This is a genomic window from Pseudomonas sp. Leaf48 (genome assembly GCF_001421885.1).
Taxonomy (GTDB): Bacteria; Pseudomonadota; Gammaproteobacteria; order Pseudomonadales; family Pseudomonadaceae; genus Aquipseudomonas.
This window is the reverse complement of the sequence record NZ_LMLH01000001.1, coordinates 1-57,157: the sequence shown is the minus strand read 5'-3', so window position 1 is coordinate 57,157 and position 57,157 is coordinate 1. Positions and strand designations below refer to the sequence as shown.

Below are 57,157 nucleotides of genomic sequence, written 5' to 3'. Positions count from 1 at the left end.
TGCTGATCGCCAACGTACCGGTGGTTCTGGCGGGTAACTTTGCCGCGGATAAATTGCCGTTGACGCTGATCCGCCGCCTGGCGGCTTCGGCGTTCTTCATCCTGGCGATCGTTGCGGTGTACAAAGCGATGCAGAGTAGCGGCTGGGTTTGATGCTGTGAGTCAGTAACACCGAGTTATCGTTCATCGCCAGCAGGCTGGCTGCCACAATGGATTGGCGTCGCTCACCTGTTTTTGGGAGCTAGCCGGCTAGCGATGAGGCGTTACTGAGGACAAATTAAGTATCAGAATTTCCTGGACTGTTCATACAGCGGCATAACCTTCGGAATCGCCGCCTGCAACGAAGCGATACGGCTCGCAGAAGCCGGGTGAGTGCTCATGAACTCTGGTGGCGAACCTTCGGAGGCCTTGCTCATCTTGTTCCACAGGGTGATCGCGGCATTCGGGTTGTACCCGGCACGGGCGGCCAGTTCGAGGCCGATCAGGTCCGCCTCGTTTTCATTGGCGCGGCTGTTGGGCAGGGTCATGCCGTAGTTGGCCACGGTATCAGCAAGCGCCAGGGTATCCTGACCCAAGCCGAGCAAGGCACCGGCGCCCTGCTTGGCCATTTCGATGCCGTAAGCCTTGGACATGGCTTCACGGCCATGCTCACGCAGCGCGTGGGCGATCTCATGACCTATGATCGCGGCGATTTCATCGTCGGTCAGCTTCAGGCTGTCGATCAGTCCGCTGTAAAAGAAGATCTTGCCGCCAGGCCCGCAGCTGGCGTTGAGTTGGTCACTCTTGATCAAGTTGACTTCCCATTTCCACTGGGCTGCATCCGGACGGAAGTTCGGCGCCTGGGCAATCAGCCGGTCGGCAATCGCCTGAACGCGCCGGGCATCGTTGCTGGTCTTGTCCAGCACGCCTTTGCTGGACGCTTCGCCGACGCTCTTCTGATAGGACTGGGCGTACATCTGGTCGACCTCTTGCGAGGACAACATGCTGAACATGTACTGCTTGCGCTCGACGCCCACCGCACCACCGCTGGTGGTATTGACCGACTGGCATCCAGCGAGCAGCAGAGTTGTGCTCAGCGCACACAAAGCCAATGTCTTGTTCATCAAAAAACTCCCTGAAAACATGCCGCGTATCCTAGGCGTGGAGATGTATTGACGCCAGATACAATAGAATTAAGACGCGCAATTGGGCTAAAGCTCTCATTGCCCGGAGAAAAAATTCACATTTGTTGAGTTGAGCGTGGGAACACCCTGAAGGAATCGCCGCACGCTGCGATCTTTTCGGCGGCCCCACCTAGCCCGGAGTCAGACACTCCGGCCCATTGAGCTTGGGATCATTCACCATGTTTGCCAGCACCCGCTCGCGCAATGCCGCAGGCTCACTGGCGAGCAATGCCTGCAAGGCATGCAGCGGTGTCTCGGGGTCAAGCCACGCAGCCTGCCCTGCCTCATCGAGAATCAACGGCCGCCGCTGACTCGCCGCCGGCTGGGTAATCACCGCTGTGCTCAGCCAGACTTGTTCCTGTACCGGATACGCTTCCCAGATCGCCGCAAAGAACAACGACGAACCCTCCCCCGGTGTCAGCCAGTACGGACGCTTGCGCGTGGTGCCGCGCCATTCGTAGAAACCGTTGGCCGGCAGCAGGCAGCGGCGCTCGCGCAACGCCTGGCGAAACATCGGCTGCTCGGCCACGGTTTCCGCGCGAGCATGGGCCGGCGTGCGGGACAGGTCGGTCAGCCAGGGCGGTGTCAGCCCCCAACGCGCGCGCGCCAACTCACGCTGACCGTCGAGACCGGCACGCAGCATCAATACAGAATCATTGGGGGAAATGTTCCACTGCGCCTTCTGGTCGGCGGGAAAGCCTGGCAGGGCCGCGAAGGCGGGGTTCCAGCGAAACAGGGCATAACGTCCACACATGGGGCAGCACGACTCTTGATCAAACGAACGCCAGCCTAACAGACCAGCGTGCCGAGGAAGCTCTCCGGTTCATCCCCGGACAGCGGCAGCGCGGCATTGTACGCGGTGATCAGCTCGCGGGCGTATTGCGCCTGGTCGTTATCGACCGCCAGTCCCAGCAGGCCGAAGATCGGTAACTCACCACTGCCCCCCACCAGATCGCGGCCCACCAGATGCGCCTCGATACCTTCGCTGGCGAGCATGCCTTGCAGCAACTCGCCTTCCATCAGGTTTTCCGGTTCGTAGATTCGCTGCATAAAGGAGTCTCACTCATTTTCACTGTGAACTTCGAGCATCCATTCCTGACCATCGGTTTGCAGCGTGAACCGGATCGGCCGACAACAGACCGGGCAGTCTTCAATGTAGTTCTGATCGCCCCCGGACAAATCCAGGACGGCCTCAGCGGGCTCACCACAATACGGACATTCATAGCGCTCGGTTTCCAGCATCGCGGTCTCCCAGGTGACTTGTGCGTATAATCGCCGGTCTATTTGCAGGGCTATTTTTGTCTGGCTACTTTTTCAGACCGTACCCTGCCGGTTTTCGATCAAAACCTTTACTTACCCTAGCCGTTTCTAACAAGAGAGCATGATGGGCGAATTCGATGCCATCCGACCTTACGACGACAGCGAAGTCCCAGCGGTGCTGGACCGGCTGCTCGGCGACAAGGCGTTTCTAGATATCCTCACCCACTTCCGCTTCCCGCGTTTCGCTGGCGCTTTAGGCTGGGCGCTCAAACCTCTTATAGCTCATCGGTTGCGCCGTGAGTTCGCCGGTGTGCATTCGGTCGCCACGCTGCAGGATAAAGTCGAGGTTTACGTCGACCACACCATCGAGCGGGCCACCGACGGCGTCACTTATACCGGCGTGGAGCAGTTCAAGTCCGGCAGCGCGTACCTGTTCATCGCCAACCACCGCGACATCGTGATGGACCCGGCCTTCGTCAACTATGCCGTGTACCACGCCGGCCTGCCGACGCCGCGCATCGCGATTGGCGACAACCTGCTGCAAAAGCCCTTCGTCAGCGACCTGATGCGCCTGAACAAGAGTTTCATCGTGCACCGTTCGATTACCGGACGTCGCGAGAAGATGGCCGCCTATCAACTGTTGTCGGCGTACATCAACCATTCGATCCGCAACGACTGCGCCTCGATCTGGATCGCCCAGGCCGAAGGCCGTGCCAAGGACGGCGACGACCGTACCGAGTCGGCGATCCTCAAGATGTTCCACATGAGCCGCAAGGATGAGCCGTTCGGTGAGGTCATCCGTTCGCTGAACCTCACGCCTGTATCGATCAGCTACGAATACGACCCGTGCGACCAGGCCAAGGCCCGCGAGCTGTACATCCGCGCCACCACCGGCAGCTACACAAAAGTGCCGGGCGAGGACGACGTGAGCATCGCCAAGGGCATCACCGGCTACAAGGGCCGGGTGCATGTGAACTTCGCAGCGCCAATCACCGAACTGTTCGAAGACACCAAGCAACTTGCGGTCGAGATGGACAAGCAGATTCTGGGGGGCTATCGCCTGTTCCCGGTGCACTACCTGGCGTATGCACAATGGCAAGACGCGGATCCGCAACTGCAGGTGCCCAAAGCCGCCGAAGTGTTCGGCGCCGATGAACTGGCCAAGGCCCAGGAAGAATGGCAGCAACGCCTGGATGCTTGCCCCGCCGAGCATCGGCCATTCTTGGTGCTGCAATATGCGACGCCGGTGCGCAATCAGTATCGGGTGAAGGCGCGATTGCCGCTGTAATCGCGGATACGACAACGGCGCCTGATGGCGCCGTTTTTTTTCAATACAGGATCACAAGTCAGACCTGCGTGCTGATCCACGACACCAGCAACGCCAGCCCCATGCAGGCAAACCCGAAGCAGTAGAAAAACCGGTTCATGCGCAAGGTCGCCCAATCCAGCATCGGCTCTTCATTGGCACGACTCTGGCGCTGCGTCTGCAGACTGGCCATCGCGCGCAGTTCGCGACGACGGGTGGCGTGCAGCAACCAGCCGCCCGGGAAGGCGAAGAGCAAGGCCAGCAGATTGATCAACTTGGCGGGATGGGCAGTAAACAGCGTCATCAAATGCAGCGACATCACAAACCTCGAGCAAAACCAGTGTGGCAGACGCGGGAGCTGCGACTGCGGCGCGGATTCTACCGAAAGCCTGCGACCATGCCCTGGCTTTCCGACAAAAAACGAAACAATTGAGCCTTTGCTGTCCTGAGTCACGACGCTGTCATCTGCATCAACCACCATGCACGCCTCTAAATCGACATGGAATGCGACATGCTGCACGCCGAGAACCAGGACCGCCTCTACCTCATCGCTCACAACGACGAGCAACAAACCCTTGTTGGCAGCCTCGCCTTCAACGTGCAGGATCGCCATTGGCTGGTGTACTGCGCCCTGGGTGGGCATCAGCATGCGGACTTGCCGGAAGCGGATTTGCTGACGGGCGTGAGCGTGCTGGATTTTTATTCCGAAGCCGCCTGATTGCCCCCTGTAGCTGGCACCCGCAATACCAACAGGCATGAAAAAGCCCGGGGCCATCACTGGCACCGGGCTTTTTTACATCCAGCGAACCGTTATTCGCCGAGAACCTGACCCACGGTCGGGTCCTTGAACAGACGGGTCAACGCATCGCTCAACACATCGCTGACCAGCTTGGTATTGGTTTCCTGATTGGGCGCCATACCGAAGCGCTGGTCCAGGGAAGCGCCGTAGCGACCGCTGTAACGGCGATTGGCGTTCTGCACATCAGAGCGGAAGGTGGCGCCGATGGTCGCTTCAGTCACATACATGCCTTCTTTGGGCGACTGATATTTGAGTTCTGCCAGGGTCACGGTCAGCTGCGGTGCGTTCATGGCGTTGGTCGTCGGGGTGAAACCCAGCAGACGCACGGCAGCTTCGGCCTGAGCCTGCAGTTTCGGCAGGATCTGCGCGCCCTGCACGGTGATCGCGCTGGTTTCCGGATAGAGGCCGCCACGGGTGCCCAGGGTTGCCGACGGACGCCCGTCGACCACACGCACCACGACAGGCTGGCCATGACCGACCGGCGCCAGCTGAGTGGTCAGTTTTGGTTCCGGGTTCAGTTGTTGCGGGCTGTGGGCGCAGCCGACCAGGGTCAAACTGGTCACAGTGATCAAACCGAACAACAGGCGTTGCAACATGCTCTTCTCTCCAGAATCAGGCATAAAACAGGCCGGCAGTATAGCGGTGCGCCACTGCGGGGAACCAGCGCCGCACAGTGATTACTGAAATTTCTGACAGACCTTTCGGGCAGCGGTTCCTGTCACACAGTTGTCACTGTCCATACACTTGCACGTAACGGCTAGAAGGCAGTCTTCTGGACAATCGCCAAAGGTACTTTCCCATGCGCTATCTGATGTCGCTGTTCGCGCCACGCCCGCTGCATCGCTGCTTCGCCCTGCTCGACCACAATGGCCACTGCCAGGCGTTCAGACAGTGCAGCCTGCAACCCATGGGCGATGGCTGGGTCGAAATCGAAGAAGTGCGCCTGAACTGGCTGAATCAGCCCCTGCCTGCAAGCGCGCGCGTCGCTCAACAACAGCAGCAACCACGACTACGTGCCCGGCAACTGCTGGCCACCTGACCAAACGGCTAATAAAAGTCATTAAACACGACCATTTCCCTGCGTTTCTTAGATACAATCTCCCCCCGATTATAAGGACGTCTCCTGATCGGGCCTCGCAGCATCGTCAATACGCTTGTATTGACACCCCGCACCGCCCACAGAGAGCCGCCCACACAGATCGAGTGAAGCGGGTGCGCTTGCTGTTTCCCTGAGCAAAACCTCCTCTTTTCGCGAATCTGCAGAGCTGCCATTACGCTCGGTCACTGAGCTGTTTGCCCGTTTTTGCCTGCCATGAATCCCGTGGCGGCAAACCATCCGGGCCCGGTGCCAGGCTGGGGCAGCCCTTTTTTGAGGTTCACGTCTTCAAAAGAGCGTGAAAAAAACGGGTTTTCACAACTTCACAAGAGTGTGGCGAGCAAATGAATAGTTTTGCGTCTGAACATGCACCATTAGCGTCTACATCAGCCCAACGACACAGGACCGAGTATTCCTCGAACACCGGAGCCTGAAGCCTGTCCGCTACGGATTTTGGTTGCACAAACGGATGTATCGACCATAAGTCGAATTGCCTCCCGCGCGCTGAAATGAGTTTATATGGCTCATAGGCCCGGCAGGTAGCGTCCGTCGAAGTTGCGAAAAATTGCGAAGATTCGGACATGGCGATCCTGCCATGAGTTTGAGGGGCATCACTGACTCGCCCCGGAACGCCTGGCAGCCATGCCGTCAATTTGGTGCTGCAGATTTTGGAGACGCGTTAAATGGCGCATAACGAAGCAGTCGACGTAGTACTGGTTGGGGCCGGCATCATGAGTGCCACCCTTGCAGTACTGCTCAAAGAGCTCGACCCCGCGATCAAGCTGGAAGTTGTCGAGCTGATGGATTCCGGTGCCGCGGAGAGTTCCAACCCGTGGAACAACGCCGGTACCGGTCACGCCGGGCTGTGTGAGCTGAACTACACGCCCCAGGCGGCTGATGGCACCGTCGACATCAAGAAAGCCGTACACATCAACACCCAGTTCGAGGTGTCGAAGCAGTTTTGGTCGTACCTGACCAAAAAAGGCACGTTCGGCTCGTGCAAAACGTTCATCAGCCCGGTGCCACACCTGAGTTTCGTACAGGGCGACAGCGGCGTGTCCTTCCTCAAGGAACGCTTCAAGGTGCTGAGCAAGCATCACGCCTTCGCCGACATGGAATACACCGAAGACAAGGCAACGATGGCGCAGTGGATGCCACTGATGATGCCGGGGCGTAATGCAGGCGAAACCCTTGCCGCCACCCGCGTGATCAATGGTACCGACGTGAACTTCGGCGCCCTGACCAACCAGTTGCTCAAGCACCTGACCAGTGCACCCGATGCCCAGGTCAAGTACTGCAAGCGCGTGACCAGCCTCAAGCGCAGCAACGGCGGCTGGACCGTGAGCATCAAGGACGTCAACAGCGGCAATACCCGTGAAGTCGACGCCAAATTCGTCTTCCTCGGCGCTGGCGGCGCGGCATTGCCGCTGTTGCAGGCCTCGGGCATCGAAGAAAGCAAAGGCTTCGGCGGCTTCCCGATCAGCGGCCAGTGGCTGCGCTGCGACAACCCGGAAGTGGTCAAGCACCACCAGGCCAAGGTCTACAGCCAGGCCGCCGTGGGTTCGCCACCGATGTCCGTGCCACACCTGGACACCCGTGTGGTCGATGGCAAAACGTCCCTGCTGTTCGGACCTTATGCCGGCTTCACCACCAAGTTCCTCAAGCACGGTTCGTTCATGGACCTGCCGCTGTCGGTTCGCGCCGGCAACATCGGCCCGATGCTGGCCGTGGCGAAAAACAACATGGACCTGACCAAGTACCTGGTCAGCGAAGTGATGCAGTCGATGGAGCAGCGCCTGGAATCCCTGCGTCGCTTCTACCCTGAAGCGAAAGCCGAAGACTGGCGCCTGGAAGTGGCCGGCCAACGGGTGCAGATCATCAAGAAAGACCCGAAGAAAGGCGGCATCCTGCAGTTCGGTACCGAACTGGTCGCGGCCAAGGACGGCTCCCTTGCCGCCCTGCTCGGCGCTTCGCCAGGCGCATCGGTGACGGTTTCGATCATGCTCGAGCTGATCGAAAAATGCTTCCCGAACAAAGCCAAAAGCGAATGGGCTGGCAAACTGGCGGAAATCTTCCCCGCCCGTGAAAAGGTTCTGGAAAGTGACGCGGCGCTGTATCGCAAGATCAACGCGCAGAACAACGTTGCCCTGGAACTGGTTGAAGCCAGCAGCGAGACCGAAAGCTACGCTTGATACGGCCGCATAAAAAAAACGCCCCATCGGGGCGTTTTTTTTGCCGGTCCTCTGTGAGCAGGTTTTAGGCGCGAGCCTTCTCGATCAGCTCGATGTACTCCGGCGCGTTGCGCTGATCCTTGATCAGGGCAATGAAGTCGTTGCCGTGCTCGTCTTTGCCGTTGACGTCAAAACCGGCCTCGACGAAGAACGTCAGGAACCGCTCGAAATCGTCGATACGCAGGCCACGATAAGCCTTGATCAGTTTGTGCAGGGACGGAGAAGTCGCGTCGACCGGTTCGAAATCGAGGAACAACTTGATCTGCTCATCGCCGATCTCATCACCAATCACTTGTTTCTTATCTTTACGCATTGCCGACTCCAGCTCGCAGACATTACACGGGGCGGGCAGTTTACCCCCGTGCAGGCTCGGGGCTCAACGCGGACGAATGCTGCCAGTGTGCAGATCGGCCCAGACATGGCCGTTGGCGTAACTGAGAAACTGGCAGTACACCGTGTCATTGCGCAGCAAATCGATCACCACGCGGTACTGAGCCAGCGGGTAGTACAGCGTCAGGGTCTTGCTCTGCTCGTCGTAGACCGGCTTTTTCAGGCTCTTGCTCTCCCCATCGAAATTGACCAGCACCTGATTGATCGTCGCGCCTTTATTCAGGGACTTGCCCTTGAGGCGAATCAACAGCGGCGAGGTGATCGGAATCGGCTGTTGACTGGATTGGCGCTGAGCGCCGACCACCACTGAATAATCGGTGACCTGCAGCAATTGCTGCTGCTCGGGCTCGGCAGCGCGCAAAGTGAGGTCGTCAGGCGGCAGGAACTGGCTGTGCATCGGCGCCGGGGCGGCGGCCAGAGGCAGACTGAGTGTCAACAACAGGGCGGCGCAGCAGCGGATCAAAACACTCATGGCAGGCTCCGGAGGGCGGGGCCGGGCACTCTAGCATGGGAGTAAAAAAAACTTCTGCAGACACCGCCCCCCCTGTAGGAGCGAGCATGCTCCGGGCGGCGCTCCGACGATGGTCGTCAACGATTATGTTGGCGCCCTGACACCCTGCGGCGTTCTCAGGTCCATCGCGAGCGGGCTCGCTCCTACAAAGTCGGGGTCATCAGTCGAACTGCGCGCGCATCCAGGCGTGATACTCGGCAACGCCAGGCTCGCCCTCACGAGGAGCCCAGTGAGCCAGCTCGCCCTCGCCAACAGGACGGTAAGGGCCAGCCTTGCATTCGAACATCAGGCTATCGGCTTCCAGCACCACCAGGCCGTGGAATACGCCGGTTGGCAGATCCACGCCCACACAGTCGCCACCGGCCTGCAGAACTGTCTTGCTCAGCACGGCACCGGTTTCGTCGAAAATCAGCACACCGAGGCGGCCTTTGAGGACCAGCAAGGTTTCGGCCTTGTTCTCTCCCAGATGGCGATGAGGCGGGATGTACGTGGATGGCTGCAACGCCACCGCCATACGATGGCAAGCCTCTTCCATCTGATGGAAGTTGTGGTGCTGTCGCCCACGAGGGTTAGCCGCAGCTTTTTCGGCCAACTGCGTAAACAGTGTTTGATCAAGAAAGCTTGGCGTCGCCATCGTTTACATTCCTTTAACGGCAAAGATCCCGTTGGCGTTACGCCAGTAGCCTTTGTAGTCCATGCCGTAACCGAAGATGTAACGGTCAATGCACGGCAGGCCGACGAAATCGGCTTTCAGGTCCGGACGGGCCTTGCGGTCGTGGTCCTTGTCGATCAACACCGCGGTGTGCACGGCACGGGCACCGGCATGTTTGCAGAAGTCGATGATCGCGCCCAGGGTGTGACCTTCGTCGAGGATGTCGTCAATGATCAGCACGTCGCGGTCGATGAACGAAACTTCCGGCTTGGCTTTCCAGAACAGGTCGCCGCCGCTGGTTTCGTTGCGATAGCGGGTGGCGTGCAGGTACGACGCCTCCAGCGGGAAGTGCAGGTAGGTCAGCAATTTCCCGGAGAAAATCAGCCCGCCGTTCATCACGCAGAACACCACCGGGTTGCTGTCGGCCAACTGGTCGTTGATTTGTGCACCGACGCGGGCGATGGCCGCTTCGACTTCAGACTCGGTGTACAGGCAGTCAGCCTCTCGCATGACTTGACGGATATGCTCGAGATCAGCGGACATGGGGCTCTCCAGGGGATTAAGGGGGGGACGGTTCAGGAAAAGCGGGCAAAGGTACGCATCAAGCCCGGCCAGATCAAGCGTTTATGGACTAACGTACTTTATGTCTATAGGACATCACCCTCGGATAGATTAATCTAGGCCGGTTTTTTTGCCCGCCGCCGGAGCCTTTCCCATGCCCATCCTCGAGATCCGCCATCCGCTGATCCGTCATAAACTTGGCCTGATGCGCCGCGCAGACATCAGCACGAAGAATTTCCGTGAGCTCGCTCAGGAAGTCGGTGCCCTGCTGACCTATGAAGCCACCAAAGACCTGCCGCTGGAAACCTACGATATCGAAGGCTGGTGCGGCACTGTGTCGGTCGAGAAAATCGCCGGCAAGAAGATTACTGTAGTACCGATTCTGCGGGCCGGCATTGGCATGCTCGAAGGCGTGCTCAGCCTGATCCCGGGCGCCAAGGTCAGCGCCGTGGGTGTGGCCCGCAACGAAGAAACCCTGCAGGCGCACACTTACCTGGAAAAACTGGTTCCGGAAATCGACGAACGCCTGGCAATGATCATCGACCCGATGCTCGCCACCGGCAGCTCCATGGTTGCCACCATCGACCTGCTGAAGAAGGCCGGTTGCCGCGAGATCCGCGCCATGGTGCTGGTTGCCGCCCCGGAAGGCATCGCCGCAGTAGAAAAGGCTCACCCGGACGTTATCATCTATACCGCCTCCATTGATCAAAAACTGAACGAACACGGATACATCATCCCGGGCCTGGGCGATGCCGGTGACAAGATCTTCGGCACCAAGCAGAAGGACGCTTGACCATGCAGCAAGAGTTCAACGATCCGCTCTGGCGCACGGTGCTGTCCGGCGCGCAGATGCTGTTCGTGGCGTTCGGCGCCCTGGTATTGATGCCGCTGATTACCGGCCTTGACCCGAACGTTGCGCTGTTCACAGCCGGCCTGGGGACAATCCTGTTCCAGATCGTCACCGGGCGTCAGGTGCCAGTGTTCCTGGCATCGAGCTTTGCCTTCATTACCCCGATCATTCTCGCCAAGGGCCAGTTCGGCCTGGCCGCGACCATGGGCGGCGTGATGGCGGCAGGTTTCGTCTATACCTTCCTCGGCCTTGCCGTGAAGATCAAAGGAACCGGCTTCATCGACCGTTTGCTGCCTCCGGTGGTCATCGGTCCGGTGATTATTTCCATTGGCCTGGCCATGGCACCGATTGCCGCCAACATGGCGATGGGCAAGGCCGGTGATGGCAGCGAACTGATTCATTACCAGACGGCGATGCTGATCTCGATGCCGGCGCTGCTGACAACCCTGATCGTCGCGGTGTTCGGTAAAGGCATTTTCCGCCTGGTGCCGATCATTTCCGGCGTATTGGTCGGTTTTGCCATGGCGTTCTACTTCGGCGTGGTCGATACGGCGAAAATTGCCGCCGCCCCCTGGTTCGCCATCCCCGCCTTCACTGCTCCCGAATTCAACTGGCAGGCAATTCTGTTCATCGTCCCGGTCGCCCTGGCGCCCGCGATCGAGCACATTGGTGGCGTGATTGCCGTGGGTAGCGTGACCGGTCGCGATTACCTGAAGAAGCCCGGCCTGCACCGCACCTTGCTCGGCGACGGCATTGCCACCACGGCAGCCGGTCTGTTTGGCGGCCCACCCAACACCACGTACGCCGAAGTGACGGGCGCGGTGATGCTGACCAAGAACTACAACCCGAAAATCATGACCTGGGCGGCGATCTTTGCCATCAGCCTGGCGTTCATCGGCAAGTTCGGCGCACTGCTGCAAAGCATCCCGGTGCCGGTGATGGGCGGGATTCTCTGCCTGTTGTTCGGTTCGATCGCCGCGGTGGGCATGAACACGCTGATCCGCCACAAGATCGACCTGGGCGAAGCGCGCAATCTGGTGATCGTCTCGGTGACCCTGGTATTCGGAATTGGCGGCGTGCTGATCGGCACCGGCACCGGCCCCGACGACTTCGGCCTCAAAGGCATTGCGCTGTGCGCGGTGGTGGCGATTGGCTTGAACCTGTTGCTGCCGGGCAATGACGGCTGGAAGCATAAGAAGGCGGATGAGCCGTTGCTCTAATAGTTCACTCGATCCCTGTGGCGATGGGGCTTGTCGGACCGCCGCACCGCCCCGTTGGGTCGCGAAGCGGCCCTAAATCCGGCAAACGCGTTGCACCAGACACAATGCGTTTGCCGGGTTTACGACTGCTTCGCAGCCGAACGGGGCGGTGCGGCGGTGCGGCGGTCCGACAAGCCCCCTCGCCACAGTTTGTGTTCCTATAGTGACAACGGCGCTCTTTCACACAAGGTACTCAACGCCCGCGCCCACTGCGGGTCATCGTTGAGACACGGCACCAGCACCAACTCCTCGCCGCCTGCCTCACGGAATTGCTCCAGCCCGCGATCACCGATCTCTTCCAGCGTCTCGATGCAATCGGCGACGAATGCCGGGCACATCACCAACAACTTTTTCACACCATTTTTGGCCAGTTCATCGAGGCGCGCTTCGGTATAAGGCTCGATCCATTTCGCCCGCCCCAGACGCGACTGGAACGACACCGACCACTTGCCGTCCGGCAATCCCATGCGCTTGGCAAATTCTGCCGCAGTACGCAGGCACTGGCCGCGATAACAGGTGGCGACCACTTCCGCTGGCGCACCGGCGCAGCAGTCGCCGCCGCCCTCGAAGCAGTGTCCTGGATTGAGCTTCTTCAGATGCCGCTCCGGCAAACCGTGAAAGCTCAACAGCAAGTGATCGAAATCCTGCTGCAGATGTGGCCTGGCTGTCGCCACCAATGCATCGAGATACTCCGGCTGATCGTAAAAAGGCTGGAGAACCGAGAGCTGCACATTGAGTTTATTCTCCCGCAGCACACGCTTGGCTTCTTCGATCACAGTGGTAGTGGTGCTGTCGGCGAACTGTGGATAAAGCGGCGCCAGGGTGATTCGTTTGTGCCCCGCTGCGGCCATGCGCACCAGCGTAGACTCGATCGACGGCTCGCCGTAGCGCATGGCCAACTCGACCGGGCCATGATGCCATTGAGCGGTCATGGCCTGTTGCAGGCGACGGCTGAGCACCACGAGTGGCGAGCCCTCCTCCCACCAGATCGAGGCGTAGGCATGAGCCGACTGCTCCGGACGCTTGATCAGGATCAGCGATACCAGCAAACGCCGCACCGGCCAGGGCAGGTCGATCACGTACGGGTCCATCAGAAATTGATTGAGGTAGCTGCGTACATCCGCCACCGAGGTGGAGGCAGGTGAACCCAGATTGACCAGAAGCAATGCGTGATCGGTCATGCAACATCCTATTTCAAAGGCGGCTGGACAGATCGTCCAACGCCGCGCGCAAATCCGTGAACTGAAAGATGAAACCGTCTTGCAACAAACGCATCGGGGTCGCCCGCTGGCCGCCCAGCAACAACAAGGACAACTCGCCCAGGCCTACCTTCAACACGAAGGACGGCATCGGCATGAACGCCGGACGATGCAGCACACTGCCTAGCGTGTTGGCGAACTCGCGGTTGCGCACCGGTGCAGGCGCGCACGCATTATATGGACCGCTGGCCTGATTGCGGTGCAGAAGAAAATCAATCAGGGCGATTTGATCCTTGATGTGAATCCACGGCATCCATTGCCGGCCGCTGCCAATCGGCCCTCCCAAGCCCAGTTTGAACGGCATTGTAAGCCGCGACAAAAAGCCGCCCTCTGCCGACAACACCAACCCGGTACGGATGAGGATTACGCGGATGCCCAAGGCTTCCGCGCGCTGGGCGGTCTCCTCCCAGGCGATGCACAGCTGACTGGCGAAATCATCGATGACTGGCGGTGACTCTTCGGTCAACTCGCGCTCACCGCCATCGCCGTACCAACCGATTGCGGAACCGGAGATCAGCACCTGTGGCTTGTGCTCTCGAGTCTCAAGCCAGGCCAGCAGGGTTTCGGTCAGCGTGATACGGCTGCTCCACAACACGGCTTTGCGTTTGTGCGTCCAGAGCCGGTCGGCAATCGGCGCACCCGCCAGATTGATAACGGCATCTACCGGTTCCTGCCCGACGTCCTCCAACCGGGCAATCCCCTGCACTTGAGCACCGCATGTTTTCGCGACTGTTTCAGGCTTGCGACTACAGACGGTCAGACGATGTCCCTGGCTCAACCACAGCCGGCAGAGCTGACGTCCTATCAGACCAGTACCGCCGGTCAGCAATATGTGCATGACTTGTTCCTCGCGTGGCGTTTTACCCTGTCCGTTAGTCTATTTTTATAAGCAGGGATCTTTGGTATCGAGCAGGCGCTATGGTTAACAATAGGCCAAGCTGTCAGAACGAGAACGCTAAAAGTTATACCAAAAAACAATATTGTACAGGTTCAAAGCCCGGCGTAGTCTGTACAGAAAGGTAAACGAGGCCCCTATGACTGTACCTATCGCAATCATTGGCACCGGCATTGCCGGACTCTCCGCCGCCCAGGCCCTGACGGACTTCGGGCACAGGGTTCAACTTTTCGATAAAAGCCGCGGCAGTGGCGGGCGGATGTCGAGCAAACGCAGCGATGCGGGTGCGCTGGACATGGGCACCCAGTATTTCACTGCCCGCGATCGCCGCTTCGTAACAGAAGTTCAGCGCTGGCAAGTCAACGGCTGGGTAGCCGAATGGACACCACAGCTGTACACCTACCATGGCGGCCAGCTCAATCTGTCGCCGGACGAGCAGACACGCTGGGTTGGCACGCCGCGCATGAGCGCGATCACCCGCGCCCTGCTCGGCGACCTGGAGGTGCATTTCGCCTGCCGGATCACCGAGGTCTATCGCGGCGAAGAACACTGGCACCTGCAGGACGCCGAAGGCTTCACCCACGGGCCGTTCAGTCATGTCGTGGTCGCTACGCCAGCCCCTCAGGCCACGGCGCTGCTGGCCTCCGCGCCGAAACTCGCCGGGGCCGCCGCCGGGGTCAAAATGGACCCGACCTGGGCCATCGCCCTCGCCTTTGATACGCCGCTGGAAACGCCCATGGAAGGCTGCTTCGTCCAGGATAGCCCACTCGACTGGCTGGCCCGCAACCGCAGCAAACCGGGACGCGACAACAGCCTCGATACCTGGGTGCTGCACGCCAACAGCGCCTGGAGCCGCCAGCACATCGACCTGTCTAAAGAGGCAGTGATCGAACAATTGCATGGTGCGTTCGCCGAATTGCTGCACGACTCCATGCCCGCGCCTACCTTCAGCCTCGCCCATCGCTGGCTCTACGCCCGCCCCGCCAGCAGTCACGAATGGGGCACTTTGGCCGACGCCGACCTGGGCCTGTATGCCTGTGGCGACTGGTGCCTGTCCGGGAGAGTCGAAGGTGCCTGGCTCAGCGGCCAGGAAGCCGCCCGCCGGTTGCATGAGCATCTGCAATGATCCGTTGCCGCAGGTGTATGGGTGTGTATGCGAATACGTATGGTCGTGTAGGAGCTACCGAAGGCTGCTCCTACAGGGGGCGTTGATCGACCCAAAAAACTTGTACATATAGTTTGACTTGTACAGCTTCGAATCTAAGATGTAACAATGTTGTACAGATCTTCCTGGCTGTACAGGTTTAGATTCGAGGTACGCCGATGCTCCCCACTCCCGCGAGACCGAAAATCGCCATCAGCGCCTGCCTGATGGGGTTCGATGTGCGCTATAACGGCGGACACAAGGAATCCCGGCTGTGCACCCGCACCCTCACTGACTGCTTCGACTTCATCCCGGTTTGCCCGGAAGTCGCCATTGGCCTGGGCATTCCACGCCAGCCGATCAGGCTGGTAGGACGCGCCGAGCAACCCGAAGCCAGAGGCTCGGTCGATCAGTCTCTCGACGCGACCCAACCGCTGGCCGCCTATGGCCGGAAAATGGCTGCGGAACTCAATGACATCTGCGGATACATCTTCATGCAGAAATCTCCTTCCTGCGGGCTGCATCGGGTCAAGGTCTACAACACCAATGGCGCTTCGCAGGGCGATGACGGCCAGGGGATTTACGCTCGGGCCTTCTGCAGCCTGCACCCCGACTTGCCTGTGGAAGAGGACGGCCGGCTCAACGATCCGGTGCTGCGGGAGAACTTCATCACCCGAGTGTTCGCCTACAGCGCCTGGCAGCAATTGCTGGGGCGAGGCCTGACCCGGCGCGCACTCACAGAGTTTCATTCGCACTACAAGTACCTGCTGATGGCCCACAACCCGGTGCAATACAAAGTGCTGGGTAATCTGCTGGGCAGCATGGGCGACACCGATCCGCAACAAATCGGCCCGCGATACTTCAGCGAGTTGATGGCTGCTTTGAAAATATGCGCCACTCGCCGCACTCACACTAATGTCCTGCAACACATCAGCGGGTACCTGAAACGGGCGATCAGCGCCGAGGACAAACAAGAAGTGCAGTACGTCATCAGTCAATACCGCCTGGGCATCGTGCCGCTGGTGGTGCCGATGACGCTGCTCAAGCATTACTTTCGCCAACACCCGGACCCATACATTGCACAGCAGGTTTACCTGCAACCGTATCCGGAATATCTCAGCCTGCGAAATGCCATTTAATGAAAAACACTGTCGATACCAGCGCCAGCGAAGACCTTGGCGATGACTTCAAAAAATCCCTGGACGATGGCTGGTTGCCGATTCGCGAGGTGGCACGCCAAACCGGAGTCAATGCCGTGACCTTGCGTGCCTGGGAACGGCGGTACGGTCTGATCGTCCCGCAACGCACGCCCAAAGGACATCGTCTGTTCTGCGCCGAACATGTAGAACGCATCCACAACATTCTTACCTGGCTCAATCGCGGCGTGGCGGTCAGCCAGGTCAAACAGCTGCTCGACACGCCGCTGGCGTTCAGCGAGTCCGTTGACAACGATTGGCACATATTGCTGCAAACACTGGTGCAAGCGGTCACCCGACTCGACGAGCGCGTCGTTGATGACACGGTCAATCAGTCGATGGCGCTGTATCCGCCGCGAACGCTGTGCGAGCAACTGCTGATGCCATTGCTGGCGGTTCTGGAACAGCGCTGGCAGGGCCAGTTCGGTGCGCAGATGGAGCGGGTGTTTTTTTATTCCTGGCTGCGTAGCAAATTCGGTGCGCGCATCTACCATAACAATCGCCAGTTGCGCACCGCGCCACTGTTGTTGATCAACCATTCGGACCTGCCACTGGAGCCTCATTTGTGGCTTGCCGCCTGGTTGATCAGCAGTGCCGATTGCCCGGTGGAAGTTTTCGACTGGCCGCTGCCTGCCGGTGAACTAACGCTGGCCGTCGAACATCTACAACCCCGTGGCGTCCTGCTGTATTCCAGCAAGGCCATGAACCTGGCACAGCTGCCGCGACTGTTGAAAGGCGTGGGCTGCACAAAAATGATTGCCGGACCAACGGTATGCATCCACCACGCCGAGTTGTCCGCAAGCACCACCGGTATCGCTGATTTGTACCTGGCCGAAGATCCGTTATCGGCACATCGGGCGCTGATTCAGTGTGGGCTCATCTGATGAATCGAGCGGACTGCAAAATGCAATTGATCTGGCTGCGCAGCGACTTGCGCGTACATGACAACACCGCCCTCTCGGCCGCGGCTGCTCGTGGCCCCGTTGTCGCGGTGTATCTATTGAGCCCGGAGCAATGGCTGGAGCATGACGACGCGCCCTGCAAAGTGGACTTCTGGCTGCGTAACCTGCGCGCGTTGAGCCATGCGCTGGCCGCGTTGAACATTCCCCTGCTGATACGCAAGGCCACACGCTGGGATGACGCGCCGAACGTTCTGTTGGAGCTGTGCCGGCAGTTGCAGATCGATACGCTGCACCTCAACGAAGAATACGGCGTCAATGAAAGCCGGCGGGATGCTGCCGTAGACAGGGCGTTGACCAACGAAGGCGTTACGGTTCGTGCGTACCTCGACCAGTTGCTGTTCAAGCCAGGCAGCGTGCTGACCAAGACCGGTACTTACTTCCAGGTTTTCAGCCAGTTCCGCAAGGTGTGTTACGACCGCCTGCACCATTCGCTGCCGGGCCTGGTGCGTGCGCCGCTGGCGCAACCGTCGATGAATATTGTCAGCGACCTGATCCCCGAACATATCGAAGGCTTTGCGCCCCCCAGTGACAGTTTGCGCAACCTATGGCCGGCCGGCGAGGCTGAAGCACAACGACGCCTCGACAGCTTTACCGATGCCAGGATCGAGCACTACCAGAGCGACCGGGACTTCCCGGCGAAACCCGGCACCAGTCAACTCTCGGCCTACCTCGCCGCCGGTGTGATCTCGCCACGCCAATGCCTGCACGCCGCCCTGCAAAGCAATCACGGCGAGTTCGAGAGCGGCAAACCCGGTGCAATTACCTGGATCAACGAATTGCTCTGGCGCGAGTTCTACAAACACATCCTGGTGGGCTACCCACGGGTTTCCCGGCACCGCGCGTTCCGCCCGGAAACCGAAGCCCTGGCCTGGCGCGACGCCCCCGCGGACCTTGCGGCCTGGCAGTCGGGACGCACCGGGTTGCCGATCATTGATGCCGCCATGCGCCAACTGCACGAAACCGGCTGGATGCACAACCGCCTGCGCATGGTGGTGGCAATGTTCCTGAGCAAGAATCTGCTGATCGACTGGCGCGAAGGCGAGCGCTTTTTCATGCGTCACCTGATCGATGGTGACCTGGCCGCGAACAACGGCGGCTGGCAGTGGAGCGCATCAACCGGCACAGATTGCGCGCCCTACTTCCGGATTTTCAATCCGCTGAGCCAGTCGGAAAAATTCGACCCGAATGGCGTGTTCATCAGGCACTGGCTTGCGCAGCTGACTGAACTGGACCGAAAGGATGTGCACAACCCTGCTGCGCGTGGCTTGTTTGGTGTCGCGGACTACCCGCCACCGATCGTCAATCTGAGCACGTCCCGCGAGCGTGCCCTGAGCGCCTTCAGGAATCTGCCATCACGACAAGACTGCGCCGATCCGGTCGGCAGTGACTATGAGTAGTTGCCTTCAACGGTTCGCCAAGTTGGCAAAAAAACGACTGCGCCAGGCGGCCCTCCCTGCCGCCTGGCAGAAAAGGAGATCTGAATGAGTCGAACACCCGCACGACGATACTGGCTGACCGGAGCGAGCAGCGGTGTTGGCGCCGCACTGGCCGCAGAAATTCTCAAAACCGGCGCGCAACTGGCTGTCAGCTCCCGCTCGAAAGCGCCACTGAATGCGTTGGCGCAACGTTTTCCAGGACAAGTGCTGGTGGTGGCCGGGGACCTGACCAACAGTCAGACCGTACGCGAAATCGGCGAGAAGATCGCAGAGCAATGGGGCTCACTGGACACGCTCATCCTCAATGCGGGTACCTGCGAGTACGTGGACGCCAGGCAGTTCGACGCATCGATCGTCGAGCATTTGATACGTACCAACCTGCTGGCCAGCAGTTTTTGTGCCGAAGCAGCCCTGCCCCTGTTGCGGGCCGGCACCACACCGCATCTGGTGGGCATGGCCAGTTCGGTCACCTACCTGCCCTTGCCCGGAGCGGAAGCTCATGGCGCCTCAAAGGCCGGCTTGCCCTACCTGTTCGACTCCCTGCGCATTGAGCTGGCCCCGGAAGGCATCGACGTTACGGTGATAAACCCTGGCACTGTCGAAACGCCGCTGGCCGCCAGCCGCGACTTTTCCATGCCGTTGAGCTGGACGGTGGACAAAGCCGCGCGATACCTCTTCGAAAAACTCAACGAGCGCCCGGCGGAAATTGCCTTCCCCGCAGCGTTCATGGCTACCCTCTGGCCACTTTCCAACTTGCCTGCACGGGTAAAACTGGCGATCGGCAATCGCATCGTGCGCAGTAATCCGCCGATCATGGACCGGCCATAAACCATCCCGACGACCTTTCACCCCGTGACGCAGCCATGAGGTCGCTGCGATGCGTGAACGCCCGGACGGGCGTCCGTCAGTGCTTTTACACAGCAGCCGATGACTGACTTACACTGCGCGCCATGAATACCATCCCCCACACGCAAATCGCGGACCCGGCAATCACCTGCTCGACCTGTGCAGCCTGCTGCTGTCAGCTCGAAGTCATGCTGATCACCGACACGGGTGTGCCTGAACGCTTCATCGATACCGATGACTGGGGCGGGGAAGTCATGCTGCGCCTGGATGACGGCTGGTGCGCAGCCCTGGATCGCAACACGATGATGTGCACCATCTACGAAAAGCGCCCGCTGATCTGCCGGGAGTTCGAGATGGGGGCGCCGGAATGCATCGAGGAGCGCCAGGGGATTTCTACGGCGTATCGCTAAACGAGAATGTGGGAGCGGGCTTGCTCCCAACGGCATTGCGACGAAAGCGGTGTGTCAGTCACATCAGTGTTGAATGTTAATCCGCTTTCGCGAGCAAGCCCGCTCCCACATTTAATCGAGTCTCGTCTTACAGCGGCATGGTGTAGTGCAACGCGTAACTTTCTATACCATCGTTTGGACTTGTGATCCCGGCGTTGGAATAGTGAGTTGCACGAACACCCACTTCATGACCACCGGCAAAGCGCAGCCCGACACCGAAACGGTCTTCGAACTGAAAGGCACTGCCCAGATCGTTGCCTTCGACTTCGGTACTGGAGAACAACGCCACACCGACGCCGAATTCGACATAGGGTTTGACGCTGTCACCGGCAAATTCGTAAACCAGCACCGGGGAGAGCGACAGGCTGTGGTTGCTCGAGGTCTCCTCACCATCCCAGTAGGTGTAGGCGCCGCTCCAGTAGCCGGTCAAACGACCGACATCACTCTGTAACCAGCTCTGGTCCCAATCCGATTGCATGCCCAGGCGGTAAGTCATGGTTGATTCGCCGGTCTGGCCAACCGAGAACTCAACACCTGTCGCCTGCGCGGTAAAACTTTGCCCCATTAGTGCGGCCGCAATCGCGGCCAAGCAGAATAGTCGCTTCACTAGAAACTTCCCTTTCCGAACGATTTCGTATGGTTTTTTGGTGCCCAGCAATCAAAGCTATAGAAGTCGGCGCTCAATCAGGAGTTCACTCCGACTTTACTTTCCCCCGGAATGTGCCTACCTGTCGAAGCTACGCACAATGCCGGACGTATTCCACAGTATTGGTAAGATATTTCTGAAATGTGCCGGGTCGGCACTGGTCCAGAACTGTGCTGGACGTGCAGGTCCGTCGGCGAGCAGATCGCCCTCGCTGAGCAGGCGCTGCAACTGCCGGGCGACAGCGGCACCGGTGTCGATCAGGCTGATGTCTTCGGGGATCATCTGTTTGAGCAGCGGTTTGAGGAACGGATAATGAGTGCAGCCCAGGATCAGGGTGTCAGCGCCGGCGGCCAGCAGCGGCTCGACGTAACCGGCAAGCAACTGACGCAGGGCCGCGCTGTGCAGGTCACCGTTCTCGATCAGTTCGACCAGACCGGGACAGGGTTGGGTGATAACCCGCACATCGGTGGCAAAACGATCAAGCAACGCGGCGAACTTGGCGCTCTGCAAGGTGCCGGTGGTGGCCAGCACACCGACGACGCCGCTACGGGTCGCGGCGGCGGCCGGCTTGACCGCAGGCTCCATGCCGACGATGGGCCATTGCGGATAGTCGCGCCGCAAGTCGGCGACGCCGGCAACGGTTGCCGTATTGCAGGCCAACACCAGGGCCTTGGCACCCTGCTGTCGAAAGAAGTCAGCCATCACGCTGCAACGCTGTCGGATAAATTCCGGGGTTTTCTCGCCGTAGGGAATATTCCCGCAATCGGCGACGTACATCAGCGTCTCGCTGGGCAGTAAACGCTGGATCTCGGCCAGTACCGAGAGCCCGCCGACGCCGGAGTCGAACACGCCGATCGGCGCTTCACGCATGTTTCGACCCACAGACGCTGCAGCCCGGATCTCGCTTGACCCGTAGCTCTCGAAAGCGCGTGCCCAGTGCGTCGATCAGCAACAGGCGCCCCACCAGCGGCTCGCCGAAACCGGCCAGCAACTTCAACGCTTCCAGGGCTTGCAGGCTGCCGACCAGCCCCACCAGCGGCCCGACCACGCCTGCTTCGCTGCAGGTCAATTCGGCTTCACTGCCATGCCCATACAAACAGTGGTAGCACGGACTTTCCTCGCGACGCGGGTCAAACACCGACAACTGCCCTTCAAGGCGAATCGCCGCACCACTGACCAGCGGTTTGCGTGCCGCCACGCAAGCGGCGTTGACCGCTTCGCGGGTGGAGAAATTGTCGGAACAGTCGAGGACCAGATCCACGCCAGCCACGACAGCGGCCAGGGAGTCTTCGTCGAGTGCCGCACGATGGGCGATCAAGCCGATTTCGGGGTTGATCGCGCTCAGGCGCTTGATCGCCGAATCGACCTTGCTCATGCCGACGCTGTCGGTATCGTGAATGATCTGGCGCTGCAGGTTGGTCAGGTCGACGCTATCGAAGTCCGCCAGATGCAACTCACCCACTCCGGCGGCAGCCAGGTACAACGCCACTGGCGCGCCCAGGCCACCCAGCCCGACGATCAGCACGCGGCTTTCCTTGAGTCGCAACTGACCGTCGATGTCGATGTGTTGCAGCAGAATCTGCCGACTGTAGCGCAGCAATTCCTGATCATTCAGCACGGCAGGCGCCCCAGACTGATGCGTTGGTGACCGCCCAGATCGGTGCGGCTGTGGACCTCTTCAAAACCGCGGCTCTGCAGCAAGTCGCGCACTGCCCCGGCTTGATCGTACCCGTGTTCGAGCATCAGCCAGCCTCCGGTTTCAAGGTGATCCGGGGCCTGGGCGACGATCAGACGCAAATCGTCGAGCCCGTCGACGCCCGCCACCAGGGCGCTGGCCGGTTCGAAGCGCACATCACCTTCCACCAGATGAGGATCGGCAGACGCAATGTACGGCGGATTACTGATGATCAATTGAAAACGCTGGCCCACCAGGGCGCTGAACCAGTGACTGCTCAACACCGTAGCGTTGGTCAGGTGCAGACGCTGGCGATTGCGCTCGGCCAGGGCGACAGCTTCCAGCACCCGGTCCACGGCAGTGACTTTCCACGCCGGTCGCTCGCTGGCCAGGGCCAGGGCAATCGCGCCGCTGCCGGTGCCAAGGTCGAGCACTTTGGCGGGGGTGGCCGGCAACAGTTCCAGTGCGGCTTCCACCAGCAGTTCGGTGTCGGGGCGCGGGATCAGCGTATGTGGCGCCACTTCCAGATCGAGCTTCCAGAAACCTTGTTGCCCGAGGATGTAGGCCACCGGTTCGCCGCCACGACGACGCTGCAGGTACTCGGCAAACGTCAGCGCAGCCTCGCTCGGGACGATGCGTTCGGGCCAGGTGTGCAGGAAACTGCGGGACTTGCCCAGTGCCGCGGCCAACAACAGTTCGGCATCCAGGCGCGCCGTGGGCGAGTCGGGCAAATCGGCAGCGCGCAACAAGCTGGCAATGATCGTCATTCTATTGCCGCCAACTGATCGGCCTGGTACTCGGCCAGCAACGGTTCGATCACCGCATCAACTCCGCCGGCGAGGATTTCGTCGAGGGAATACAGCGTCAGGTTGACCCGGTGATCGGTGACCCGGCCCTGGGCAAAGTTGTAGGTGCGGATACGCTCGGAGCGGTCACCGGAACCGACCAGCAACTTGCGCTCGCTGGCAATCGCGTTGGCGGCGGCACTGGTCTGCTGGTCGTTGAGTTTGGCCGACAGCCAGGACATCGCCCGGGCACGGTTCTTGTGCTGCGAACGCTCTTCCTGGCACTCGACCACGATACCGGACGGCAAGTGGGTGATGCGGATCGCCGAATCGGTCTTGTTGACGTGCTGGCCGCCAGCACCGGAGGAGCGGTAAGTGTCGATCCGCAAGTCTGCCGGATTGATCTCGATGGCTTCCTGTTCATCCGGCTCGGGCAGCACCGCCACGGTGCAGGCCGAGGTATGGATGCGCCCTTGGGACTCCGTCGCCGGAACCCGTTGCACGCGATGCGCGCCGGACTCGAATTTCAGCTTGCCGTAGACGTTATCGCCTTCAACCCGGGCGATGACTTCTTTATAGCCGCCGTGCTCACCCTCGTTCTCCGAGAGGATTTCCACGCGCCAGCCGCGACGCTCGGCATAACGCGAATACATGCGAAACAGGTCACCGGAGAAAATCGCCGCCTCGTCACCGCCAGTACCGGCGCGGATTTCGAGAAACACGTTGCGCCCGTCATTCGGATCCTTGGGCAGCAGCAGGCGTTGCAGATCGGCTTCCAGAGTGACCAACTGCTCCTTGGCCTCGCGGACTTCTTCCACGGCCATTTCGCGCATGTCCGGGTCGCTGTCCTTGAGCAGTGCCTGGGCACCTTCGAGGTCGCTCTGCACTTTGAGCAGCTGTTTATAGGCAGCCACAATCGGTTCGACTTCCGCGTATTCCTTGGAATAGGCGCGGAATTTATTCTGATCGGAAATGACCTCGCCATCGCCAAGCAAGGCGGTCAGTTCCTCGAAACGGTCCTGGAGGATGTCCAGCTTATTGAGCAGTGACGCTTTCATTGCGGTTTTTTATCCGAAAAGCTATCCGATGGGCCCTCACCGAGGGCAAAGAGTTCCTGGGCCATCGCCAGCGCATCCAGGCGACCTTCGGCAGAGAGCTTTTTCAACTGCACGCTCGGTGCGTGCAACAGTTTATTGGTCAGGCCGCGAGCCAGTTGCACCAGCACCTCTTCGGCGCTGCTGCCGTTGGCCAGCAGGCGCTGGGCCTTTTGCAGCTCTTCGTCGCGCAGGCGTTCGCTCTGTTGACGATAGGCCTTGAGCACGTCCACCGCTGCCAATTCGCGCAGGCGGACCATGAAATCTTCGGCACCGACCGCGACCATCTCTTCCGCCGCCTGGGCTGCGCCCTGACGACTTTTGAGATTCTCGGCGACCACTTCATGGAGGTCGTCGACGCTATAGAGGTAAACGTCGTCCAGCTCGCCGACTTCTGGCTCGATGTCGCGTGGTACGGCGATATCGACCATGAAAATCGGTTTGTGCTTGCGCAATTTCAAGGCACTTTCCACCGCGCCCTTGCCCAGAATCGGCAGCTGGCTGGCGGTAGAACTGATGACGATGTCGCTGCGCACCAGCTCCGCCGGAATGTCCGACAGCAGTACCGCATGGGCACCGAACTGCTCGGCCAAGGTGCTCGCGCGCTCCAGGGTACGGTTGGCGACCACGATGCGCTTTACGCCAAGATCATGCAGATGACGGGCAACCAGGGTGATGGTCTCACCGGCGCCGATCAACAGGGCCTGACTGCGCTGCAGGTCGCTGAAAATCTGTTTTGCCAGGCTGACGGCGGCAAACGCCACGGACACCGGGTTTTCGCCGATGGCGGTATCGGTGCGCACCTGCTTGGCCGCATTGAAGGTGGCCTGGAACAGCCGCCCGAGCAATGGCCCGATGGTGCCGGCCTCGCGGGCGACGGCATAGGCCGACTTCATCTGGCCGAGAATCTGCGGCTCACCCAGCACCAGCGAATCGAGCCCGGAGGCCACCCGCATCATGTGACGAACTGCCGCATCATCTTCGTGCACATAGGCGCTTTCGCGCAGCTCTTCGAAGCTCAACTTATGATATTCGGCCAACCAGCGCAGCACGATATCTGCCGACAGGTGATCCTGTTCTATATAAAGTTCACTGCGATTGCAGGTGGAGAGGATCGCAGCTTCGCGGCTGTCGGTGAGTCGGCAGAGCTGCTGCAGGGCCTCAACCAGCTGCTCAGGGGTAAAAGCCACGCGCTCGCGGACGTCTACTGAAGCAGTCTTGTGGTTAATACCGAGTGCAAGGAAGGCCATTCAAAGTCGCTGATGGTGACGTGAAGCCGGCAATTGTCCTACTTCGACACATGGAGAACAACTACTCGATATCTATCAGCCCGGTAGACGCCCCCCCAGGTTGCGATCCGTTCTCGTTTCGGCTTTTGCAGAAGCTGCCGCAGGCTGCGATTTTTGACTTTCAGTTCCTGCGCGCACTGTTTCCGGCGAGATACTCTTCTGGTTGCCAATAAACCCCATCCGCCAGCCCCCCTCCCCTCAAGACACCTGCTTCAAAACTGGCGACACGGGAATCAACGCCGTGCCCCACAGACCAGCCGCAGCCGCGCCACCACTGAAGACAAATTGCGTCCCGGCACCACGCCGAATCGCCTGCGTCCCGGCAGCGATGGCCAACCAGGGTGAAGCACAGCCTGGATGACCCAGCATTGCATCAATGTCGTACACACCCGATCCATTCACTGGCATGCCGACTTTAACCATCACGCTGGCAATGGCGCCCGCCCCGCGAGCATCAATACCCGCTCGCCAAACCTGCTGGACTGATCTCGATTCAGGCGGCAGCCAATCAAGCGCCTGGCGCGTAGCGTAAAGCAAATCACCGGAGGTGGGCTTGCGCTCCTGCTCCGGTCGGTGAAGGTAGGCTATCGGCGGTAACGTGGCTTGCGTCAGACGGTTGCCAAACAACAACCCGACGGCAACTTCTGCCGTGCCTTCAGGCTGCTGCGGCGCAAACTGCACGGCCACAACCATCAGCATCGCCCGATCATCGATACGCTGGTCAAGCCACTGGTCCAGTGCCGTCAGACCGCGGCCATCAACTGGAGTCGTTTGCTGGCGAATGCCGGATTCTCGCCATGCCTGTCGCCAAACACGGCGCCACTGTTTCTCCGGCAAACTGGTATCGACATCCAGCAACAGGGCCAAGGGTTGATCGGCAGGCAACTGCGCCAGGGTTGGCGCCAGATCGGCGAGCGTCTGCGTCCAGATACTCAGCAATATGGCTTCCGGATTTTCATCTGCATCGCAAGACAAACAACTATGGCGAAGTGTCTTTCCATCCATCCTCGACGCCTGCGACTTCAACACCGTCGCCCCACTCAGCAGAGCATCCAGTTGCATTTCCGAACCTTGCGCAGGTTCTGCAAGGGCCGTTTGCACGCTCACGCCCAACACCTGTTGCGAGCGACGCCCCCGACGCATCATCCCGTGCAAATCTTTTTCGCGAGCGTCATCCCAACCATCGGCGACGCCTTGTTGACCAACGTAAATCAGCACGCGCCCGAATCCCAGTACGCACCACACAAGGAAAGGGGTGCCCAAGGCCAACGGCCAGAAATCCGAACGTCGCTCAGGTAATGATTCGTCACCGAACAACAGCGTCCCTGCCATTCCCAGCAAACAACAGACCAACAACAGACCCAGCCAAAGTAAAAATCGAGGACGCTGGGGGTGCGGTGCGAGGGGAGGTATTTTATCCAGTCTGATTGGCATGACTTCACCTAACTCGCCGAAAAATTTATCGACTTGCATTGTACCCACTTTGTAATTATTTCAACTTTCGCTTGGTATGAGACCTTGCACCATCCGCCCCACGAATCCTCCACTAAAACCTTGTCCCCCTTAATTAAATACATCTTTGGCGCATATTGCAGCAACGGTTCCAAACCGCCTTCATAAAGAGATGTTTTTTCTATGATGGAACCGTTGATTACTTTGCCAGCAAGAATGGCTTGAAACAAAGGTGACGCCGCCGTCTTCTGAACACTTTTTTTGTCCTTATACGGATACTCATACGTAGTTCCCCCTTGCTTATCGACCTCATCCCCACCCAAATGAAAAAAACGAGTGAGCTTCTTCTCCAGAGTTAGAGTATCCGCCTCCAACCTAAAAACACTTACATCGTAAATGTCGCTTGCCGGATCCCATATTTTGGGCATCTCCATGCGATGTACGACGAACAACAGCTCTTCTCCCCCGTCACCAACAGGAAGAAAAAATGCGTCAGTGATTACTCCTCCGGCTCCCAAGTATGGAAATTCATAAACAAGCGTTGGATTTTCAGATGAAACAACTGAATAAAGGGATATCCCATCAGTCTCGCGAAACAAATGCGCGTCTGCTTGCAAATTAGTTTTTGTGTAGACAATACATGCATTCACTCTATCTAGCTCCATAGAGCTATAAGCCTCCCGAAGACCAATGCCGCTGCATTTATTGGCACCGGGTATTTTTTTTTGGCCAAGATCTATCGTCTGAATGCCTTGATATGCGCCATCAACAAGGTAGCTTACACCGGGAAGGGTGCAACTCTTATTGAAAACCTTCTCATCTTGCTTTCTGACAACGACTTCGTAACCTAACATTGACGAACGTTCAAATGAATAGAGATACTTGCCACTTACAAACCGAAGCGCACTCCCAATAGTTTCAGAATTTACCGATGTATAGATGGTGAAAATTTCTTTTGGTGGAACTCTCTTTTCGGGAAACTGCATTTCGATTTTTGCCTGACCGGAGCCATAGGACGGTTTCCCAAAGCGATATTGCACATATCCAGCATCTGGAGATGTATTCCCCTTTGCACAGATAGACGCAACCTTCCCTATATAATCATACCGACTCCGCTTGACATCAAAGGCACAACTAATATAAATATCCTCCCCCTCCACGCACATAGTTTCATTTATATCCACGTATGGATCTCTCGCCCAAGCATTTAACTGGATAAACAACATTGCGATCAGACCAGGAATTAAAAAACCTCTCACTTTAAAACCCCCTCAGACCACAAATCCTTGAAATTCGCCCTTCTTTCCCCATAAGTATTTGTGTACTTATTTACAACAGCAGTTATTAAGTCCACCACATCCGGTGCACCACCCTTATCCGCCATTTCGTACAGCTTATTATTCAACCAAAAACTTGCCGCAGAACGAACTGCATACTTCATCTCCAGCAATAGGTCTGGATTCGAAACAAAGTCAACGCAACCATCCTGCCATCGCCCCGAAAACCTTGAATGCCATTGCTGGAACTGCATGTAATTATCTAATCCTGTTAACTGCTTCAACCCCCGCCCTCTGTACTTCCATCCATCGCCAGTCGCAATCCCACGATTACCAAGATCAGTACGCCCGCCATAAGCGCCATTGGCGATAGCTTCATGATCGACTCTGGTCATAGGAACCCCGTTCTCCTTAACTCTTCCATCCTTCACTTTATATCCGTACCGCCTTGCTTCCTCAGGATTGCTTCTGAAATAGCTAAACAAGCCAGTCAGTGCGCCAATCTCGTACGTAAAATCCTCTTCAACTAATAGATCCACTCCTGTTTCTTGTTTGATTTGCGCAAAAAAATGAGTCCTCCGCAACGGAGTATCCAACTTAAAAAATTCCAAGTTTGCGTTTAACTCGTCAGCAATTTTTATCAAATCACCATTTCGATCCTCACTAAGCTTTGGGTAAATACTCTTCATGACTTTAAGAGAAAACTTAAATCGATTGCTGCTGAAAAAACCCACCAACCCAATCGGATGAAAGTGATACGCACTCCCCCACGAAGGCAATCCCACCTTTTCCGCTACCTCCCTCCACCACCCCATCTGCGCAATCCGCTGTTTCTCCGCAATCCAATTCAAGTGCGGGGTCGAGCCGCTATGACCAAGCAGCTCATCCAGTGCGTCCCATATCTTCGGCTGCTGAAACCACTCGCTTTCCTTGTAAAGGATCATCTGCGAAATCAACTGCGCGTCAGCCGGGCGCTCTAGGGCCGCTTTCAGTTCATCAGCCGTTAGCGTGCCGTCGGGTTTGCGACCGATGACTTCGTACAACCGCGTTTTCATCGGGCCCTTGTCGTCTTTTTCGGCAATGGCACGATAGCGCTCGCGTTCCTCCTCGCTTAAGCGGCCGACGGTGCTGAGAAAAGAAGCCAGCATGTGTTTGGGTCTGCTGTAGTCGACGATGACGCCGTAGCCGTCCCAAGCCCACGGGCTGACACAAGACGTGACGTCCGGCTCATCGCACACCCAGCCATCAAGAAGATTGTTGTCGGCGTCGTGAAGCAAATGTTTCAGGTGATACCAGGTGCGCGCTTTGCGCGTCGAAGTCGCGGGCACGTGGATTTTTTGATTTGCCGGCAGTCCATCCAGCAATTTTTTGGGGACCAGCAAATCGGCAGCACTGCGCGGGCTGGATTTACTCGACGCCTGCAATAGCGCAGCCGTGTTATTTCCTTCAAGGGGCACGACGGGCGTGCCCATGGGGAGTTTCAGCCAGGTTTTGTCTTTCTCCGGCAGGCGTTTGGCCCACTCCCGACAGGCATCGATGAAGTCCTCGACGTCATCACCACTGAAGGTTTCCAGGTGAAGTTTCTCATCCGGCTGACTTACGCCGCCGTCCTGATACAGACCGAGGTGGCCGATCAAGTCACCCGCCTTGATTGCAACAGGCTGATCAAGCACCACTATCTGATCGGTCTCTACTGGCTCAATGGCGCCTTCCAGTGAGTCAAAATGCACATACTGATCAATGCGTTCGAGCTTGCGAAACTCGCCAGCCCCACTGACCGTGACTTGCGAGTCAACCGGCAACACGAAAAGGATGTTATCTGAACCTGCAATCACCGGTTCAGCCCGGACGTTCACTGCCTTCGTCACGCGAGTTTCCTTGCGGTCCGGGTATATGAGCAACCGGGCGGCGACATATCCTTTGATCGAACCGTCCGGTTTGAGCAACTTCGCCGGTCCCAGGCTGCTCTCCAACCTGCGGAACTCGCCGGTGCCACTGATAGCCACTTCGGCTCCTCGCGGCAGAAAGTCGATGACCTTGCCGTTCCGCTTGTTGTACACGTTCAATCCACGCTGCTCGGGCTGCTCGGGGCGCGCGTCGTTTGCCGTCTGTTTGACGCGAAAGGTCGCACGCTCGGGCCAGAATGGCGGGCGAGCGAGGTTGGCATCCTGCTGGTACTTCGCCCAATCCTGCAGATGCATGTAGAGGCTATAGAAAGTCAGGCTCGGTGGAATGTCCTGACTGCCTTGAATCTTCGGCGGTTGGAGGTGATGGCGAACCAACACGAAGTTGCGCGAAAAGGGTTTTTTGACTGTTTTATCTTTGTCGAAGTAGGCGGTTCTCGGCGAATGCGTATCGATGCGGTAAGCCACCACCTCCCCGTCAGCCAGGCAAAACACGCTGGATTGCTGCAGGGTTCCGGCGGTGCCTTTGTCGAAGTGCACACCGCCGTGCCACATGCCGGCGTTTCCAAGTGGGTAATATCCGGCCACCGCTTTGGCCAAGTGGGTCAGTTGCATGAGCGGATCGCGCATGTCCTTGAACGGATGGCACCAGTTTTCCACGGGGCGCAGTGTGCTGGGGGCAGGCTCTGCCAAAGGGGATGTGGGGGAAGAATGGCGATCAGGCTCGGGTAAGTCAGAGACCTGCGCTGCATCAGATCGCGAAGTGGTGTCGTACTTGTGGAGCCCAAAAAGTCGATGAAGAACACTGGCCATGTTGCATGTCGCTCCTTGTTTTGCAAAAGGGGTCAACCAGAGAGATGCACACGTCCCGGGGCATCAGATTCATGCTCGGTTAATTCAGAGCGATAACGGTCCGACAGTCTTCTGGAAGCTCGAAATCGTAGAAATAGGAAATGTCCCGAAGGAACGTAGGATCGGTCTGGGATGGCGGCGCGCCAGGTCTGTCAGGTTTTGTACGGAATTGCCGATTGGTTGTGGCGAGGGGGGGGTTGGCTTTTGTTTGCAGTGTTTTTGCGAGCGAACCGGTACTTGTTTAAACGTCTTCGAGGTTACTTCACGAAAGCTACATCACCTTGCGCCGTTGCCTACGGTTACGCCAGAATCCGCCGGCTTGTGCGCCCTGGGGCCCCTAGGTAACTTGATTCGTGTCACTGATTGCCAGTGATCGGGTTTAGTAGCCCGGGCAAGGTTAAGCGGTCGCATGTGCATCATCAGTCAGGTATTCGCCTGCATTTGATGGTAGCTGTGCGCATGGCGTCCTCGGGCGCGCCGGTTTTTGCTTACCCTTGCCGGTCTACTAACTTGCGCACAGCCGCCGGAAGGGGCGAGTCGTAATACCCTGTTGGGTATCGCGCAGGTCATCATGCTGGGGGAGTTGGCGGTGAGCCGGGCTTTGGATCGAATCCATTTACATGGGTAGAAGAGCAAAAGATCGCAGCCTGCGGCAGCTCCTACAGTGGCACCGCGCACGCCCGGGCCGGGCATCGCGTCAAGACAGGCATCGCGCAAGGCCGGGCATTGGGTCCGTGGGTAAATTGCCGGGGCGGTTATGTTTGGCCGAAAGCTTGTGTCATGATGATCCGACCGCAGGTTAGTCGTCCTCCTCTTATATGAATAGATCCTCCGCGTTGCTCCTCGCTTTTGTCTTCCTCAGCGGCTGCCAGGCTTTGGCACCCGTGGCGCCGGACGGTGCTGCGCCGGTAGAAGACAGCACCCCGGTCCCTGAAAAGCCCAAGGTCTATAGCTCGTTCAGCGCAGATACCGTCTTCAGCCTGCTAAGCGCGGAACTGGCTGGCCAGCGCAATCGTTACGACCTGGCTTTGGACAACTATGTGACCCAGGCCATCAACACCCAGGACCCGGGCATCTCCGAGCGGGCATTTCGCATTGCCGAGTACCTGGGCGCCGATCAGCCCGCCCTGGACACTGCACTGATCTGGGCGAAAAACGCCCCGGATGACCTTGAGGCGCAACGGGCCGCAGCCGTGCAACTGGCGCGTGCAGGGCGCTATGACGAGTCCATGGTCTACATGGAGAAAGTCCTGCAAGGCAAGGGCGACACCCACTTCGATTTCCTTGCGCTGTCTGCGGCCGACACCGACCAGGACACCCGCAACGGATTGATGAAAAGTTTCGACAATTTGTTGCTGCGCCACCCGAACAACAGTCAGCTGATTTTCGGCAAGGCATTGCTGATGCAACAGGACGGTGACCCCAAGGGTGCGCTGGCCCTGCTGGAAGACCATCCACCCGAAGACGACGAAATCGCGCCGATCCTGTTGCGTGCACGCCTGCTGCAATCCCTGGATCGCGGCGACGAAGCCCTGCCGCTACTGAAAAAAAGCATCAAGAAGTATCCGGACGACAAGCGCCTGCGCCTGACTTATGCGCGCATGCTGGTTGAGCAGGACCGCATGGATGACGCCAAGGTCGAGTTCTCGAGCCTGGTCCAGCAGTATCCGGAGGACGACGATTTGCGTTACTCCCTGGCACTGGTCTGCCTGGAAGCCAAGGCCTGGGACGAGGCCAAGGGCTATTTGCAAGACTTGATCGCGCGGGACAGCCACGTCGACTCGGCGCATTTGAATCTCGGTCGAATCGCCGAGGAACGCAATGACCCGCAGGGCGCACTGATCGAGTACGACCAGGTCGGCCCAGGCAACGATTTCCTCCCGGCGCAATTGCGCCAGGCCGATATCCTCATGAACAACGGCAAAACCGCCCAAGCCCAAAGCAAGCTGGCGGCAGAGCGCGAGGAACAGCCCGATTACGCGATCCAGCTGTACCTGATCGAAGCCGAAACCCTGTCCGCCAACAACCAGGGCGACAAGGCCTGGAAAGTCCTGGAACAAGCCCTGCAACAATACCCGGATGATTTGAACCTGCTTTACACCCGAGCCATGCAGGCGGAAAAGCGCAATGATCTGGCACAAATGGAAAAAGACCTGCGCCTGATCATCAAGCGCGACCCGGACAATGCCATGGCGTTGAACGCCCTCGGCTATACCCTGTCTGACCGTACGACCCGTTATGCCGAAGCGAAAGCCTTGATCGAACAGGCACACCGGATCACTCCGGAAGACCCGGCGGTACTCGACAGCCTTGGCTGGGTGAATTACCGCATGGGCAATCTTGACGAAGCCGAACGCCTGCTGCGCCAAGCCCTGGAACGCTTCCCCGACCAGGAAGTCGCCGCTCACCTGGGTGAAGTCCTGTGGGCCAACGGCAAACAGCGCGAAGCCAGGCAAATATGGGGCAAATTCCTCAAGGACCAGCCTGACAGCCCTGCGCTACGCAGCACCATCAAACGCCTGACCGGATCAGAGACTCTTTAAAATCATGTTTTTGCGCCACATTATCGTTTTCAGCTTCATCGCCCTGCTCGCCGGTTGCGCGGGTTTCGGTGCCCGTGAATCGGTCGAGGGTCATGGTAACCCCGCCCAATGGCGCGAGCACAAAGACCAACTTGCGGGCCTTGATGGCTGGCAGATCGACGGCAAGATCGGCATTCGCGCGCCCAAGGATTCAGGCAGCGGCACGCTGTTCTGGCTGCAGCGCCAGGATTACTACGACATCCGCCTTTCCGGCCCGCTGGGTCGTGGCGCGGCTCGACTGACCGGACGCCCGGGCAAGGTTTCGCTGGAAGTTGCCAACCAGGGCCGCTATGAGGCTGCGACCCCGGAAGTCCTGCTCGAAGAACAGATGGGCTGGAAGCTGCCGGTGTCCAACCTGGCCTGGTGGGTCCGCGGACTTCCCGCGCCTGACAGCAAGAGTCGCCTGACCCTGGATGCCGACAGTCGCCTGGCCGGCCTGGAACAGGATGGCTGGAAGGTGGAATACACCCAATACACTCAGCTCAATGGTTACTGGCTGCCCGAGCGGATCAAGCTGCACGGCACCGATCTTGACGTCACCCTGGTGATCAAGACCTGGCAACCGCGCAAACTGGGGCAATGACATGCCGGACAATCGACTGATTCTGCCCTCTCCGGCAAAACTCAATTTGATGCTGCACATCACCGGTCGCCGTGAAGACGGCTATCACGAATTGCAGACGCTGTTTCAGTTCCTCGATTACGGCGACGAAATCACCTACGCCCTGCGCGATGACGGCGTCATTCACCTGCACACCGAGTTCGAAGGCGTCCCCCACGACAGCAATCTGATCGTCAAGGCCGCGAAAAAAATTCAGAAACAATCCGGGTGTGCGCTGGGTGTCGATATCTGGATCGAGAAAATCCTGCCCATGGGCGGCGGCATCGGTGGCGGCAGCTCGAATGCCGCTACGACATTGCTCGGACTGAACCATCTATGGCAACTGGGTTGGGATGAGGATCGATTGGCCGCCCTGGGGTTGACCCTCGGCGCCGACGTCCCGGTTTTCGTGCGTGGCCACGCCGCTTTCGCCGAAGGTATCGGGGAGAAACTGACCCCTGTCGACCCGGAAGAACCGTGGTATCTGGTGCTGGTACCGCAAGTATCTGTAAGTACGGCAGAAATTTTTTCCGATCCGTTGTTGACACGTAACTCGCCGCCCATTAAAGTGCGCCCCGTTCCCAAGGGAAACAGTCGAAATGACTGCTTGCCGGTGGTAACAAGGCGTTATCCAGAGGTACGTAACGCTTTGAATTTGTTAGGTAAATTTACCGAAGCAAAACTCACCGGAACTGGAAGTTGTGTGTTTGGGGGCTTCCCAAGCAAAGCTGAAGCTGATAAAGTCTCGGCCCTTCTTACAGAGACCCTTACAGGGTTTGTAGCAAAAGGAAGCAACATTTCGATGTTGCATCGCAAGCTTCAAAGTCTGCTCTAAAGGAACCGATTACTGGGTAATCGTTGCAACAGATACAGGGGCGTCGCCAAGCGGTAAGGCAGCAGGTTTTGATCCTGCCATGCGTTGGTTCGAATCCAGCCGCCCCTGCCATTTTCTATACTCATCCAGGTTACCCTCAGCCTCTAGGTACTGCGCGTGTCCAAGATGATGGTCTTTACGGGGAACGCTAACCCCGATCTGGCTCGGCGTGTCGTACGTCAGCTGCATATCCCTCTCGGTGACATTTCTGTCGGTAAGTTTTCCGACGGCGAAATTACAGCCGAGATCAATGAAAACGTCCGCGGTAAAGACGTCTTCATTATCCAGCCGACTTGCGCTCCGACCAACGATAACCTGATGGAACTGGTAGTGATGGCTGATGCCTTCCGCCGCTCCTCGGCTACTCGTATTACTGCTGTTATTCCTTACTTTGGTTATGCCCGTCAGGATCGCCGTCCGCGTTCCGCACGTGTGGCTATCAGCGCGAAAGTCGTGGCTGACATGCTTACCGTAGTCGGCATCGACCGTGTTCTCACGGTTGATCTGCATGCTGACCAGATTCAGGGTTTCTTCGATATTCCGGTAGATAACATCTACGGCTCCCCGGTTCTGGTGGATGACATTGAAGATCAGCGCTTCGAAAACCTGATGATCGTGTCCCCGGACATTGGTGGTGTCGTGCGTGCACGTGCTGTTGCCAAATCCCTGGGCGTGGATCTCGGGATCATCGACAAACGCCGTGAGAAAGCCAATCACTCTGAAGTGATGCATATCATCGGTGATGTCGAAGGGCGTACCTGTATTCTTGTCGATGACATGGTCGATACCGCAGGCACCCTGTGCCACGCGGCCAAGGCCTTGAAAGAGCATGGCGCTGCCAAGGTTTTCGCCTACTGTACGCACCCTGTGCTGTCGGGTCGGGCGATCGAAAACATCGAAAATTCCGTGCTGGACGAGCTGGTGGTTACCAATACCATCCCGCTGTCCGCTGCAGCACAAGCCTGTGCGCGTATCCGTCAACTGGATATCGCACCGGTAGTTGCCGAGGCGGTTCGCCGCATTAGCAATGAAGAATCGATCAGCGCGATGTTCCGCTAAGGGCCCTGCCCTTCTCGAACTTCTCGTTGACGAAAAGCGCCCCGCCCCGGCATTCCTGTCGGGGCGGGGCTTTTTTGCCCATATCGCCTTTAGCGCTGGTCGCAAACGCTGGGGCGAATGTGGTTATTTTGGAGATACAACATGAACGATTTTACCCTGAATGCTGAAGTGCGTTCCGACCTGGGGAAAGGTGCGAGCCGCCGCCTGCGTCGTCTCGCAAGCCTGGTTCCAGCTGTAGTTTACGGTGGCGAAAAAGCCCCTGAATCCATCAGCATGCTGGCCAAAGAAGTTGCCAAACTGCTCGAAAACGAAGCGGCTTACAGCCACATCATCGAGCTGAACGTTGGTGGCACCAAGCAAAACGTCGTAATCAAAGCCCTGCAGCGTCACCCGGCCAAAGGCCACGTGATGCACGCTGACTTCGTACGCGTAGTAGCTGGCCAGAAACTGACCGCTATCGTTCCAGTGCACTTCATCAACGAAGAAGCACCGACCAAGAAAGGCGGCGAAATCTCGCACGTTACTTCGGAAATCGAAGTTTCCTGCCTGCCGAAAGACCTGCCTGAGTTCATCGAAGTCGACCTGGCTAACGCCGAAATCGGTTCGATCATTCACCTGTCTGACCTCAAAGCCCCTAAAGGCGTTGAGTTTGTTGCTCTGGCTCACGGTGACGACAAGGCTGTTGCCAACGTTCACGCTCCACGTGTTGCTCCAGAAGCTGCAGAAGGCGCTGCAGAGTAATTCACTCTGCACGCTGGAGTGATCAAGTAACATCGCGGACTGGAACGTAGCGAGAAAGCGGGCGAGAACGCGGAGTTTACATAATGGTAAATGAGCAACTTTCGTCCACTTTCGCCGCACACCCAGATTGCGGCGATGTTATCCACCACTCCAAGGAAGGGCCCCTATCGTGACTGCCATAAAACTGATCGTTGGTCTGGGTAATCCAGGCGCTGAATACGAACAGACCCGGCATAACGCAGGGGCCCTTTTTGTTGAGCGCATCGCGAACGCACAAGGCGTGAACCTTGTGGCGGACCGCAAGTATTTCGGCCTGACCGGGCGCTATTCGCATCAGGGTCAGGATGTTCGTCTGCTGATTCCCACCACGTATATGAACCGTAGCGGCCAAGCCGTAGCGGCTCTCGCCGGGTTCTTCCGCATCAAGCCTGAAGAAATCCTCGTGGCGCACGACGAACTCGATCTGCCTCCGGGCGTCGCCAAGCTCAAACAGGGCGGCGGCCATGGCGGTCACAACGGGTTGCGCGACATCATTGCGCAATTGGGCAATCAGAATACCTTTCATCGCCTGCGGCTTGGCATTGGCCACCCGGGCGTTGCCAGTATGGTTTCAAACTTCGTCCTGGGTCGTGCGCCACGCGCCGAACAGGAAAAACTCGATGCCAGCATCGACTTTGCCCTCGGCGTGCTGCCGGATATCCTCGCCGGTGAATGGAACCGCGCGATGAAAAACCTGCACAGCCAGAAGGCCTGACTCTAATCCGAGGGGATACACCATGGGATTCAATTGCGGCATCGTCGGCCTGCCTAACGTCGGCAAGTCCACCCTGTTCAACGCCCTGACCAAATCCGGGATCGCGGCCGAGAACTTCCCCTTCTGCACCATCGAACCCAACAGCGGTATCGTGCCGATGCCGGATCCGCGTCTGGATGCCCTGGCAGCCATCGTCAATCCAAAGCGCATCCTGCCGACCACCATGGAATTCGTCGACATCGCTGGCCTGGTCGCCGGCGCATCGAAAGGTGAAGGCCTGGGCAACAAGTTCCTGGCCAACATCCGTGAAACCGATGCCATCGCCCACGTGGTCCGCTGCTTCGAAGACGAGAACGTGATTCACGTCTCCAACAGCGTCGACCCGAAACGCGACATCGAGATCATCGACCTGGAACTGATCTTCGCCGACCTCGACAGCTGCGAGAAGCAACTGCAGAAAGTCGCGCGCAACGCCAAGGGCGGCGACAAGGACGCAGTGGTCCAGAAAGGCCTGCTGGAGCAACTGATCGCGCACTTCACCGAAGGCAAGCCGGCGCGCAGCCTGATGAAGAACATGGGTGCCGACGAGAAAGCGGTGATCAAGGGCTTCCACCTGCTGACCACCAAGCCGGTGATGTACATCGCCAACGTCGCTGAAGACGGTTTCGAGAACAACCCGCACCTGGATGTGGTTCGCGCCATCGCCGAAGAAGAAGGCGCCATGGTGGTTCCGGTCTGCAACAAGATTGAAGCGGAAATCGCCGAGCTCGACGACGGTGAAGAGAAAGACATGTTCCTCGAAGCCCTGGGCCTCGAAGAGCCTGGCCTTAACCGCGTGATCCGCGCCGGTTACGAAATGCTGCACCTGCAGACCTACTTCACTGCCGGTGTCGAAGAAGTCCGTGCCTGGACCGTCCGCGTGGGTGCTACCGCACCACAAGCCGCTGGCGTGATCCACACCGACTTCGAAAAAGGCTTCATCCGCGCCGAAGTGATCGCCTACAACGACTTCATCCAGTACAAGGGTGAAGCCGGTACCAAGGAAGCCGGTAAATGGCGCCTGGAAGGCAAGGACTACATCGTCAAAGACGGCGACGTGATGCACTTCCGCTTCAACGTGTAAAACATCGCTCAAGAAAAAGCCGCGTTTGATACGCGGCTTTTTTGTGCCTGGAATATTTGCCCGCAACACCACCAACTCATTGTGGGAGCGGGCTTGCTCGCGAAGGCGGTGTGTCAGTAAGAGTTATACCAACTGACACACCGCCTTCGCGAGCAAGCCCGCTCCCACAGGGGGATTTTTGTTGGGTCAGGTCTTTTTGGTACGTGGCAGGAAAATCGCCAAAATCCCCAACAACGGCAAGAACGAGCACAAGTAGTACACGTACTCGATGCCATGAATATCCGCCAGATACCCGAGCAACGCAGCACCAATCCCGCCAAAGCCGAACATCAGGCCGAAGAACACCCCGGCAATCATCCCGACATTGCCCGGCACCAGCTCCTGGGCGTACACCACGATCGCCGAGAACGCCGAAGCGAGTATGAAGCCAATGACCACGCTGAGGATACTGGTCCAGAACAGGTCGACATGGGGCAGCAGCAAGGTGAACGGCGCAACGCCGAGAATCGAGAACCAGATCACTGCCTTGCGCCCGATCTTGTCGCCGATCGGTCCGCCAAAGAATGTCCCCGCCGCTACCGCACCCAGGAACAGGAACAGATGAAGCTGCGAACTGGCCACTGACAGGTCGAACTTCTCGATCAGGTAGAAAGTGAAGTAACTGGTGAGGCTGGACATGTAGAAATACTTGGAGAACACCAGCAGCCCGAGCACCACCAGCGCGCTGATCACTCTTCCCCTGGACAGGCCGTGAGTCGCCGCCTGACCCTGCTTGAGCTTGAACAGGTTCAAGTGATTGGCGTACCAGCGGCTGATGCGATAGAGCACGAACAGCGCAAACACCGCGAACAGACCGAACCAGGCCACGTTGCCCTGGCCGTAGGGAATGATGATCGCCGCCGCCAGCAATGGACCGAATGCCGAGCCGGCATTGCCGCCAACCTGGAAAGTCGATTGCGCCAGCCCGTAGCGCCCGCCCGAGGCCAGTCGCGCCACGCGAGAAGCTTCCGGGTGAAAGGTCGAAGAACCGATTCCGATCAAGCCCGCCGCCAGCAGGATCAGGGCAAAGCTGCCGACCATCGACATCATTACAATCCCGACCAGCGTGCAGACGGTACCTGCCGGTAACAGCCACGGCTTGGGATGGCGATCGGTGTGATAACCGACCCACGGCTGCAGCAGTGAGGCCGTCAGCTGAAAGGTCAGAGTGATCAGGCCGACCTGGGTGAACGTCAGGCCATAGTTGGCCTTGAGCATCGGGTAGATCGACGGCAGCACCGACTGAATCAGGTCGTTGATCAAGTGCGCCAGTGCTACCGCGCCGATGATGCGCATGACCAGGGGACTGCTTTGGGAAGTGGCCGGCGCTGAACCGGTCTGGGCGTTGCTGATAGCCATGAGAGTTTCCGTACAACAGATGGGTGCAAACGGGCAGGAGCACCAATGTGCCATTTTTCCCCGTGGCAGCGCCATCCCCTTAGCCAGCTAACGAACTTGAATATCACTTCGAGATAACTAGTGGCGCAAAGCCATGGTCTGAATCTTGCCTTGTTTGTCTGCTTGAACGCGGCCCCTCACAAAGGGGACCGAGAATGGGAAGTTTCGCTACAGAGTCGGCCCACAGAGCTGGCGCGGGTGAACTTTCGAGGCCTATTACAAGGGCACAGGTCGAGCGCGCGACAGCCTCGACGCACGCAGATGGTGCGTGGTGTCCAGAGGAGTCTTGGGGCATGCAGGCTTTTTTATCACCGGGGATCGGATTACTGGGGCGTTTTGGCTTCGCTCGAAAATTCCAGCTGTTGTTTCTGTTGTTTATCCTGCCGCTGGCCGGCAGCCTGTGGATGATCGGTCTGGACTATCGCGACAAACTGAGCCTGATCGCCGGTGAACGGGCCGGCGTGCGTCAGTTGCTCGCCCTCGATGCGCTCGACAATCTGCTGGCCGCCCAGCGTGACCGTGCTGCCCGTTGGCGCGCGACGGAAACCAATCGACAACCAACGCCAGCCACCCTCGCCGCCATGGCTGCGTTCGATGCAGTGCAGCCAGCGGTCACCCAGGCCAATTCACAGCTGGGCAACGCCCTGCAAAAAGAAGGCGCCGAAGGCGAAACCCTGGTCCGCTATCAAGCCCTGCAAAGCACCCTCAACGGCCTCGACTCAAAAAGCCTGGGCAACGTCGGCTGGTGGCCGGACGGCTACGATCGCTTCACCAAGGCCATGAGCGCCCTGCACGCCTTGCGCGAGCAGATCGCCATGGACAATCGCCTGACCCTGGCGCCGTGGCTGGAAACGTATCTGCTGACGCAGATCTCCACCCAGCACGCACCGGATCTGATCGAACGGGTCGGCCAACTGGCGGCAGTAGGTCAGGCGTCGGTGGTATCGGGACAATTCACCCTGCAGAGCCGACTGCAACTGCGTGATTTGCGCAGCCGCATCGGTGATGCCCGGGAGCAGATGGTTAAAACCGCTAGCGTGCTCGAAGCACGGCTGCCCAGCGAGCTGCAAACCTGGGCCGGACAATACAGTGACAGCCTCAAACACCTCGACACAGGCCTCAAGGTTCTGGATGACGGAGTGTTCGGCGCCAGCATCACTCTGAGACCGGAAGAGTTCGAGCGCAGTCTGGACGCCCTGCTCGCCGACCTCGCTGCTTTGCGCCTGCAATCACTGGAGTCGCTGGATCAACGCCTGAACTACTACCACGACTCGGCCATCCGCCAGTTCACGATGGTCGCGAGCGTGTTCAGCCTCCTGCTACTGGCCGCGCTTTACCTGTTCACCTGCTTGCAGTCTTCGATCCGCCGCAGTGCCAGCGGAATCACCGTGCTTGCCGAGGCCTTGCGCGACGGCAATCTGAGCGTGCAGGTAGCGGTTCAGGGCCGGGATGAGCTTGCAGTGATCAGCACTGCGCTGAATGTCGCCGTGGTGCAGCTACGCGCCAGCCTGCAGGGGGTCGATCACGAGACCCTGCAATTGAGCAACGCAGTACAGACCCTCAATCATCATTCCAGTGGTGCCTTGGGTGAAGTCGAAGCCCAGCAATTGCAGATCAGCCAGATCGCCGCAGCAGCAACGCAACTGGCCGCGACCTCCCAAGGGGTGGCTCACAGTTGCGAACAGGCCTCTGACAGCGCTCAGCACACCCGACGCATTGCCACCGACAGCAGCCGTGACAGCCAGCGCACCACCGCGAGCATCCAGCAACTCAATCACCGCCTGAACGAGACGGCAGCGGCATTGGGCCGGGTCAGTGAGCAGGGGCAGCAGATCCAACTGGTGGTCGATACCATTCGCGGCGTTGCCGAGCAGACCAACCTGCTGGCACTCAACGCCGCCATCGAGGCAGCCCGTGCCGGTGAACAAGGGCGCGGCTTTGCGGTAGTGGCCGATGAAGTACGCAGCCTTTCGCAGCGCACCCAGTCTTCGACCGCGCAAATCGCCGGCACGGTCGACAGTTTGCGCAGTACGGTGAACGAAGCTGTCAGCCTGATGGAAGCTGCCTGCGGCCAGGCAGAGTCCGATGCCCACGCGGTCACAGGCCTGGGCGAACGGCTTGGGGAAATTGCCAGCGCCGTGCAAAGCGTTACCGATACCCTGGCGCAAATCGCCACGGCAGTGGAAGAACAGGCCTGTACCGCCGACGAGGTCAGCAGCAATATCCAGCAGGTCGACCAAGCCGCGGTGCGTTTGCTCGAAGGGGCTCGTGCGGTGAACCAGACAGCGGATACCTTGAGTCATGGCAGCAAGGCACTGAGCGACAACACCGGGCGATTCCGTTTGAGTTGAAACGAGTGTCCCGCTCTCCGATCGCCGCTTTCGCTGCTTTCGCCGCTGCTCAGGGGCAGATTTTGATAAACAATTGAAAGCGCAGAGAAATATTTTAGATTTATGCTTGACGCATCCCCGTTACCGGTGAATAATGCGCGCCACTTGGCTACATAGCTCAGTTGGTTAGAGCATAGCATTCATAATGCTGGGGTCCGGGGTTCAAGTCCCTGTGTAGCCACCAAGTACTAAAAACGGCTTACCGAAAGGTAGGCCGTTTTTTTATGCCTGCTGTTTATGCCGACTGTAGGAGCGAGCCTGCTCGCGATGGTCGTTAACGAATACGTGTGTTAGCTGGTTAAACGCGGCGCTCTTGAGCCCATCGCGAGCAGGCTCGCTCCTACACCGCCGGCAACGCCCGATCCCAGATCTGTCAGGTACGCAACCAAACCCTTGTGAAACCCCGTCGCCGCCACCGGAATTCTCTGACGGCTTCTGCGCCGGTTTGCACCCCTCCCTTTCGACCGATACAGTCCAGTGATCCTTTATCCAACGGACGGAGTGCCCCGCGTGTTCTCAGCCCCGCATTTGAGCCGCTTTCGCCTGTCAGCCCTGGCATTGATCGCCAGCGCACTGACCCTTGCCGCATGCCAGAACGCTTCGGCGCCGACTTTACCGTCCGCACCGGAAAGCGCCTCCGGTTACCGCACCGACCTGCGCACCCGCCACGCGGAGAAATACATGGCGGCAGCGGCCAACCCGTTGGCGGCCGAGGCTGGCCGGGAGATGTTGCGTCGGGGTGGTTCGGCCATCGATGCGGCGATTGCGATGCAGGCTGTGTTGACCCTGGTCGAACCGCAATCTTCGGGCATTGGCGGCGGCGCTCTGATCGTCCTCTGGGACGGAAAGTCCGTGCGCACCTACGATGGCCGCGAAACTGCACCGGCTGGCGCCACCGAGAAGCTTTTCCTGCAAGCCAACGGGCAACCGATGGAGTTTACCCAGGCGCAGATCGGCGGCCGCTCGGTGGGCACACCAGGGGTCTTGCGCGCCCTGGAGCTGGCCCATCGAAAACACGGGCGCCTGCCTTGGGCGCAATTGTTTGAACCGGCGATCAAACTCGCCAGGCAAGGCTTTGCCATTTCCCCACGCCTGCATCGATTAATTGCTGCAGACTCGTCCTTACGGCGCTCGCCGGAGATGGCGGCGTATTTCCTGAATGCCGATGGCAGCCCCAAGGCAGTCGGCACCAATCTGCAGAACCCGGCGCTGGCCGCGGTGCTCAAACGTATCGCCAACGAAGGTCCAGATGCCTTGTACACCGGCCCGGTCGCCGAGGAAATCGTGGCCAAGGTGCAGGGCCACGCCAACCCTGGCAGTCTTTCCCTGAACGATCTCAGCCGCTATCAGGCGAAGGAACGCGCACCTCTGTGCACCGACTACAAACGCTGGCAGGTTTGTGGCATGCCACCACCATCTTCAGGCGGGATCGCCTTGGCGCAGATCCTCGGCACGCTGCAGGCACTGGAGACTCGCGACAGGCATCTGGCCCTTGCAGCGCTGAAACCGGTCAAAACCAGCGCACCTGCCGGTAGCGAACCTGCACCTGAAGCCGTGCACCTGATCTCTGAAGCCGAGCGCCTGGCCTATGCCGACCGTGCGCAGTACGTGGCCGACTCCGACTACGTACCCGTTCCGGTCAAAGGCCTGATCGACCCGACCTACCTGGCCAGTCGCGCCGCCCTGATCGGCGAACGCAGCATGGGCACCGCCCGCCCCGGCACCCCGCCTGGCATTCAGGTGGCCTACGCGCCGGATCGCTCGCCTCTGCGCATTTCCACGTCGCAGGTGGTAGCCGTCGATGACGCCGGCGGTGCCGTGTCCATGACCACCACCATCGAATCGGCGTTCGGCTCGCACCTGATGGTGCAGGGCTTTCTGCTCAACAACGAACTGACTGACTTCTCGTTCATCCCCGAAGAAAACGGGCAGAAAGTCGCCAACCGCGTCGAGCCCGGCAAACGCCCCCGCTCGTCCATGGCGCCGACCCTGGTCTTCAATCGCCAGAGCGGTGAATTCCTCGCCACCATCGGATCGCCCGGCGGTTCGCAGATCATCGAGTACGTCGCCAAATCCACCATCGGCCTGCTCGACTGGAACCTGGATGCGCAAGCCGCCATCAACCTGCCCAACTTCGGCAGCCGCAACGGCCCGACTGAACTGGAGCTCGGTCAGTTCAGCCCGGGGCTGATTCAGGCGCTCAAAGACAAGGGGCACGTCGTGACCGAGATCGACATGACCAGCGGCACCCAGGCGATCGTTCGGCTGAAGGATGCCCAGGGCAAGGCGTCGCTGACGGGGGGCGCCGATCCCCGGCGTGAGGGACAGGCGTTAGGGGATTGAGTCGTATGCACGAACGAGAAAGGGCTTACCGGATGGCAGGCCCTTTTTTATGCAGGCCAAATCCTCATGGATTCTCCCACGGGCAAAGATCACCGTCCCCGCCTCCGCCGCCACGGCCCTTCACTCACACCACGCCGGTAGCCGGACATCCGGCGACGCTTGGGATTCGGTTTGCGAAGTAAACCGCGCTACCCGCACCCACCGCGCCCATCACTGCGCAGAACATCACGCAGATCCACGGACTCCATGGCATCAGACCAATGAGCAACAGCGGCGTAATGCTCGCCCAGGCGGCATAGGCGATGTTGTAGGTAAATGAAATGCCCGAGACCCGAATCCGCGCAGGGAACAGGCTGACCATCACCGAAGGCACCGCGCCGACTACCCCGCAAGCGAGCCCGGCCACCGCATAGGCTAGCCCGATCCAGTCACTGCCGAGAATCAGGCTGGAATAAAGTACGCCGATGCCCAGCGGCAGCAACAGGCTGTACAGCATCACGGTGCGCCAGGCGCCGATACGATCGACCAGCAACCCGGCGAGTACACAACCGATATTGAGAAACACGATGCCCAAGGCACTCAGGGCAAAGGTGTGGCTGGCGGTCATGCCGAAGGTTTTCTGCATCATGGTTGGAGTGATGACCACGAATACTACCACCGCCGAGGTCAGGACGCAGGTGAGGATCATGGCCGGTAATACGGCCAGGCGATGCTCACGCAAGACCGTACGCAGTGGCAACTCACCGGCCGCCTCGCGCCGCGCCTGCATGGCCATGAACACCGGGGTTTCGCTGAGCCAGCGACGCAACCAGACACCGATCACGCCGAATACGCCGCCCAGCAGGAATGGATAGCGCCAGGCGTAATCGAGAATTTGCTCCGGGGTAAATGCCTGCGCCAGAAAGGTCGCGGTCAATGCGCCGATCAGGTAGCCGAAGGTCAGCCCCGCCTGCAAAAAGCCCAGGGCATAACCGCGATGCCCCGCCGGGGCATGCTCGGCGACGAACACCCACGCACTCGGGACTTCACCACCCACTGCCGCCCCCTGCAAGATGCGCAGGAGCAACAGCAACAACGGTGCGAAATAGCCGATTTGCGCATAGGTCGGCATGATGCCGATCAGCAGGCAGGGCAGCGCCATCATCAGGATGCTCAGGCTGAAGACTTTCTTGCGCCCCAACCGGTCGGCGAAATGCGCCATCAGAATACCGCCCAATGGCCGCGCCAGATAACCGGTGACGAAAATCCCGAAGCTTTGCAGCAGGCGCAGCCATTCGGGCATTTCCGGGGGGAAGAACAACTGGCTGAGAGTGAGCGCGAAAAACACGAAGATGATGAAGTCGTAGATTTCCAGCGCCCCGCCGAGGGCGGCGAGCCCCAGGGTCTTGTAGTCCGAGCGGTTGAAGGGCGCCGGGCGCGAGTCGGTGTTGGCAGTCATGAAAAGAACTCTGGTGCGGGCAATAAACCAAGGCGCCCATGGTCTACGCAAAAGTGCCCATGGACAACCCGTTAGACCAAAGTCCCATAGCCACAAAACAGGCCCGCAAAAAAAATCGGGTTGAATTAAGGTTGGCGCCTTTCCAGACGGGCCTCACTCGCCCGAAGACCACAACAAACATAACAATACGAGGTACCCCCGTGGCCGCTGATATCGAAGATACCCGCTCTGCCCGCTTTGCCCTGCGCTGTTCAGGTTTTGCCGAACGCTGGTTCCCCGACTCCTGGGTGTTTGCCGCGCTGGCAGTGATTATCGTCGTCGTGGCTACCCTGGCCATGGGCGCCAAACCCACCGATGCCGCCGTGGCCTTCGGTGACGGCTTCTGGAGCCTGATTCCGTTCACCATGCAAATGGCGTTCGTGGTGATCGGTGGCTACGTGGTCGCGAGCTCACCACCTGCTGTGAAGCTGATCGACCGCCTGGCGAGGATCCCGAAAAACGGCCGTTCCGCCGTGGCTTGGGTGGCGGTGATATCCATGGTCGCGTCGTTGCTGAACTGGGGCCTGTCGCTGGTATTCGGCGGCTTGCTGGTGCGCGCCCTGGCCCGCCGTACCGACCTTAAAATGGACTACCGCGCCGCCGGTGCCGCTGTCTACCTGGGTCTCGGCGCAGTCTGGGCCCTGGGCCTGTCGTCGTCCGCAGCGCAATTGCAGGCCAACCCGGCCAGCCTGCCGCCGTCGATCCTGGCGATCACCGGTGTAATCCCATTCACCGAGACAATCTTTCTCTGGCAGTCCGGCGTGATGTTGCTGACCTTGATCATCGTTTCCGTGATCGTTGCCTACGCCACCGCCCCTGGCCCGAACACCGCACGAGACGCCAGCGCCTGCGGAGTGGACCCGAGCTTCAGCCTGCCACCGCTGCAACCGCGCACCCGACCCGGTGAATGGCTGGAATACAGTCCGCTTCTGATCATTCTGCTGGTGCTGCTGGCCGCCGGATGGCTGTTCCACGAGTTCTCGGTCAAACCGGCAATCACCGCGATTTCCGGGCTCAACACCTACAACTTCCTGTTCATCATGGTCGGCGCCCTGCTGCACTGGCGTCCGCGCAGCTTCCTTGATGCCGTATCCCGTGCAGTGCCAACTACCACGGGCGTGCTGATCCAGTTCCCGCTGTACGGCTCCATCGCCGCGCTGATGACCACGGTCAAAGGTGCCGATGCGCAGACCCTGGCCCATCACATCTCGACCTTTTTCGTCAGCATCGCGTCCCATGACACTTATGCACTGCTGATGGGCGTGTACTCGGCGATCCTCGGCTTCTTCATTCCGTCCGGCGGCGGCAAATGGATTATCGAAGCGCCGTATGTGATGCAAGTGGCGAACGACCTGAACTACCACCTGGGCTGGGCCGTACAGATCTACAACGCCGCAGAAGCCCTGCCCAACCTGATCAACCCGTTCTACATGCTGCCATTGCTGGGCGTGCTGGGGTTGAAGGCGCGGGACCTGATCGGTTTCTCGTTCGTACAGTTGCTGGTGCACACACCGCTGGTACTGGTGTTGCTGTGGGCACTGGGGACGACACTGACGTATACCCCGCCAGTGATGCCGTAAGCGAAAGCTGATTGCACCTGCTGCGCGCGGGTGCAATCAGCCTTTGATCAGAAGTTTGTAAGCCTTACTGCGCCTCGACCGGGCGCAGGCGATACTGCGGCGGCAGTTGCTCGAAGCCGCTGATGGTGGTGTTCAGGCTTTTCCAGCGACCGTCCTTGATGCCGTAGATGCAACCGTGGATCGACAGGCTCTGCCCGCGATGCCAGGCATTTTGCACAATGCTGGTATGGGCGACGTTGGCCACTTGCTGGATCACGTTGAGTTCGCAGAGGCGGTCGACCTGCTCCTCTTCGGTGGCCAGTTTGGCGAGCTCTTCGCGCTTTTCGTAGTAGAGATCGCGGATCGAACGCAGCCAGCCGTCGATCAGGCCGAACTGGCGATCCTGCATCGAAGCACGCACGCCGCCGCAACCATAGTGACCGGTCACGAGGATGTGTTTGACCTTGAGCACATCAACCGCGTACTGAATCACCGACAGGCAATTGAGGTCGGTGTGCAGCACCACGTTGGCCACATTGCGGTGTACGAACAGATCGCCCGGCAGCATGCCGACGATCTCGTTGGCCGGCACCCGGGCGTCGGAACAACCGATCCACAGGAATTCCGGAGTCTGTTGGCGGGCCAGCTTGGCGAAGAAGTCAGGATCTTCCTTAGTGATTGCGTCAGCCCAGCGCTCGTTGTTATCAATCAGATCTTGTAATTCGTTCATGGGATGTAGCCTCGTGAATGATGCGCAGCTTTGACAGACAACCGTCCGTCGGGGTCACGTGCGTGAGTGGAAAATGTCCCTGATTTCTATCTCGGCTCCACGCCGGTGGAATTCTCATGAGTACGGTGGGTCCACCCTTGTAAGGCCCACAGTATATGAGGAATTGCCATGACTGATTCACGACGTCCATACGATGCGGTGCAACCTGAGCCCATCGATGACAACGAAGATCGCATGGGTTCGATGCATGAGCTGGATTTTGACGAAGAAGAACCCAGCGCCAGGATCGGTGATGAATTGCCAGAGGGCGAGCGTGAGCAGCTTATGCCCCGCCAGCGCGTTATTGAAGCCGGCATGACCGGTGCCTCGACCGATGACCATGAACCCACCGATGACGACATGAGCCCGCAAACCCTGATCCGCGAAGACGGGGCGCGAGATGCCCGTGAAGCAGGCGAAGATGGTCGGGCCGATTGGGACTTGAGCGTGGTTGATGAAGACGATATCGGCGGAGGTAACGGGCTGGATGAGGCGGAGATGGCGCAGCGGGATCCGCTTGATCGCAAGCGTTGATTGTTGGCACCAGTGAGGGCGTCATCGCGGGCGAGCCCGCGATGCTTTCTGGTTCAATCCACCAAGGTACAGGCCATCACCACCGCATCTTCGCGCCCACCCACCGCCGGATAGTAATCACGGCGCCGACCGATCTCATTGAAACCATATCGCTCATACAGTTTGAACGCCGCGGTATTGCTGTCACGCACTTCCAGAAAGCACTCCCGCGCATCGGCCTTGTAGGCAATCGCCATCAGATGTTCAAGCAAGGTCAGCCCCAGGCCACGTCCCTGGTTTTCCGGCTTGACGGTAATGTTCAGCAGATGTGCCTCATCGAGGATGATCTGCACCACCCCGTGCCCCACCTGCTGCTGGCCTTCGAACATCAGCCAGATCTGATACTTGCCCAGGCCGTCGAGGAATATCCCGCGGGTCCAGGGATGGCTATACGCCGCGTACTCGATTTTCAGCACGGGCTCCAGGTCCGCCTCGGTCATCGGGCGGAACGATACAGCGTCACTCATTCGATTCTTTCCAGCGCGCCATCAGCCGACGCATGGCTTGCCAGACATCAGCCTTACGCTGTGGCTCTTCCATTAATGATTCCAGGCCAGGCAACGCCCACGCCGAGCCCAGCCCTTCGATTTGCAACTCGCGGTTGAACGCCTCGGCATCCGCCTCACCGGCAAACCGTACCGCGGGCAGGCCGATCAACCACAGACAGACACAGGGTGACTCTTCCATTCGCACGCTAAGGAAGCCTTGCACAAAATCACGGGCCGCTTCCGGCCCTTGATCCATCGAGCCCCGGGCCAGCAGGGGCCAGCGCACCGGCTCGCCAACGATTTGCGGGCTGTCCGGCAGGCCGGCTGCGCGCAGCATGTCTTTGAGCAGCAGGTAAGCCGGATCGCGGGTCTGGAAGGATTCGCCTGTGGGTAACTCCACCAGCAGCAGGCAGCGGCCGGCCCGCAGCAATTGCAGGGCAAAACGGGGAGGCGGCACCACCGGCGCCTTGACCACGACCGGGGCCAGCTCTTCTTCAGGCTTGGCGCCCGTGCGCGTGCTGGCCAGTGAAGGACGAGGCACTTCGATCTTCGCCCGCTCAACTGGCGCGGCAGTCGGCTCGGCGGCTGTTTTGGCCACAGGCACAGGCGTCGCTGCAGGAGTCAGCGGCACGACGACCAGCGGCTCTGGTATCTCAAGCAGCTCGGGCCGCGACGGCGCAGCAAAGGGCAATTCGGTGCGCGGAAGCCAATTGACCACCTGCATGGCGGCCAGATAAGCGCGACGACGGGACTCGATAAGCAAAGGTCGGCCACTTGTGGATAACTGATAGTGCGCCGATTCTACCGCCCTTCGCTGAAGATCGCCCGCAGTTGATCGATTGGCTTCACCGATAGTCCACTTATGAAAAATGGCGACAGCCTGTCCCGAGAGTGAATCGCATTGCTCCCGATGCAGTACAATCGCCGCTTTTAATCGCCAAGCAGCCGGCCATTCCGATGATCGAACCCAAGCGCGTCTTGCGCGCCCTCGCTGAACACTGGGCACTTCTGGAGCCACTGTGCGAGCACTTCGACCAAGGCACACTGAGCCTGAACGAACTGCGCACGCAACTGGCCGCCCAGCAACTCGACAGTACGCCGCAGGACATCACCAGCCTGCTGGACGTGTGGATCCGCCTCGATATCCTGGTTCCGGTGGCGAAAAGCCCGAACCGCTTCGAACTCAATGCGCAGATCCACGACTTCCTCGCCTACCTGCGCCGTGAGCACCGTCTGGGTCTGTGCCTGGAGATTGAAGCTTACCTGCGCCACCTCGAACGCCTGGCCGGTTACATCCAGGACGCTTTCGACATCCGCGATGGCAACGACCTGGCGCGCCAGTTGCGCCTGCTCGACATGCGCGTTCGCGACGTTTTGAAGAAGCTCGACAACGACGAACAGGCCTTGGTAGCCGTCGCCGAACGGGCGAAAACCAGCGACCGGCAGATCCCGCTGCGTCAGCGTTATGCTGAAGTGCTGGCGACCTGGGACGAATACGTCGAGCCTATGATTGATCTGGTGAACGCCGATGGCGCCTTCGAACAAGGCGTGCGCAAGGTCGAAACCGTGCTGCTGAAGATGCTCAGCGAGCAGCAACGCCTGGGCCATCTGGTCGATGATGACATGCTGCTGCGCACCCACGCGCGCATCCTCGAAATGCAGACCAGCGCCCAGTTGACCCTGCGTCACGCCCGCGAGCTGCTGCTGCCGCTGCGTGAAGAAGCGCGACGCCACAACGCCGTGACCCGTGGCGCAGCACTGGCCTTGTCGGCCATTCGCCGTAAAGGCATCGATGCTGTGCCGCAAGCCGCGATGCCGATGTTCACCCGCCCGCAAAGTACCTTCCTCGGCAGTGCCAGCCAGGTCGAAGCCTACGTTTATGCCCTGGCCCATTTCGAACCGAAACCGGCGCGTTTCCCCAAGGCTCACAAGACCCAGAAAGGTGAAGCCCCGCGCGCGCCTCGTACCGTTCGGGAAATGCTCGAGCGCTGCGAGGACGCCCTGCCGATGCCGGACCTGATGACCTGGCTGCTGGAGCAGGAACCGGACGGCGCCACCGACGAATTGCTGTACTGGTTCTCGCGCCTGTCCCGGGAAAAACGCTTCCGGCGCGAGCGTCTGGAACGTCGCGAGTACCACACACACGAGCACCAGGTCAGCCTGCGCTCCTTCGCCCTGCTCTCGGTCGGCGACGACGCCATCGAGAATTCTGCGAGCACCCCCAATGCATCTTGATCTTTCCGAACTGTCCCAGCTGGCACCGATCTTTCGCGAGCTGTTCAAGGGTTACCACGTCAGCCGCCGCGACCCGGAGCTGTACGCACAGTTGTCGAATTTCCAGGACCAGTACCGCACGCTGTTCAAGGCCCTGGGCTTCGAACTGGTCTGCGACACCCGTGGCTTCTACTACTTCGTGCCGGACCTCGCCGCCGCGGCGGTGAACAAGACTGCCCAGCGTCTGGCGCTGTTCACCTTCATCCTCGTCGAGCACCTGGCCGATCAGGGCCGCGACCCGATCGCGGTGCTCGACGGCGGCAGCCTCGGTCGCGATGAGTTGCCGTCGCTGCTGGAAAAGTACCGCGACCTGTTCATCCAGGCCGAAGTGCAGACCCAGGAAGAACTCGAAGAAAAAATCATGCGCCGCATGACCCAGCTCGGTTTCGCCGGCGAAGAAAATGGCGTGTACCGTTTCCTGCCGCCGATGCACCGCTTCCTCGATGTCTGCCTGTCGGTACAGCAGGACCGTGACCTGGCGGCCAGCCTGCATAGCGTGCTGCCATTGCCGGTGCCTGTGCTGATCGACGAAGACAGCGACGAAAAACTGCTGCAGACCGACGACCCGCTGGACCTCAGTGAATTCGAGGGTGAAAGCGAAGAAGACGCTTTGGCCCGTGCCATCGCCGAAGAACAGGAGCTCGACGCATGAGCAATGAACGTTACGGCATCCGCCGCTTTGCTCTTCTGAACACCGCCGGCTACAGCCTTGGCCTGTTTCCGCTGGAAGAGCCGCTGTCAGTCTACGGCGCGAACAACCTCGGTAAATCCGCTTCGATCAACGCCCTGCAGTTCCCGATCCTGGCGCGCATGTCGGACATGAGTTTCGGCAAATACAGCCTGGAACAATCCCGGCGCTTCTATTTCGCATCGGATACCAGCTACATCCTGGTCGAAGTGAACCTGCCCCACGGCCCGCACGTGATAGGTGTGGTCGGTCGCGGCCCGGGTGGCGGCTTCGGTCACCAGTTCTTTGCCTATGCTGGCAAGCTGGACCTGGCCCATTACCAGAAAAACGATACCTGCCTGCGCCAGAAGGAACTGTTCACCAACCTTGAGCGCGAAGGCCTCAAAGCCTATGAGCTCAAACCGGATGAACTGCGCCGCCTGCTGGTTGGCGGTCACACTTCGATCCCGCTGGACCTGACGCTGATCCCGCTGCGCTCCACCAGCGAGCAAAGCCTGAAGACCTTCCGTGCGCTGTTCATCAACCTGCTGCACATGCGCGAGATCACTGCGGCCAAGCTCAAGCAGCTGTTCCTCGATGCCTTCGAGCACAGCCTGCGTTCCGGCAGCGTCGATTACATCGCCGCCTGTGAAGAGGCCTTCCGCGACGTGCGCCGCATGGAGCAGGACTACAACTCGCTGGTCGCCGCCGGCCCGTTGGTCGAAGCCTTGGCCAATGGCGTGAAGCAGCGCGACATCCTGCGCGGCAAACTGCACCGGATCTCGCCACTGCTCGACTCCCTGCTGGGTACCTGGTCGGATTACGCCAGCGCGCGCAAGGAAGAGCTGACCATTCAGGCCGAGCACTACCGCAACGAGCAGGACGCCCTGCAAAACGATCAGCGCGGTGGCACCCAAGAGTTGATGCGTCTGGAACGGGAAATCACCGGCATCCAGCGCTGGCTTGGCGAACTGTCAGTGCTCAAGCATCGCTTCGCATTGGTCGATGACGTCAAGGTGCTGGAGCAGCAGCTGCTGGCAGCCAAGGACGCCCACGACGAACTGGCCGGTGCGTTGGCCCAGTCGCGGCAGTTCTCTGCCGAAGACCTCGAAGAGCGTTTGCGCGATCTGGAAAAACGCCTGAAATCGGTGAAGCAACAACTCGATCACGCCGACAACAATAGCTACGCCCGACTGCGCGAAGAGTTCTCGCAGCAAGATGTCGAACGCCTGATGCGCCTGTTCAACAGCGCACTGTTCAGCCTGCCGCTGGGCGAACACGGCATCACGCTGGACGAGGACGGTCAGTGGGTCAAATCCATGGAATTGATCCTCGACGGCTTCAAAGGCGAACGCTTCGAAGTGCCGGGCCTGTCCATCGACATCTCGCACATCGAGCCGCCAGCGCTGCAGGCGTTGGCTGACCGCGCAGCGTTGCGCGATCAGAAAGAGCGTCTGGACAAAGAACTCAAGCAACTCAAGACCCAACAGGCCGTGGCCGCCGACCGCGCCGCGAGCAAAACCCAGACCGAAGCGCTGTACCAGCAGGTGCTGGACGCGCAGAAAGCCCTGGAAGATTTCCGCCGCGCCCAAACCCTGAGCGCCGAAGAAGGCGACAAGCTGGAACAGCTGGCGCAGATGGAGGCGGCCCAGGACGAATTGAAGCGTTCCAGCGACGCCTTCACCGAACGCGTCCAGCAATTGTCGGCCAAGCTGCAACTGGTCGGGCGGCAGATCGGCGACATGGAAGCCAAGCAACGCACCCTCGATGACGCTCTGCGCCGTCGTCAGCTGCTGCCGGCGGATCTGCCGTTCGGTACGCCGTTCATGGACCCGGTCGACGACTCCATGGACAACCTGCTGCCACTGCTCAACGACTATCAGGACAGCTGGCAAGGCCTGCTGCGCGCCGACGGGCAGATCGAAGCCCTGTACGCACAGGTACGCCTCAAGGGCGTGGCCAAGTTCGACAGCGAAGACGACATGGAGCGCCGTCTGTCACTGCTGATCAACGCTTATGCGCACCGTACTGATGAAGCCCTGACCCTGGGCAAGGCCCGTCGTGCGGCGGTGACCGACATCGCCCGGACCCTGCGCAACATTCGCAGCGACTACGACAGCCTTGAACACCAGCTGGCGCTGTTCAACCGCGAGATCAACAAGCGGCAGGTGTCCAACCTGCAGAGCTTCCGCATCGTCCTTGCGCCGAACAAGGAAGCGCTCAAGCACATCGACCAGATCATCCACAGCGCGGGCCAGTATGAAGAAGGCGAAACCCTGTCCGTCTTCGACCTGAGCCAGAGCGCCGAGCAGGACAACAAGAACGAAGAGGCCAAGGAGTACCTGGCGCGACTGGTGGCGGCCAACCACAACCAGCTCGGTCTCAAGGATCTGTTCGAGCTGGCGTTCGAGATCACCAAGGTCAACGGTCAGCCGGTGATTCATACCGACATCGACGGCGCTGCCTCCAACGGCACCACCATGACCATCAAGGCGCTGACCAACATGTACTTGTTGCTGCACTTGATGGACCGTGACCAGGCCGGTCGCGTACGTCTGCCCTACTACCTCGACGAAGCTGCGGACATCGATGAGAAAAACCAGGCGGCGTTGCTGGAAACCAGCTTGCAACTGGGCTTCGTGCCGATCCTGGCCAGTGTGAAGCCGCAGGTCTGCGCCAGTGTCGCCATCGATCTGGAAGGCGGCAGCGGACCGGCCGGCATCTACATCGACGAGGCGGACTGGAAGTACATTCGTCGGCATGATCAGGTGAAGGCGACTGTTAACGAACAGGCGGATGAGCCGGAGCTGGATGCGGTTTGAGTTGAACCGTTAGATACGAAAAAGGCCGCGTTCCAATGGATCGCGGCCTTTTTCATTTTGGGCACATGCTTGGGGCTTTCAGTGAGTTTGATGGCCTCTTCGCGGGCAAGCCCGCTTGTATGTTTAGACTTGAAGGGGTGGGTGGGACTAAAGCCTCGCTTCTGACTCTGACCAGTACAGACCGTGGGAGACATCGTCCCACCCCTTCACCTAATGCGCCGATAAGGAATGCATCGNGCAAGCCCGCTTGTATGTTTAGACTTGAAGGGGTGGGTGGGACTAAAGCCTCGCTTCTGACTCTGACCAGTACAGACCGTGGGAGACATCGTCCCACCCCTTCACCTAATGCGCCGATAAGGAATGCATCGGCTCGGACCGACGATAGAAGCAAGCCAGCGCAACGGTGAACCCCAACAAGCCTTTAAACCGTAGCTCGGAGGATGGGCCATGACAATCTCGAATTCGCAGGTGGTCGTTGGTGTGGAYGTCGCAAAGGCCGAGATCGTTGTCTATCGAGCCGATCAGCAGAAAACCCAGGTTGTTACAAACGAGCGCTCTGCTCTCAAGCAGTGGCTTAAGAAGTTGCCTGCAAACAGCGCCATCGCACTYGAGGCGACCAATACCTATCACCTTGATGCAACGGAAATGGCCCATGAGATGGGCCATGACGTTTACGTCATTGATGGCTCTCGGCTCAACCGATATCGCGATGGAATAGGTATTCGAGCTAAAACAGATGCCCTGGATGCAGTGCTATTGGCGCGCTATCTGAGCAAGGAGTCCGACCGGCTACGAATCTGGAACCCRCCGCCCAAGGCTTACACACAACTCAAAAGCGTGCTGCGCCGCAGGGCCGAACTCGTTCAGCATCGAGTTGCGCTCAAGCAAAGCTGGAAAGATGAACCCTTGCTCAAGGAGGCGCTGGCGAACTATYTGGCCAATATTGAGCGGACTGAAAAAGACATCCAGTCGCTCTTGAGGAGCATCATCAGTGAAGCGGGCATGGACGCTCAGGTAAAACGCTGTCAAGCCGTTGAGGGGGTAGGTGTACTGACAGCCACSGCAGCGGTAACCGCCTTCATGCGTGGGGARTTTTCTGACAGTGACGGCTACATTGCTTTTCTGGGGATGGATCCACGAGTCAGGCAATCAGGCAAAAAAGATCAGCGACGCTGCTTATCCAAACGAGGYGACTCGGAGTTTCGACGTCTATTTCATAACAGTGCCATGGCCGCAAGCCGTTCTGCGACCTGGAAACCTTACTACCAAAGCTATTTGGCGCGAGGTCTGAAAGGAACTGAGGCGCTGGTGATACTTGCCAGAAAATTAGCTCGGGTATTGTTTGCCTTGATGAAAAACCAAAGCGAATACAAGCCAAATTCTATG

54 protein-coding genes, 2 tRNA genes and 1 pseudogene (1 of these 57 cut by a window edge) are annotated in these 57,157 nt (G+C 59.1%); 31 read left to right on the top strand and 26 right to left on the bottom strand.

All coding sequences use genetic code 11. The annotated features are described in order from the left end of the window. A protein-coding gene (locus ASE98_RS00280; protein WP_060539450.1) for a TMEM165/GDT1 family protein crosses the window boundary here: on the top strand, window positions 1-152 show its 3' portion. It extends 433 nt beyond the left edge of the window; only the last 152 of its 585 coding nucleotides appear in the window; the start codon falls outside the window, past its left edge; its stop codon occupies window positions 150-152. Window positions 153-283: 131 nt separating this feature from the next. Here ASE98_RS00280 and ASE98_RS00275 read toward each other — a convergent pair whose 3' ends face one another. The 4 genes from ASE98_RS00275 to ASE98_RS00260 form a co-directional block, all read right to left on the bottom strand. Beyond that, window positions 284-1,102 (bottom strand): M48 family metallopeptidase, encoded by an 819-nt coding sequence (locus ASE98_RS00275; protein WP_060539449.1) that lies wholly within the window; start codon window positions 1,100-1,102, stop codon window positions 284-286. A gap of 190 nt (window positions 1,103-1,292) precedes the next feature. Then, window positions 1,293-1,916, bottom strand: coding sequence for an SOS response-associated peptidase (locus ASE98_RS00270; protein WP_060539448.1), 624 nt, complete (start codon window positions 1,914-1,916; stop codon window positions 1,293-1,295). 35 nt (window positions 1,917-1,951) lie between these two features. Next, window positions 1,952-2,212, bottom strand: a complete 261-nt coding sequence (locus ASE98_RS00265) for a putative signal transducing protein (protein ID WP_060539447.1) — start codon at window positions 2,210-2,212, stop codon at window positions 1,952-1,954. Window positions 2,213-2,221: 9 nt separating this feature from the next. Then, window positions 2,222-2,404 carry a CPXCG motif-containing cysteine-rich protein gene (locus tag ASE98_RS00260; protein ID WP_060539446.1) on the bottom strand — a complete coding sequence of 61 codons (183 nt, stop codon included), beginning with the start codon at window positions 2,402-2,404 and terminating at the stop codon, window positions 2,222-2,224. Between the two features lie 139 nt (window positions 2,405-2,543). On the opposite strand from ASE98_RS00260, the gene ASE98_RS00255 reads away from it, so the two are divergent. After that, a complete protein-coding gene (locus ASE98_RS00255) occupies window positions 2,544-3,710 on the top strand; it encodes a 1-acyl-sn-glycerol-3-phosphate acyltransferase (protein ID WP_060539445.1) in 1,167 nt (388 codons plus the stop codon). 58 nt (window positions 3,711-3,768) lie between these two features. Here ASE98_RS00255 and ASE98_RS00250 read toward each other — a convergent pair whose 3' ends face one another. Beyond that, window positions 3,769-4,047: a hypothetical protein gene (locus ASE98_RS00250; protein ID WP_060539444.1), complete on the bottom strand. Its 279-nt coding sequence runs from the start codon at window positions 4,045-4,047 to the stop codon at window positions 3,769-3,771. Window positions 4,048-4,239: 192 nt separating this feature from the next. On the opposite strand from ASE98_RS00250, the gene ASE98_RS00245 reads away from it, so the two are divergent. Then, window positions 4,240-4,446, top strand: coding sequence for a hypothetical protein (locus ASE98_RS00245; RefSeq protein ID WP_060539443.1), 207 nt, complete (start codon window positions 4,240-4,242; stop codon window positions 4,444-4,446). Window positions 4,447-4,538: 92 nt separating this feature from the next. Here ASE98_RS00245 and ASE98_RS00240 read toward each other — a convergent pair whose 3' ends face one another. After that, window positions 4,539-5,123, bottom strand: coding sequence for a YajG family lipoprotein (locus tag ASE98_RS00240; RefSeq protein ID WP_060539442.1), 585 nt, complete (start codon window positions 5,121-5,123; stop codon window positions 4,539-4,541). Window positions 5,124-5,326: 203 nt separating this feature from the next. Here ASE98_RS00240 and ASE98_RS00235 point away from each other — a divergent pair, with 203 nt between their 5' ends. Both ASE98_RS00235 and mqo read left to right on the top strand, forming a co-directional pair. After that, a complete protein-coding gene (locus ASE98_RS00235) occupies window positions 5,327-5,566 on the top strand; it encodes a hypothetical protein (protein WP_060539441.1) in 240 nt (79 codons plus the stop codon). A gap of 740 nt (window positions 5,567-6,306) precedes the next feature. Continuing rightward, window positions 6,307-7,815 (top strand): malate dehydrogenase (quinone), encoded by a 1,509-nt coding sequence (gene mqo / locus ASE98_RS00230; protein ID WP_060539440.1) that lies wholly within the window; start codon window positions 6,307-6,309, stop codon window positions 7,813-7,815. Window positions 7,816-7,879: 64 nt separating this feature from the next. On the opposite strand, the gene ASE98_RS00225 is transcribed toward mqo, so the two are convergent. The 4 genes from ASE98_RS00225 to ASE98_RS00210 all read right to left on the bottom strand — a co-directional run bounded on the left by ASE98_RS00225 (window position 7,880) and on the right by ASE98_RS00210 (window position 9,950). Continuing rightward, a complete protein-coding gene (locus ASE98_RS00225) occupies window positions 7,880-8,167 on the bottom strand; it encodes a PA4642 family protein (protein ID WP_060539439.1) in 288 nt (95 codons plus the stop codon). Window positions 8,168-8,230: 63 nt separating this feature from the next. Then, window positions 8,231-8,716 (bottom strand): hypothetical protein, encoded by a 486-nt coding sequence (locus ASE98_RS00220; RefSeq protein WP_060539438.1) that lies wholly within the window; start codon window positions 8,714-8,716, stop codon window positions 8,231-8,233. Window positions 8,717-8,915: 199 nt separating this feature from the next. Then, on the bottom strand, window positions 8,916-9,389 hold the full coding sequence (locus ASE98_RS00215; protein WP_060539437.1) for a WbuC family cupin fold metalloprotein: 474 nt from the start codon (window positions 9,387-9,389) through the stop codon (window positions 8,916-8,918). A gap of 3 nt (window positions 9,390-9,392) precedes the next feature. Next, window positions 9,393-9,950: a hypoxanthine-guanine phosphoribosyltransferase gene (locus tag ASE98_RS00210; protein ID WP_060539436.1), complete on the bottom strand. Its 558-nt coding sequence runs from the start codon at window positions 9,948-9,950 to the stop codon at window positions 9,393-9,395. A gap of 172 nt (window positions 9,951-10,122) precedes the next feature. Between ASE98_RS00210 and upp the strand changes: the two genes are divergently transcribed. Then, window positions 10,123-10,761: a uracil phosphoribosyltransferase gene (upp, locus tag ASE98_RS00205; protein WP_060539435.1), complete on the top strand. Its 639-nt coding sequence runs from the start codon at window positions 10,123-10,125 to the stop codon at window positions 10,759-10,761. Window positions 10,762-10,763: 2 nt separating this feature from the next. After that, window positions 10,764-12,038: a uracil-xanthine permease family protein gene (locus ASE98_RS00200; RefSeq protein ID WP_060539434.1), complete on the top strand. Its 1,275-nt coding sequence runs from the start codon at window positions 10,764-10,766 to the stop codon at window positions 12,036-12,038. Between the two features lie 197 nt (window positions 12,039-12,235). Here ASE98_RS00200 and hemH read toward each other — a convergent pair whose 3' ends face one another. Beyond that, entirely contained in the window at window positions 12,236-13,258 is a 1,023-nt protein-coding gene (gene hemH / locus ASE98_RS00195) for a ferrochelatase (protein WP_060539433.1), read from the bottom strand. Window positions 13,259-13,271: 13 nt separating this feature from the next. Then, on the bottom strand, window positions 13,272-14,174 hold the full coding sequence (locus ASE98_RS00190) for a TIGR01777 family oxidoreductase (protein ID WP_060539432.1): 903 nt from the start codon (window positions 14,172-14,174) through the stop codon (window positions 13,272-13,274). A 196-nt stretch (window positions 14,175-14,370) separates the two neighbouring features. On the opposite strand from ASE98_RS00190, the gene ASE98_RS00185 reads away from it, so the two are divergent. From ASE98_RS00185 to ASE98_RS00160, 6 genes are all read left to right on the top strand, one after another. After that, window positions 14,371-15,357 carry an NAD(P)/FAD-dependent oxidoreductase gene (locus ASE98_RS00185; RefSeq protein ID WP_060539431.1) on the top strand — a complete coding sequence of 329 codons (987 nt, stop codon included), beginning with the start codon at window positions 14,371-14,373 and terminating at the stop codon, window positions 15,355-15,357. 197 nt (window positions 15,358-15,554) lie between these two features. Beyond that, complete coding sequence (locus tag ASE98_RS00180) at window positions 15,555-16,514, top strand: YbgA family protein (RefSeq protein ID WP_060539430.1); 960 nt, start codon at window positions 15,555-15,557, stop codon at window positions 16,512-16,514. After that, the gene (locus ASE98_RS00175) at window positions 16,514-17,455 is read left to right on the top strand and encodes a MerR family transcriptional regulator (protein WP_060539429.1); all 942 of its coding nucleotides are present in this window, start codon (window positions 16,514-16,516) and stop codon (window positions 17,453-17,455) included. The genes ASE98_RS00180 and ASE98_RS00175 overlap by 1 nt, the downstream gene beginning before the upstream one ends. Window positions 17,456-17,475: 20 nt before the next feature. Continuing rightward, the gene (gene phrB, locus ASE98_RS00170; RefSeq protein ID WP_060539428.1) at window positions 17,476-18,930 is read left to right on the top strand and encodes a deoxyribodipyrimidine photo-lyase; all 1,455 of its coding nucleotides are present in this window, start codon (window positions 17,476-17,478) and stop codon (window positions 18,928-18,930) included. 84 nt (window positions 18,931-19,014) lie between these two features. Next, a complete protein-coding gene (locus ASE98_RS00165; protein ID WP_060539427.1) occupies window positions 19,015-19,797 on the top strand; it encodes an SDR family NAD(P)-dependent oxidoreductase in 783 nt (260 codons plus the stop codon). Between the two features lie 122 nt (window positions 19,798-19,919). After that, on the top strand, window positions 19,920-20,225 hold the full coding sequence (locus tag ASE98_RS00160) for a YkgJ family cysteine cluster protein (protein WP_060539426.1): 306 nt from the start codon (window positions 19,920-19,922) through the stop codon (window positions 20,223-20,225). A gap of 127 nt (window positions 20,226-20,352) precedes the next feature. On the opposite strand, the gene ASE98_RS00155 is transcribed toward ASE98_RS00160, so the two are convergent. The 9 genes from ASE98_RS00155 to ASE98_RS27020 all read right to left on the bottom strand — a co-directional run bounded on the left by ASE98_RS00155 (window position 20,353) and on the right by ASE98_RS27020 (window position 31,199). Beyond that, on the bottom strand, window positions 20,353-20,871 hold the full coding sequence (locus tag ASE98_RS00155; protein ID WP_060539425.1) for an acyloxyacyl hydrolase: 519 nt from the start codon (window positions 20,869-20,871) through the stop codon (window positions 20,353-20,355). Between the two features lie 117 nt (window positions 20,872-20,988). Then, on the bottom strand, window positions 20,989-21,780 hold the full coding sequence (murI, locus tag ASE98_RS00150; protein ID WP_060539424.1) for a glutamate racemase: 792 nt from the start codon (window positions 21,778-21,780) through the stop codon (window positions 20,989-20,991). After that, on the bottom strand, window positions 21,773-22,528 hold the full coding sequence (locus ASE98_RS00145; protein ID WP_060539423.1) for a molybdopterin-synthase adenylyltransferase MoeB: 756 nt from the start codon (window positions 22,526-22,528) through the stop codon (window positions 21,773-21,775). Before ASE98_RS00145 ends, murI begins: the two co-directional genes overlap by 8 nt. Next, complete coding sequence (gene prmC / locus ASE98_RS00140; protein ID WP_060539422.1) at window positions 22,522-23,352, bottom strand: peptide chain release factor N(5)-glutamine methyltransferase; 831 nt, start codon at window positions 23,350-23,352, stop codon at window positions 22,522-22,524. The genes ASE98_RS00145 and prmC overlap by 7 nt, the downstream gene beginning before the upstream one ends. Continuing rightward, window positions 23,349-24,428 carry a peptide chain release factor 1 gene (gene prfA / locus ASE98_RS00135; protein ID WP_060539421.1) on the bottom strand — a complete coding sequence of 360 codons (1,080 nt, stop codon included), beginning with the start codon at window positions 24,426-24,428 and terminating at the stop codon, window positions 23,349-23,351. The genes prmC and prfA overlap by 4 nt, the downstream gene beginning before the upstream one ends. After that, a complete protein-coding gene (gene hemA / locus ASE98_RS00130; protein WP_060539420.1) occupies window positions 24,425-25,714 on the bottom strand; it encodes a glutamyl-tRNA reductase in 1,290 nt (429 codons plus the stop codon). The genes prfA and hemA overlap by 4 nt, the downstream gene beginning before the upstream one ends. A gap of 237 nt (window positions 25,715-25,951) precedes the next feature. After that, window positions 25,952-27,226, bottom strand: a complete 1,275-nt coding sequence (locus ASE98_RS00125) for a hypothetical protein (RefSeq protein ID WP_236707763.1) — start codon at window positions 27,224-27,226, stop codon at window positions 25,952-25,954. Next, window positions 27,196-28,464: a hypothetical protein gene (locus ASE98_RS00120; RefSeq protein WP_060539419.1), complete on the bottom strand. Its 1,269-nt coding sequence runs from the start codon at window positions 28,462-28,464 to the stop codon at window positions 27,196-27,198. Before ASE98_RS00120 ends, ASE98_RS00125 begins: the two co-directional genes overlap by 31 nt. Then, the gene (locus tag ASE98_RS27020; protein ID WP_060539418.1) at window positions 28,461-31,199 is read right to left on the bottom strand and encodes a glycoside hydrolase family 19 protein; all 2,739 of its coding nucleotides are present in this window, start codon (window positions 31,197-31,199) and stop codon (window positions 28,461-28,463) included. Before ASE98_RS27020 ends, ASE98_RS00120 begins: the two co-directional genes overlap by 4 nt. A 565-nt stretch (window positions 31,200-31,764) precedes the next feature. Between ASE98_RS27020 and ASE98_RS27595 the strand changes: the two are divergent. The 9 genes and pseudogenes from ASE98_RS27595 to ychF all read left to right on the top strand — a co-directional run. Beyond that, window positions 31,765-31,866: pseudogene (locus tag ASE98_RS27595) on the top strand (DUF6124 family protein); the annotation flags it as partial. Between the two features lie 190 nt (window positions 31,867-32,056). Next, window positions 32,057-33,781, top strand: a complete 1,725-nt coding sequence (locus tag ASE98_RS00110; protein ID WP_060539417.1) for a tetratricopeptide repeat protein — start codon at window positions 32,057-32,059, stop codon at window positions 33,779-33,781. 4 nt (window positions 33,782-33,785) lie between these two features. Then, the gene (gene lolB, locus ASE98_RS00105; protein ID WP_060539416.1) at window positions 33,786-34,403 is read left to right on the top strand and encodes a lipoprotein insertase outer membrane protein LolB; all 618 of its coding nucleotides are present in this window, start codon (window positions 33,786-33,788) and stop codon (window positions 34,401-34,403) included. 1 nt (window position 34,404) lies between these two features. Beyond that, window positions 34,405-35,256, top strand: coding sequence for a 4-(cytidine 5'-diphospho)-2-C-methyl-D-erythritol kinase (ispE, locus tag ASE98_RS00100; RefSeq protein ID WP_060539415.1), 852 nt, complete (start codon window positions 34,405-34,407; stop codon window positions 35,254-35,256). Window positions 35,257-35,292: 36 nt separating this feature from the next. Then, window positions 35,293-35,367 (top strand) — tRNA-Gln (locus ASE98_RS00095). A 45-nt stretch (window positions 35,368-35,412) separates the two neighbouring features. Continuing rightward, on the top strand, window positions 35,413-36,354 hold the full coding sequence (locus tag ASE98_RS00090) for a ribose-phosphate pyrophosphokinase (protein WP_003171603.1): 942 nt from the start codon (window positions 35,413-35,415) through the stop codon (window positions 36,352-36,354). 141 nt (window positions 36,355-36,495) lie between these two features. Further along, window positions 36,496-37,095, top strand: coding sequence for a 50S ribosomal protein L25/general stress protein Ctc (locus tag ASE98_RS00085; RefSeq protein WP_060539414.1), 600 nt, complete (start codon window positions 36,496-36,498; stop codon window positions 37,093-37,095). A gap of 169 nt (window positions 37,096-37,264) precedes the next feature. Beyond that, window positions 37,265-37,849: an aminoacyl-tRNA hydrolase gene (gene pth / locus ASE98_RS00080; protein ID WP_046030136.1), complete on the top strand. Its 585-nt coding sequence runs from the start codon at window positions 37,265-37,267 to the stop codon at window positions 37,847-37,849. 22 nt (window positions 37,850-37,871) lie between these two features. Further along, window positions 37,872-38,972 carry a redox-regulated ATPase YchF gene (ychF, locus tag ASE98_RS00075; protein ID WP_060539413.1) on the top strand — a complete coding sequence of 367 codons (1,101 nt, stop codon included), beginning with the start codon at window positions 37,872-37,874 and terminating at the stop codon, window positions 38,970-38,972. 186 nt (window positions 38,973-39,158) lie between these two features. Here ychF and ASE98_RS00070 read toward each other — a convergent pair whose 3' ends face one another. Further along, the gene (locus ASE98_RS00070) at window positions 39,159-40,370 is read right to left on the bottom strand and encodes an MFS transporter (protein ID WP_060539412.1); all 1,212 of its coding nucleotides are present in this window, start codon (window positions 40,368-40,370) and stop codon (window positions 39,159-39,161) included. Between the two features lie 332 nt (window positions 40,371-40,702). Here ASE98_RS00070 and ASE98_RS00065 point away from each other — a divergent pair, with 332 nt between their 5' ends. The 3 genes from ASE98_RS00065 (at window position 40,703) to ggt (ending at window position 45,142) form a co-directional block, all read left to right on the top strand. Further along, complete coding sequence (locus tag ASE98_RS00065) at window positions 40,703-42,760, top strand: methyl-accepting chemotaxis protein (RefSeq protein ID WP_060539411.1); 2,058 nt, start codon at window positions 40,703-40,705, stop codon at window positions 42,758-42,760. Between the two features lie 146 nt (window positions 42,761-42,906). After that, a tRNA-Met gene (locus tag ASE98_RS00060) sits at window positions 42,907-42,983 on the top strand. Window positions 42,984-43,309: 326 nt separating this feature from the next. Next, window positions 43,310-45,142: a gamma-glutamyltransferase gene (gene ggt / locus ASE98_RS00055; protein WP_060539410.1), complete on the top strand. Its 1,833-nt coding sequence runs from the start codon at window positions 43,310-43,312 to the stop codon at window positions 45,140-45,142. A gap of 124 nt (window positions 45,143-45,266) precedes the next feature. On the opposite strand, the gene ASE98_RS00050 is transcribed toward ggt, so the two are convergent. Beyond that, complete coding sequence (locus tag ASE98_RS00050) at window positions 45,267-46,580, bottom strand: MFS transporter (protein WP_060539409.1); 1,314 nt, start codon at window positions 46,578-46,580, stop codon at window positions 45,267-45,269. Window positions 46,581-46,780: 200 nt separating this feature from the next. Here ASE98_RS00050 and ASE98_RS00045 point away from each other — a divergent pair, with 200 nt between their 5' ends. Beyond that, window positions 46,781-48,199 carry a short-chain fatty acid transporter gene (locus ASE98_RS00045; RefSeq protein WP_060539408.1) on the top strand — a complete coding sequence of 473 codons (1,419 nt, stop codon included), beginning with the start codon at window positions 46,781-46,783 and terminating at the stop codon, window positions 48,197-48,199. A gap of 64 nt (window positions 48,200-48,263) precedes the next feature. Here the strand turns inward: ASE98_RS00045 and can are convergent, their stop codons facing one another. Beyond that, window positions 48,264-48,908: a carbonate dehydratase gene (gene can, locus ASE98_RS00040; protein ID WP_060539407.1), complete on the bottom strand. Its 645-nt coding sequence runs from the start codon at window positions 48,906-48,908 to the stop codon at window positions 48,264-48,266. A 168-nt stretch (window positions 48,909-49,076) separates the two neighbouring features. Between can and ASE98_RS00035 the strand changes: the two genes are divergently transcribed. Continuing rightward, window positions 49,077-49,481 (top strand): hypothetical protein, encoded by a 405-nt coding sequence (locus tag ASE98_RS00035; protein ID WP_060539406.1) that lies wholly within the window; start codon window positions 49,077-49,079, stop codon window positions 49,479-49,481. A 53-nt stretch (window positions 49,482-49,534) separates the two neighbouring features. On the opposite strand, the gene rimI is transcribed toward ASE98_RS00035, so the two are convergent. Further along, window positions 49,535-49,987: a ribosomal protein S18-alanine N-acetyltransferase gene (gene rimI / locus ASE98_RS00030; protein WP_060539405.1), complete on the bottom strand. Its 453-nt coding sequence runs from the start codon at window positions 49,985-49,987 to the stop codon at window positions 49,535-49,537. Beyond that, on the bottom strand, window positions 49,980-50,732 hold the full coding sequence (locus ASE98_RS00025; RefSeq protein WP_060539750.1) for a hypothetical protein: 753 nt from the start codon (window positions 50,730-50,732) through the stop codon (window positions 49,980-49,982). Before ASE98_RS00025 ends, rimI begins: the two co-directional genes overlap by 8 nt. A 233-nt stretch (window positions 50,733-50,965) precedes the next feature. Between ASE98_RS00025 and mksB the strand changes: the two genes are divergently transcribed. From mksB to ASE98_RS00005, 4 genes are all read left to right on the top strand, one after another. After that, complete coding sequence (gene mksB, locus ASE98_RS00020; protein ID WP_162237373.1) at window positions 50,966-52,243, top strand: Mks condensin complex protein MksB; 1,278 nt, start codon at window positions 50,966-50,968, stop codon at window positions 52,241-52,243. Continuing rightward, complete coding sequence (mksE, locus tag ASE98_RS00015; protein WP_060539403.1) at window positions 52,233-52,934, top strand: Mks condensin complex protein MksE; 702 nt, start codon at window positions 52,233-52,235, stop codon at window positions 52,932-52,934. Before mksB ends, mksE begins: the two co-directional genes overlap by 11 nt. Next, entirely contained in the window at window positions 52,931-55,771 is a 2,841-nt protein-coding gene (gene mksF, locus ASE98_RS00010) for an Mks condensin complex protein MksF (protein ID WP_060539402.1), read from the top strand. The genes mksE and mksF overlap by 4 nt, the downstream gene beginning before the upstream one ends. 447 nt (window positions 55,772-56,218) lie before the next feature. Further along, window positions 56,219-57,157, top strand: a 939-nt coding sequence (locus tag ASE98_RS00005) for an IS110 family transposase (protein WP_060539401.1), incomplete at its 3' end; no start/stop codon positions are given.

Coding starts and splice junctions, on each gene's coding strand:
- lolB (WP_060539416.1), top strand. CDS start 33,786: ATGTTTTTGCGCCACATTATCGTTTTCAGCTTCATCGCCCTGCTCGCC.
- murI (WP_060539424.1), bottom strand. CDS start 21,780: ATGCGTGAAGCGCCGATCGGCGTGTTCGACTCCGGCGTCGGCGGGCTC.
- ASE98_RS00180 (WP_060539430.1), top strand. CDS start 15,555: ATGCTCCCCACTCCCGCGAGACCGAAAATCGCCATCAGCGCCTGCCTG.
- ASE98_RS00255 (WP_060539445.1), top strand. CDS start 2,544: ATGATGGGCGAATTCGATGCCATCCGACCTTACGACGACAGCGAAGTC.
- hemH (WP_060539433.1), bottom strand. CDS start 13,258: ATGACCGATCACGCATTGCTTCTGGTCAATCTGGGTTCACCTGCCTCC.
- upp (WP_060539435.1), top strand. CDS start 10,123: ATGCCCATCCTCGAGATCCGCCATCCGCTGATCCGTCATAAACTTGGC.
- rimI (WP_060539405.1), bottom strand. CDS start 49,987: ATGAGTGACGCTGTATCGTTCCGCCCGATGACCGAGGCGGACCTGGAG.
- ASE98_RS00110 (WP_060539417.1), top strand. CDS start 32,057: ATGAATAGATCCTCCGCGTTGCTCCTCGCTTTTGTCTTCCTCAGCGGC.
- ASE98_RS00210 (WP_060539436.1), bottom strand. CDS start 9,950: ATGTCCGCTGATCTCGAGCATATCCGTCAAGTCATGCGAGAGGCTGAC.
- ASE98_RS00160 (WP_060539426.1), top strand. CDS start 19,920: ATGAATACCATCCCCCACACGCAAATCGCGGACCCGGCAATCACCTGC.
- ASE98_RS00165 (WP_060539427.1), top strand. CDS start 19,015: ATGAGTCGAACACCCGCACGACGATACTGGCTGACCGGAGCGAGCAGC.
- ASE98_RS00240 (WP_060539442.1), bottom strand. CDS start 5,123: ATGTTGCAACGCCTGTTGTTCGGTTTGATCACTGTGACCAGTTTGACC.
- ASE98_RS00270 (WP_060539448.1), bottom strand. CDS start 1,916: ATGTGTGGACGTTATGCCCTGTTTCGCTGGAACCCCGCCTTCGCGGCC.
- ASE98_RS00265 (WP_060539447.1), bottom strand. CDS start 2,212: ATGCAGCGAATCTACGAACCGGAAAACCTGATGGAAGGCGAGTTGCTG.
- ASE98_RS00275 (WP_060539449.1), bottom strand. CDS start 1,102: ATGAACAAGACATTGGCTTTGTGTGCGCTGAGCACAACTCTGCTGCTC.
- mqo (WP_060539440.1), top strand. CDS start 6,307: ATGGCGCATAACGAAGCAGTCGACGTAGTACTGGTTGGGGCCGGCATC.
- ASE98_RS00050 (WP_060539409.1), bottom strand. CDS start 46,580: ATGACTGCCAACACCGACTCGCGCCCGGCGCCCTTCAACCGCTCGGAC.
- ASE98_RS00235 (WP_060539441.1), top strand. CDS start 5,327: ATGCGCTATCTGATGTCGCTGTTCGCGCCACGCCCGCTGCATCGCTGC.
- ASE98_RS00175 (WP_060539429.1), top strand. CDS start 16,514: ATGAAAAACACTGTCGATACCAGCGCCAGCGAAGACCTTGGCGATGAC.
- ASE98_RS00200 (WP_060539434.1), top strand. CDS start 10,764: ATGCAGCAAGAGTTCAACGATCCGCTCTGGCGCACGGTGCTGTCCGGC.
- ASE98_RS00025 (WP_060539750.1), bottom strand. CDS start 50,732: ATGCAGGTGGTCAATTGGCTTCCGCGCACCGAATTGCCCTTTGCTGCG.
- mksB (WP_162237373.1), top strand. CDS start 50,966: ATGATCGAACCCAAGCGCGTCTTGCGCGCCCTCGCTGAACACTGGGCA.
- ASE98_RS00070 (WP_060539412.1), bottom strand. CDS start 40,370: ATGGCTATCAGCAACGCCCAGACCGGTTCAGCGCCGGCCACTTCCCAA.
- ASE98_RS00065 (WP_060539411.1), top strand. CDS start 40,703: ATGCAGGCTTTTTTATCACCGGGGATCGGATTACTGGGGCGTTTTGGC.
- ASE98_RS27020 (WP_060539418.1), bottom strand. CDS start 31,199: ATGGCCAGTGTTCTTCATCGACTTTTTGGGCTCCACAAGTACGACACC.
- ASE98_RS00035 (WP_060539406.1), top strand. CDS start 49,077: ATGACTGATTCACGACGTCCATACGATGCGGTGCAACCTGAGCCCATC.
- prmC (WP_060539422.1), bottom strand. CDS start 23,352: ATGACGATCATTGCCAGCTTGTTGCGCGCTGCCGATTTGCCCGACTCG.
- phrB (WP_060539428.1), top strand. CDS start 17,476: ATGCAATTGATCTGGCTGCGCAGCGACTTGCGCGTACATGACAACACC.
- ychF (WP_060539413.1), top strand. CDS start 37,872: ATGGGATTCAATTGCGGCATCGTCGGCCTGCCTAACGTCGGCAAGTCC.
- ASE98_RS00085 (WP_060539414.1), top strand. CDS start 36,496: ATGAACGATTTTACCCTGAATGCTGAAGTGCGTTCCGACCTGGGGAAA.
- ASE98_RS00225 (WP_060539439.1), bottom strand. CDS start 8,167: ATGCGTAAAGATAAGAAACAAGTGATTGGTGATGAGATCGGCGATGAG.
- mksE (WP_060539403.1), top strand. CDS start 52,233: ATGCATCTTGATCTTTCCGAACTGTCCCAGCTGGCACCGATCTTTCGC.
- ASE98_RS00260 (WP_060539446.1), bottom strand. CDS start 2,404: ATGCTGGAAACCGAGCGCTATGAATGTCCGTATTGTGGTGAGCCCGCT.
- ASE98_RS00245 (WP_060539443.1), top strand. CDS start 4,240: ATGCTGCACGCCGAGAACCAGGACCGCCTCTACCTCATCGCTCACAAC.
- ASE98_RS00250 (WP_060539444.1), bottom strand. CDS start 4,047: ATGTCGCTGCATTTGATGACGCTGTTTACTGCCCATCCCGCCAAGTTG.
- ASE98_RS00190 (WP_060539432.1), bottom strand. CDS start 14,174: ATGCACATATTGCTGACCGGCGGTACTGGTCTGATAGGACGTCAGCTC.
- ASE98_RS00185 (WP_060539431.1), top strand. CDS start 14,371: ATGACTGTACCTATCGCAATCATTGGCACCGGCATTGCCGGACTCTCC.
- ASE98_RS00215 (WP_060539437.1), bottom strand. CDS start 9,389: ATGGCGACGCCAAGCTTTCTTGATCAAACACTGTTTACGCAGTTGGCC.
- hemA (WP_060539420.1), bottom strand. CDS start 25,714: ATGGCCTTCCTTGCACTCGGTATTAACCACAAGACTGCTTCAGTAGAC.
- mksF (WP_060539402.1), top strand. CDS start 52,931: ATGAGCAATGAACGTTACGGCATCCGCCGCTTTGCTCTTCTGAACACC.
- prfA (WP_060539421.1), bottom strand. CDS start 24,428: ATGAAAGCGTCACTGCTCAATAAGCTGGACATCCTCCAGGACCGTTTC.
- ASE98_RS00220 (WP_060539438.1), bottom strand. CDS start 8,716: ATGAGTGTTTTGATCCGCTGCTGCGCCGCCCTGTTGTTGACACTCAGT.
- can (WP_060539407.1), bottom strand. CDS start 48,908: ATGAACGAATTACAAGATCTGATTGATAACAACGAGCGCTGGGCTGAC.
- ispE (WP_060539415.1), top strand. CDS start 34,405: ATGCCGGACAATCGACTGATTCTGCCCTCTCCGGCAAAACTCAATTTG.
- ASE98_RS00125 (WP_236707763.1), bottom strand. CDS start 27,226: ATGCAAGTCGATAAATTTTTCGGCGAGTTAGGTGAAGTCATGCCAATC.